Source organism: Streptomyces sp. BF23-19, assembly GCF_041106355.1.
GTDB lineage: Bacteria > Actinomycetota > Actinomycetes > Streptomycetales > Streptomycetaceae > Streptomyces > Streptomyces virginiae_A.
Window position 1 is genome coordinate 1 of record NZ_JBGBPT010000081.1, and the last position, 40752, is coordinate 40752.

Sequence of the window (40752 nt, forward strand, 5' to 3'; positions counted from 1 at the left end):
GGCCGCCCCCGCGGCGCCCGCCGCCGCGATCACCCCGCAGGCAGCCGCCCCCGCGGCGGCTCCGGCCGCCGCCCCGGCAGCCGTGGCCGCGCCCGTCGCGGCGGCCTCGGCCCCCGCGGTCGACGCCTCGGCGCGGGAGACCCGTATCCCGGTCAAGGGCGTCCGCAAGGTCACCGCGCAGGCCATGGTCGGTTCGGCCTTCACCGCGCCGCACGTCACCGAGTTCATCACCTTCGACGTGACGCGCACGATGAAGCTGGTCCAGGAGCTCAAGGCCGACCCGGACCTCGCGGGGCTGCGGATCAACCCGCTGCTGCTCATCGCCAAGGCCGTGCTGGTGGCCATCCGCCGCAACCCGGACGTCAACGCGTCCTGGGACGAGGCGGCCCAGGAGATCGTGCTCAAGCACTACGTCAACCTGGGCATCGCGGCGGCCACCCCGCGCGGGCTGATCGTCCCGAACATCAAGGACGCGCACGCCAAGACCCTCGGCGAGCTGTCGGAGTCCCTGTCCGCGCTGGTCGCCACGGCCCGTGACGGCAAGACCTCCCCGGCTGACATGCAGAACGGCACGATCACCATCACCAACGTCGGCGTCTTCGGCGTCGACACCGGTACGCCGATCCTGAACCCGGGCGAGTCCGCGATCCTCGCGGTCGGTGCGATCAAGCTCCAGCCGTGGGTCCACAAGGGCAAGGTCAAGCCGCGCCACGTCACCACCCTGGCGCTGTCCTTCGACCACCGTCTGATCGACGGCGAGCTCGGCTCCCGCTTCCTGGCCGACATCGCGTCGGTCCTGGAGCACCCCCGCCGCCTGATCACCTGGTCGTAGCGGCACGTAGGACGTCCCACCCGATGGCCGGTCTCCCTCGCGGAGACCGGCCATCGGCGTTCCGGAGGGCGCTCGTGGGGGTGGCGGTCCTGCGCGGCGGCGACGAGCGGCCCCGGGTCCGGGAGGACCGGGCCGGCTGCGAAGTCGGTGAGATACGCATGGTGTTGGAGGAACCGTCCGACGTCCGAGAGACGTTTCTTCTTTCGTGCCACTGCTCGTACGAGAGGGGAACAGCGGATGGAACTGACCGAAGAAATCGCCGCCTACCATGACGGCGCGGGTGAACCCGGGCGCCTGGTGGGTGAGTTCCGCAGGTCGGCGCTGCTGGCCCCGCTGGAGCAGGGGCCCGGCGGGGGCCTGATGTCCGCCGTCCAGGGCGGTGTCCGCTGGGTGTACGCGTTCACGGACGAGGCGGCCCTCGCCCGCTTCGCGCAGGCACGCGGGGCCGGGGACCGCGAGTGGGAGTACCTCGCGATCCTCGGCGCGCGGCTGGTCGACGCGATCGTCCCGATGATCGACGGACCGGCGGGCGTCGCGGTGAACGTCGCCGACGAGAACGGGGCGATGCTCTTCCCGCCGGTCGTGGGCATCGTGCCCGAGGCCTGCGCCGTCGACCGTGCGGACGCCGCCTGATGGCGGGCGACGGGGACCTGGAGGTCTCGCCGGTCGCGGTCGCGGGCATCCAGAAGGGCCTGCGCGGGGCCATCGCCGAGCTGCGCGAGTCCTCGGACGCGGCCGGCGCCTCGCAGGGGGCGGGTTTCAGCGACCTGGCCATGACCGGCATGGAGGCCGGCCACATGGGGCTGGCCACCGACTTCGAGGACTTCTGCGAGCTCTGGGAATGGGGCGTGCGCAGCCTCGTCCAGAACGCGAGCACCCTCGCACGCTCCCTCGGTATCGCCGCCGGGACGGTCTGGGAGGAGGACCAGTACCTCCAGGGCGCGTTCAAGGTCGCGGCCAACGCCGCGTACGGCAACCCGCACGCGAGCGAGGACGAGATCGAGCAGAAGGGCTGGGGCGACATCTTCCGGGCCGACGTCTACAAGCCGGACTACAGCGCGGAGTCGTTCGAGAAGAGCGCGCAGGACATCGAGCAGACCTGGTCCGACACGGGCGACAAGCTGACCTCCAGCGGGAAGATCGGCTCGCTGAAGGACCTGCTGGACCAGGCGGACGGGGGGCGCTGACCGATGGGTTGGAGGGATTTCGTACCGGACTCGGTCGAGGACTGGGCCGAGGACCGGGCCGAGGACGTCGGCGACGCCATCGAGTGGACCGGCGACAAGGTCGCCGACGTGGCGGAGGACGTCGGACTCGACGAGGCGGGCGACTGGATCCGCGACAAGAGCCGCTCCGCCGCCAACCAGCTCGGCGCGGACGTCGCGGAGATGGAGCTCGGGCAGACCGAGGACCCGAAGAAGCTGGTCTACGGCAGCGTGTCGAAGATCCGCGCGCAGGTCTCGCACCTGAGTGACTTCGAGCTCTCGTTCACCCTCGTCGGCAACGGCCTGAAGGCCCTGGAGGGCGACGGCCTGAAGGGCGCCTCGGCGGACGCGTTCCGGGACGCGATAGCCAAGGAGCCGCCGCGCTGGTTCAAGGCGGCCGAGTCCTTCGGCAAGGCGGCCGACGCGATCAACCGGTTCGCCGACACCGTGGAGTGGGCGCAGGGCCAGGCCAAGGAGGCTCTGGAGGAGTACAACAAGGCCAAGAAGGTCTCGCAGGACGCGCGCAACGCCTACAACAAGTCGATCGACGTCTACAAGGAAGCGGTCGAGGCGAAGAAGGACACGCTGCCGCCGCGACCGGCGGACGATTTCACCGATCCCGGCGTTCCGCTCGCCAAGGCCGCCCAGGACAAGCTCGACACCGCGCGCAAGCAGCGCAACGAGGTCGCGGAGACGGCCCGTACGGCGATCCGGGCGGCCCGTGACGCGGCCCCGCCCAAACCCTCGTACGCCGCGCAGCTCCAGGACGGCATGGACTACCTGGACCTCGCGCAGACCCACCTGGCGGGCGGCGTCGTCAAGGGCACCGCCGGCATCGTCAACTTCGCCCGCGCCCTCAACCCGACCGACCCGTACAACCTGACCCATCCCGCCGAGTACATGACGAACCTCAACTCGACGGCCGCCGGTCTGGTCACCATGGCCAACGACCCGTGGGGCGCGGGCAAGCAGATGCTCGACGAGTTCATGAAGGACCCCTCCGAGGGCGTGGGCAAGCTCCTGCCCGAACTCATCGGCTCCAAAGGCCTGGGCGCCGCGAAGAAGGGCGGCTCGGCCGCACGGCACCTGGACGATCTGGACGGCCCCGGCCGCAAGGAGACCGACCGGCACGGACCGCACCACGGTGAGCGGTCCGACGGGGACAAGCCCAGCGAGGGCACCGACCCCGTCGACCTCGCCACCGGCCGCATGTACCTCCCGCAGACGGACGTGGTCCTCCCCGGTACCTTCCCGTTCGCGTTCACGCGCCGGGCGGAGTCCGGCTACCTGGCGGGCCGCTGGTTCGGCCCGACCTGGTCCTCCACGATCGACCAGCACCTGGAGATCGACGCGAAGGGCATCGTCCTGGTCTCCGAGGACGGCCTGCGGGTCGGCTATCCGCATCCCGCGCCCGGTGTGCCCGTGCTGCCGGTGTCGGCGTCGGGCCCGCGCCGGCCGCTGGCGCGCACCGCGGACGGCGACTGGACGCTGACGGACCCCCTGACGGGCGCCGTGCGCCGGTTCACCCCACCGGCCGACGGCGCCGAGAACGGCATCGCGCCGATCGCCCAGCTGGAGGATCCGAACGGCAACCACGTCATCTTCGAATACGACGAACACGGCACACCGCTGGGCATCTCCCACTCCGGCGGCTACCGACTGGGCTTCGAGACCGACGGCGGCCGGATCACCGCCCTGCACCTGGCCGGCGGCGGCCGCGTCCTCGCGTACGGATACACCGACGGGAACCTGACCGAGGTCACCAACTCCTCCGGCCTGCCGCTGCGGTTCACCTACGACGACCGCGCCCGCATCACCGCGTGGACCGACACGAACGACCGCCGCTACGAGTACGCCTACGACGATCTCGACCGGTGCGTGGCGGAGGCCGGTGAGGCGGGCCACATCGCCCTCACCTTCCGCTACGACGACGTGGACCCGCGGACCGGTCACCGCGTGACGCGGATGACGACCGCCGCCGGGCACACCCGCAGCTACCTGATCGACGAGCGCTACCGGGTGGTGGCCGAGACCGATCCGCTCGGTGCGGTCACCCGGTACGCGTACGACGGCGGCGGCCGCCGGATCGCGCACACCGACCCGCTCGGCCACACCACCCGCAGCACCTTCGACGACACGGGCCGCCTGGTCTCCTTCGTCCGGCCCGACGGCCGGGAGGCGCGCGCCGAGTACAACGACCTCGGTCGTCCCGTGAAAGTCGTCTCCGTGGACGGCTCGGTCGTCCGCCAGACCTACGACGAGCGCGCGAACCGCACCTCGGTCAGCCGCCCCGACGGTACGGTCACCCACTTCGGCCACGACGAGCACGGCCACCTCACCACCGTCACCGACCCCGGGGGCGCGGTCACCCGGATCCGCACCGACCGGGCCGGGCTGCCGCTCGCCGTCACCGACAGGCTCGGCGCCACCACCACCTACGAACGGGACGCCTTCGGGCGCATCACGTCGGTCACCGACCCGCTCGGCGCGGTCACGCGCATGGAGTGGACGGTCGAGGGCAAGCCGCTGCACCGGACCGACCCGGACGGCCGCCGTCGCTCGTGGGCGTACGACGGCGAGGGCAACTGCCTGACCCGTACGGACGGGGACGGTCCGGACGCCAGGGCGGTGCACTTCGAGTACACCCACTTCGACCTGCTCGCCGCCCGCACCGACGCCGACGGCGCGCGCCACGCGTACGCGTACGACGCCGAGCTGCGGCTGACCGAGGTCCGCAACCCGCAGGGCATGACCTGGGAGTACGCCTACGACCCGGCGGGCCGGCTCGTCCGGGAGAGCGACTTCGACGGCCGGGTGCTCGACTACGGCTACGATCCCGCGAGCCGACTCGTCACCCGCACCGACGCCCTCGGGCAGCGGATCACCTTCGAACGGGACGCCCAGGGACACACCGTGCGCAAGGACGCGGGCGGCACGGTGACGACGTACGAGTACGACGTCTTCGACCGGCTCGCCGTCGCGGTGTGCGGGGACAGCGTGCTGACCCGGCTGCGGGACCGGGCGGGCCGGCTCCTCCAGGAGACGGTCGACGGCCGCACCCTCACCTACAGCTACGACGCCCTGGGCCGCCGCACCGGCCGGACCACCCCGACGGGGGCCGTCGCCACCTGGGCGTACGACGCCGCCGGCCGCCACGACGCCCTGACCACCTCCGGCCGCCGCATCGACTTCACCCACGACGCGGCGGGCCAGGAACTCAGCCGCACGTACGCGGACGCCGTCACCCTCGACCAGGCGTGGGACGACACCGGCCGGCTGGTCGAGCAGCGACTCACGGGCTCCGGGCAGACCGTGGTGCAGCGCCGCGGGTACACCTACCGGTCCGACGGGGTCCTCACCGGGGTCGACGACCTGCTGGCCGGCCCGCGCAGCTTCGACCTCGACCCGCGGGGCCGGGTGACGGCGGTGCACGCCGAGAACTGGACCGAGCGCTACGCCTACGACGAGGCCGGCAACCAGACCTCCGCGTCCTGGCCCGGCGATCACCCCGGAGGCCAGGACGCCACGGGACCGCGCACCTACGAGGGCACCCGGTTGACCGGCGCGGGCCGGGTCCGCCACGAGTACGACGCCCTCGGCCGGGTCGTGCTCCGCCAGAAGCCCCGGCTCTCGCGCAAGCCCGACACCTGGCGCTACACATGGGACGCCGAGGACCGGATCACGGCCGTCACCACCCCGGACGGGACGCGCTGGCGGTACACGTACGACCCGCTGGGACGGCGTACGGCCAAGGAACGGATGACGCCCGACGGCCTGGCGGTGGCCGAGCGCACGGTCTTCACCTGGGACGGCAGCGTGCTGTGCGAGCAGACCAGCACCTCGGCGCAGGCGGCCGGCGAGATCGCCCTGACCTGGGACCACCGCGGTCTGCAGCCGATCGCGCAGACCGAGCGGATGCTCGACGCACGCCAGGAGGTGGTGGACGAGCGGTTCTACGCCATCGTCACCGACCTGGTGGGCGCGCCCGCCGAACTCGTCGACGAGCACGGTGAACTGGCCTGGCGCAGCCGCTCCACGCTGTGGGGCTCGACGGCCTGGAACCGGGACGCCACGGCGTACACGCCCCTGCGTTTCCCCGGCCAGTACTTCGACGCCGAATCGGGCCTGCACCACAACTACTTCCGCACGTACGACCCCGAGACCGCCCGTTACCTGAGTCCGGACCCGCTGGGCCTGGCGGCGGCCCCCAATCCGGTGACGTACGTCGCCGACCCCCATCGGTGGTGCGACCCCTTCGGGCTGGCCCCCTACTCGGACAGCACCCGGGCGGCGCAGGGCGTCGACCACCAGCTCAACGAGGCGGAGAGCGGCAAGGACAACCACTACCTCAAAGGCATCAACGGCGACGAGGTGAAACTGGAGAAGTACCTGCGCGGTCATCTGCAGTCGCCGGCCAACTACGTCGACGACGCGACGGGGGCGCGGATCATCATCGACCGCAGCCTCGACCCGTCCAGGCCGGTGGCCATCATCCGCCAGGACAATATGATCCACGGGTACCACATCGACCCGGAGGACCTCTCCAACTACATCACCCCCCGCGATGGCAAGGATCAGGCGAAGTGGCGCACCCCGAAACCCGAAGAGATCAATGAATAGCCCCGCCCCCACCCCCCGCGAGCCCGAACCCGACTGGCCGGGCTACCACGCCGAGCCGTCCTACGACCCGGGCCGAAGCCAGGTCTTCCCGGCCCCGGTGCCGGCGGAGCTGAGGGCGCTCGGCGACGAGGTCCGGGCCGCCGACTGGCCGGTGCGGCTCGCCTTCCGCAAGTCCCGCGTCGAGCTGCTCGACACGCTCTGCCGCTGGCAGACCCTGCGCGCGCTGGCGTACGTGCACCTGCTGGCCGCCCGCACGGGCGACGAGCGGCTGCCGACCGACCTGCGGGTGGTCCCCGGTCCGGACACGGCCGGCGATCCGCGCCTGCCCGAGCTGCTGGCGCGGCTGGAGCGGGCTGCCGTGGACCTCCCGGCGGACCTGCTGGACGCGATCGTCTGCGACAGCGGCGGACTGCTCGCGGACAACCGGTTCGCGGCATCGGTGCTGGCCGCCGGACTCACCGCCGATTCCCGGCCGCGGGACCCGGACGAGGCGGTCTCCCGGGCCGTGGTGCTCACCAGCTACTGGTACGAGGTGCCCGACCGGCGCGGCGCACTGGCCCTGGCGTGGAGCGCGAACCTGTTCGTGCGGTCCTGGCTGTCGTGGTCGCGGCAGTTCGTCCACGGCGACCCGGCGGGCGGCATCGGCATCACCTCGGACCCCCGCCCGCCCCGCCCGGTGGCGTCCGTCCTGCCGGACTGGGCGGCGCCCCTGCTGGAACGCGTCCAGGGTTCCCCGTGAGCGCGTCCGCACGCCCCGCGAGGTAACCTCCGCCCGGGGAAGGGGGCGCGGGTGTCCATCGCCGAACTGCAGGTGTACTCCGTCGAGGAGGCCGACGTCACGGGCGGCGTGTGCGTGGTCCGGTGCGTCGGCGGGGTGGCCCGGGCCGGACAGGTCTACGCCGTCGGGGAGTTCCGGATCGGCCTGCGCCGGATCGAGCGCCACGGGCGGGCCGTCGGCTCCTTCGAGGCCGGGCACATCGCGAAGGTCCACCTCGCGGGCGCCATGGTCGCGCTGCTCACCCGGGGGCAGGTGCTGACCTCGGTGCCGCCCGACGGGCACGCGCTGGAGGAACTGGAGGCCTGGCTGGCCACCGACCCGCCGCTGCGCGACGAACCGCACCCGCGGACCCTGCGCGTCCTGGCCGGGGTGCGGATGCGCGACGAGCGGCTGCCGGACGCGATCCGGCTGCGCTGGGGCCGGATCGCGCTGGCCGCCACCCACCGCTGCGCGCGGGCCGAGGGCGGGCCCGAGCTGCTGCGGGCGTCCGAACTGGCCTCCGTACAGGTCTACTTGATCGAGCAGTTCGGAGCGGACCGGGGCGGTGACCCGGCCGCCCTGTGCCGGGAGCTGCTGGCGCTGATGGACCTGGGTCCGGAGCAGGCCGCGGCGCAGGGCCGGGTCTGGCGGGACCTCCCGTACCACCGGATCCGGCATCTGCGCCGGATCAAGAGCCTGATCCCGTGGCTGGTGCTCGTCCGGCCCCACCTCGCGGACACCGACCCGGCGGCGCGGGCGGTCGACGCCTGGGCCGAGGTCCGGCCCGAACTCCCCTGAGGGGTGCCCGGGCGGCCCCGGCGTGCCCGGCGGCCCCGGCGTGCCCGGCGGCCCCGGCGTGCCCGGCGGGCCCGGCGGGCCTACCGGGCCGCGTTGCCGAGGACCTTGGTCGGGGTGATGCGGACGACCACCCGGACGTCCTGCGCCGGGGCGTCCGCGTACTCCTTGCCGGCGCCCGGGCCCATGTACTCCTCGGCGATGCGCACGGCCACCGCCCGGCCGATGTCCTCGGTCACGGTGGCCGTGCCGCGGATCTCCACGTAGAGGAAGGGGTTGGCCAGGTCGAAGACGGTCAGGCCGACCCGACCGTCCCGGACGATGTTGCGCTCCTTGCGGCGGCCCTGCTCGGTGGAGACCAGCAGGTCGCCGCCGTCGCGGGTCACCCAGATCACCGAACTCTGGGGACTTCCGTCGGGGTTGATGGTCGACAGGACTGCGGGGTGCGGCGCGTCGAGCAGCCCTCGCACGGTCTCGTTCAGCTCAACAGTCATGGTGGCGAGGCTAGTCGGGCGGCCGGTGGCCCGCCGCCGGATAACGGCCGGGGCCACCGACTACCCGAGGTCGGCGACCGCGCGGACAGGGCCCGCCCTGATCGACCGACACCCCCTAGGCGCCCTGGTTCCAGGGGATGTTGAGCCAGGGGCTGGCCGGGTCGGTCGTCAGGGCGAGGTGGGCGGCGAGGGCGGTCGTGTACCAGGTGCCGAACTCCTCCTCGTCGAAGTGCAGACACCGGCCGAGGACGTACCCGGCGGAGAACTCCGCCCACGAGCGGTACGTGTCGCGCGCGGCCTCCCCGGCGCGCAGTACGGCCTTCTCGGCCTCGGCGACGGTCCCGTAGCGACAGCCGACGCCCCAGCGGGCCATCTGCGAGGCCCGGCCGATGTCCCAGCCCTCCACCGAGCGGACCCAGCCGTCCTCGGGGAGCAGTCCGTCGGCCCGGAAGCGCTGTTCGTAGCGGGTGATCCGCCCGATGAGGCGTTTGACGCCGGCTATCTCCCCCTCGACCTCGGCGGCCGGGCGCGGCCGGGCGACGGTGACCCCGTCGGGGGTGAGCTGCGGTTCGGCGGCGCGTTCGGCGCCGCGGCGCAGGCTCGCCTCGGCGGCGTGCCGCCAGTGCTCGATGTCCACCGGCCCGGCGAAGTCGGAGGCGAGGGCGCGCCGGATGCGGAGCGCGTACTCCCAGACGGGACTGACCATCCCGCGGTCCAGCAGGGTGTCCAGGGTGGCGAGCCAGTCGGGCCGGTCGGTGATGCTCCAGCTCTTCGCGACGCGGTGGCGCTCGTACTGGTAGCCGCTGCCGTGGTAGGCGAGGGAGTTCCAGAACTCGCCGTTCGTCACGGCGAGATGGCAGCCGACGGCGAGACCGTGGGCGACGGGCCCGTGCAGCGGGCCGCCGGTGAACAGGGCGTGGACCTTGCCCTCGGGCAGGCCGTAGTGCGGGGCGGCCTCCGCGTGGGCGCGCCAGCGGGCCAGGTCGGCGGGGGTGGTGGTGAGGTAGGCCTCGGCGGGGGAACGCGGGTTCACGGCGAGGAAGGCGGGGTCGTCGGCGGCCCAGACCTCGGAGAACCAGCGCAGGCTCCGGGACTCGTAGACCGTCTCGGAGGTGGGGGCGGGCAGCATGCCGGGGGTGTGGACGACGAGCGTCCGGTCCGGGGTGGTGTGGAAGAACACCGAGTCGGGGTGCGCGTCGGACCGCTTGCGGGACTGCGCCACGTACAGCGGGGTCCGGGCCAGCACGTCGAAGTAGGCGGCCCAGTCACCGGCGGACTTGGCCTCGTACAGCTCTCTCTCGATGGCGCTCGGCGCGATCCACGTCCCCATACGGCCCGAGCCTATACGGGCGCCGGCCCGGGGCCGTGGGAGCGTCCCGGGCCTTCGACGACGGGGGTCAGGCCGTCGAGGAGGGCCCGCAGGCCGAGCTCGAACAGCGTGTCGAGCCGCAGGTCGTAGCCGTCCTCGAAGGAGCCGACCAGCTTGGCGAAGGTCGGGAAGCGGCCGGAGTCGACCAGTTCCCGCAGGACGGGGGCGCGGCTGTCCATCCACTGGTCCTCCGACTGGCCCGTGGTGGCTTCGGCGTCGGCCTCCAGCTCCAGGTGCCCCGCCAGGCCGTGCACATGGCTGTAGAGCAGGACGTGGATGTCGAAGAGCGCGGTCGGGTCGAGTCCGTGGCCGTCGAGGGCGCCCAGCATCCACTCGCCGTGGACCATGAGGTTGGGCACCAGCAGCGGGCGGGTGAGTGAGCCGATCCGGGCCAGCCACGGGTGCTTGCGGTAGATCCGCCACAGGGTCCGGGCGCCCACCTCGACGCGCGCCCGCCAGCCCTCGGCGGCGGCGGTGGTGGAGTCGGCGGCGTCGGCGCCGGCGTCGGTGGGGGACTCCTCGCCGTAGGCGGCGTCGGCCATGAGGAGGACCAGCTCCTCCTTGCTGGGGACGTACCGGTAGGTCGACATCGGCGCGACGCCGAGCCGGGCCGCGACACCGCGCATGGAGAGCGCCGCGAGTCCTTCGGCGTCGGCGATCTCGACGGCGGCGCGGACGATCCGGTCGAGGGTCAGCTCCGGCTCGGTGTCCGGGGCGGGCGAGGGGCGCCGGCGGGCCGGTGCGGCGGGGGTGCTCCCGGCGACGACCGTGCCGATCCGGGGACGGGCCTCGACCAGGCCCTCCAGGCGCAGGGTGGTCAGGGCCTTGGTGGCGGTGGCGAGCGCGACGCCCCATTCCGCGGCGATCTGCCGGGTGGAGGGCACCCGGTCCCCGGGCGTGAGTTCCCCGTCCGCGATGCGCCGCCGGATCGTGGCGACGATGCGCAGGTAGGGCGGATCGCCTGCCGCGCCGGCCGTGCCTGTGGTCTGCGTCACGTTCTGCCGCCTTTCGGTCCTGTACTAGTGCAGAGGGTACCAGTGATGATGTCCGTCAGGGCTGTTCTGAACTAGTACAGGCAGCGTATTTTGCCAGTTGAGAGGGCTGTGCGTACGTCGTACATTCAGAGTGCGTACAGCGTACGAATCACCGAAGGAGCTTCTCATGCGGACCGTACTCATCTCCGGCGGCGGCATCGCGGGTCCCGTTCTCGCCCACCTCCTGCACGGCCACGGCTTCGAGCCCACCGTCGTCGAGCGCGCCCCGGGCGTGCGCGGCGGCGGGCAGGCCGTGGACATCCGCGGCGTCGCGCTCGACGTGATGGAGCGCATGGGCCTGCTGGAGCGGGCGAGCCGTGTACGCACCCGGATGCGCGGCATGTCGATCCTCGGCCCCGACGGCAGCGAGGTCGGCCGCTCCACCGAGGCGACCTTCAGCAGCGGCCGGCTCGACGGCGAGGACATCGAGGTGCTGCGCGAGGACCTGGTGCGGATCGTCCACGAACACACCCGCGCCGACGTCGAGTACCTCTTCGGTGACACCGTCACCGGGCTGGAGGAGGACGAGGACGGGGTGCGGGTGGAGTTCGCGCACGCGGCGCCGCGCACCTTCGACCTCGTCGTCGGGGCGGACGGCCTGCACTCCACCGTGCGGCGCCTGGCCTTCGGCCCCGAGCAGCCCTACGCCCACCACCTGGGCAGCTACCTCTCGGTGTTCGGCACGGACAACTTCCTCGGCCTGCAGGACTGGCAGATGTGGCTGCGGGACGCGGACATGGGCTTCGGCATCATGCCCGTCCGCGACAACACCGAACTGCGCATCGCCTTCGGCTTCGAGTCCGCCCCCCTCGCCCCGGAACTGCGCACCGCCGAGGCCCTGCGGCGGACCGTCGTCGACCGGCTGGAGTCCCTGCGGTGGCAAGGGCCCCGCCTGGCCGAGGCCGCTCGCAAGGCCCCCGACTTCTACTGCGACGCCATGGCCCAGATCCGCATGGACCGGTGGTCCCGCGGCCGGGTCGTCCTGCTCGGGGACGCCGGCTACTGCCCCTCCCCCCTCTCGGGGCAGGGCACCAGCCTGGCCCTGGTGGGCGCCCACGTGCTGGCCGACTCCCTCGTGCGCTCCCGCGGGGACCACCTCGCCGCGTACGTCCGCTACGAGGAGCGGCTGCGGCCCTTCGTCGACCTCAACCAGGCGCTGGCGACGGAGAACCCGGGCGGACCCGCCTCCGAGGAATCCGTGACCCGCGCCAAGAACGCGATCTCGCTGGACGACTGAACCCCGGTGAACGGTCAGACCGCGGCGGCGTCCCGCACCCCGACGAAGAGGACGATCACGAACGTCGCTCCGATGACCTGCCCGGTGGCGTAGCTGGACGAGGTGGGGTCCACGGACAGGGAGATCATGATCGGATCATACGCGGGGCCCGTGGCGCGGCACGCCCCCTCGTGCCACCGCGCGACCGTGCGGACCCCCTTGACGCCCCCGGACGCCGGGGAGACGCTCCCGGGTCTTGGATCCGAACGGTTGCAGCTGGGGGGCCGCCATGCCGGAGGAGTCTGTGCAATCGGTGGGGGAGTTGCGCGCGCGGCTCGTCGCACAGGGGGCGCGCTGGTCGGTACTGGAGCATCTCGCCGACGAGGAGCCCGTGCCGCGGCCCTCGCTCGGTCTGGAGCCCGGGGCGAATCTGACCACCGCCGAGGAGGCGGGGACGATCGATCTGCCGGGGATCATCGGGCACCCGAGCGGCAATCCGCACCTGACCCGGCGCCGCGCCGCCCACGGGCTGCTGCCGGGGGTCGAGGGGCCCTCGGTCGGAGCCCGGCCCGCGGCCGTGGACTGGCGCAACCGCTGGGGTCGGCCGTGGATCACCAAGGTCAAGGACCAGAACCCGTGCGGTTCCTGCTGGGCCTTCGGCGCCGCCGGCCTGGTGGAGTCCATGGCCCGGATCGAGCACGACGTATGGGCACGGCGGTCCGAGGGGGACGTCCACGACGGCCTGCGCTTCAGCTGCGGCCAGGGCAGCAACCCGGAGACCGCCCTCGACTGGATCAAGGCGAACGGCGGGCTCGCCGACCCGGACTGCTGGCCGTACAGCACCCCGCCCGCCGGGCTGCCGGCCGCCCGCCGCGACGCCTGGCGCGCCGAGTACACGCCCAGTTGGGACCGGTCCGGTCGGACCGTCCGGATCACCGACTACGTCCGGCTCGGCGACGTGGAGCAGCAGAAGGTCTGGCTGGACACGGTCGGCCCGCTGACCGCCTGCTTCGACGTCTACGACGACTTCTTCGCGCTCGGCTCCGGCGTGTACCACCGTACGAGCGACCGTCTCGCGGGCGGACACTGCGTGTTGGTCGTCGGCTACGACGACGCGGCCGGCTGCTGGCTGTTCAAGAACTCCTGGGGGACGGGCTACCACGTCGGCGGCTACGGCCGGATCGCCTACGGCGAGGTCGACATCGACCACTGGGCCAAGTGCGGCCTGCGCGGCACCAACCCCGACCCGTGGACCAAGCGCCGGCTGCACACCGGCAACGTCTACGAGAGCGGCAACGGCCGCGCCCACCGCAATTTCGAGCTCCTCGCCACCGCCCCCGGCGGCCGCCTCCAGCACTGGTGGCGCGAGGGCGACTCCCCGTTCGCGTGGGCCCGCGCCGGTACCTTCGCCACCGACGCCTCCGGCCAGCCCGCCTTCACCGGCACCACCTACAACCGCAACATGGAGTCCCTGCACGTGACCACCGGCGGCCGGCTGCGCCACTGGTACTACGAGCAGTCCGCGGCCGTCTGGCGCGACGGCGGCGTCTTCGGGCCGGGCGACGCGGCGGCCGGCTCGACCCCCGCGTTCATCCAGAGCGACTACGGCAAGCCGGGCAACTTCGAGGTGGTCGTCCGGACCGCCGACGGCCGCCTCAACCACTGGTGGCGGATCAACGGCGCCCCCTGGACCTGGAACGACGGCGGCCGGTTCGGCTCCGGCATCGCCCACTACGGGCCCGCCCTCGTCCAGACCCGCGCCCGCCACCTCGACCTCGTCGCCACCCTCACCGACGGCCGCATGCAGCTGTGGTGGCGCGACGATCCCGACGGCTTCACCTGGCGGGCCGGGGAGATCTTCGGCAGCGGTACGGCGGCCGTCTCCGCGCCCTGCCTGATCGAGGGGCAGTTCGGGGCCGCCGACGAGGACACCGCCGGGAACTACGAGCTGTGCGTGGCCGTCGCCGGCGGGCAGGTCGAGCACTGGTGGCGCGGCAACGCGGGCGGCTCCCCCTGGCGGCGCGGCGCGGTCTTCGGGCACGACGTCGCCCGCGTCACCGGGATGCTCCAGGGCAGCTTCGGGTTCAACCTGGAAGTCATCGTCCTGCGCACCGACCGCCGCCTTCAGCACTACTGGCGTGACGGCGCGGGCTGGCACGAGGGGTCGGTGATCGGCCCCGTCTGAGAGGACCGGGCGGGCGTGGAGGTACGGAGCATCGTGCTGGGCCCGGACGAGCCGTACGAGCTGCGGCTCACCGGGCGCGGGGCGCGCGGGTACGTGTGGACCTGGCAGGTCACGGGGGACGCGGACGTGGTGACGGTGGCGGAGGCCCCCGAGGCGGAGGCCCCCGGGGCCGCAGCCGCCGCGGCGGCTCCGCTGCCCGGAGCCCCGGTGGAGCGGACCTACCTGATCCGGGCGCGACCCCCGGGCGGGGGCCGCGCCCGGATCCGCTTCGCGCAGGTCCGGCCGCCCTACCCGGACGAGGCCCCGTACGACGAGTTCGTGCTGGACGTGGAGGTGGTGGCGGTCACCGGCGGGGCCTGAGGACCGTGCGCTGCACGGCCTCCAGGGGGCCGTGGTCGAAGCGGCGCAGCCACAGCCACGATCCGGCGGCCAGGGTCAGGCTCACGCCGGCCCACAGGCCCATCACCCACCAGGGGCCACTGCCGCCGAGGCGTTCGGCCAGGCCCAGCCCGATGCCGTAGCAGAGCAGCATGCAGAGCAGGTTCTGGGCGACGTAGCAGGACAGGGCGGTGCGGCCGACGGAGCCGAGGGCGGTCCGCACGGAGGCCGGGATCCACCGCCGGTCGAGGGCGACGCCGATCAGGCCGATGTAGCCGAGGGCGAGCAGCGGGGCGGCGCCGTAGCGGCCCAGGAGGTAGAAGTCGGAGCCGCCGAGGGTGGTCGCGGCGTTCAGCGGCAGGCCGAGGCCCAGGCCCCAGGCGGCCAGCCGGGTCCGGATGCGGTGGCCCTCGGCGGTGGCGGTGAAGGCGCCCGCGCGGTGCAGTCGCACTCCGAGGAGGAAGAGGAACACGAGCAGCCCGAAGGAGATGACCGGCTCGATGCGCAGGGCGAGGAAGTGTTCCAGGCGCAAGGCGATCTGGGCGGGGTAGTCGCCGTGGGCGTACAGCTCGACAGCGGCCGGGTCCGGGGTCTTGGGGGCCCCGGCGGGCCGGCTCAGCGAGTCGAGGGTCAGCAGGGAGATCAGCGCCAGGTGCACTCCACCGGCGGTCCACATGGCCCGCCTGCGGACCTTCTCGGAGCGGGCCAGCAGCCAGGCGACGAGGAGGGCGGTGACGGCGTACCCCATGAGCACGTCCCAGGCGAAGACGAGCACGAAGTGGACGGTGCCCTCGACGAAGAGGAAGGCGGCGCGGCGCGGGTAGCGGCCGGGCCAGGGGTCGCCGCGTCGGGCGGCGGAGTCGAACTGGATGGCCAGACCCACCCCGAACAGGACCGTCAGCAGGGCCAGGAACTTGCCGTCGGCGAGGAAGCGGAAGACGCTCTCGGCGAGCTGGGCGGCGGAGGGGTCGGCGATCGGGTCCGGCGGTTTCAGAGTGCCCTGGAGCACCCCCCACTCCGAGCCCGGCGAGGTGAAGATCCAGACGTTGGTCATGAGCGTGCCGAGGATGGCGGCGCCGCGCAGGACGTCCAGGAGCGGGAGCCTGGTGGTCTTCTGCGCCGCCTGGGCGAGCAGGGTGTCGGTCATGACTTCAGCGTGGCGGGGCGCGGGGCCCCGCACGTCGTGCGGCCGGACGAAGGCGCGGTACATCCTTCGATGCAGCGGGCGGTCCGCGGTCCACACCCTGGCTTCCCGGGGCCGTACCCCCTGGGCGAAGCAGGCCCGCGGTCCACATCCTGGACCCGGCACGGCTTGCACCCCTGTTGTATCTATCCTGTGCGCATGCCCGCCCCCGCCACTGCCGTGACCGCCGCCGACCGCGTCTACCAGCACGTCAAGCAGGGGGTGCTCGACCGCCGCTACGAAGGCGGCACGCTCCTGACCGAGGGCGAACTGGCCACGGCCGTCGGAGTCTCCCGTACGCCCGTCCGCGAGGCGCTGCTGCGGCTGGAGACCGAGGGGCTGCTCAAGCTGTACCCGAAGAAGGGCGCCCTGGTCCTCCCGGTCTCCGCGCAGGAGATCACCGACGTCCTCGAAACCCGGATGCTGGTCGAGGAGTTCACCGTACGCAGATCCGTGCCGGCGCCACCGGGCCTGCTGGACCGGCTCGCCGCCCTGCTCGACGAACAGCGCCGGCACGCCGAGGCGGGCGACCTCGGCGCGATGATGGCCGCCGACCGCGGCTTCCACGCCGAGATCGTGCGCAGCGCCGGGAACCAGATCCTGTGCCGGCTCTACGACCAACTCCGCGACCGGCAGCTGCGGATGGGCGTGGCCCTCCTGCACGCCCACCCCGAACGGCTGGACCGCACCCTCGCCGAACACGCCGAGATCCTGGACGCGCTGCGCGCCGGGGACGCGGAGGCGGCGGCCGCGGCGGTCCGCGGGCACATCGGCCGGGTCGACGCCCTGGTGCGCGGGCCGGGCCGGTGAACGCCTCGGTGAACGGGCCGGTGAACGCCTCTCCCGGCATACCCGCCGACCCGCCGGGCGGCCGCAAGGCCGTCGCCGTGTGGGGCATCGGCGTCGCCGTCTACTTCGTGGCGGTGATCTTCCGTACCAGCCTGGGCGTGGCCGGCCTGGACGCGGCGGACCGCTTCCACGTCAACGCCTCGGCGCTGGCCTCCTTCTCCCTCCTCCAGCTCCTCGTCTACGCGGGCATGCAGATCCCGGTGGGCCTGATGGTCGACCGGCTCGGCACCAAGAAGGTCCTGACCCTGGGCGCGGTGCTCTTCACCGTCGGCCAGCTCGGCTTCGCGCTGTCGCCCTCCTACGGGACGGCGCTCGCGGCTCGGGCGTTGCTGGGCTGCGGCGACGCGATGACCTTCATCTCGGTGCTGCGACTGGGCACCCGGTGGTTCCCGGCCCGGCGCGGGCCGCTGATGGCGCAGCTGGCCGGGCTGGTGGGCATGGCGGGCAACCTCGTCTCCACCCTCGTCCTCGCCCCGGTCCTGCACGGGGTCGGCTGGACGGCCGCGTTCGCGGGCAGCGCGGCGGCGGGGCTGGTGGTCCTGGTGCCGCTGGTGCTGTTCCTGCGGGACCACCCGGAGGGCTACGGGCCCGCGCCGCGCACGGCCGGGGCCTCGGGGGGTTTCGTGCGCCGGCAGATCCGCGAGTCCTGGGCCGAACCCGGCACCCGGCTCGGCCTGTGGGTGCACTTCACCACGCAGTTCCCCGCGATGGTGTTCCTGCTGCTGTGGGGGATGCCGTTCCTGGTCGAGGCGCAGGGGCTGTCGCGGACCACCGCGGGCGGACTGCTGACGCTGGTCGTCGCCTCGAACATGGCGCTCGGGCTGGTCTACGGCCAGATCGTCGGACGCCGCCGGTCCGCGCGGATCCCGCTCGCCCTGGGCACGGTCGGCCTCACCGCCCTGCTGTGGGCGGCGGTCCTCGGGTACCCGGGCGACCGGGTACCGATGTGGCTGCTGGTCGCCCTGTGCCTGGTGCTCGGCGGCTGCGGGCCGGCGTCGATGATCGGCTTCGACTTCGCCCGCCCGGCCAACCCGGCGGAGCGCCAGGGCACCGCCTCCGGCATCACGAACATGGGCGGCTTCATCGCGTCCATGACCACGCTGCTGTCGGTGGGCATCCTGCTCGACGCCACCGGCGACAACTACCGCATCGCCTTCTCGACGGTCTTCGTGCTGGAGGCGGTGGGCGTCCTCAGCATCCTGCGCCTGCGCCCCCTCGCCCTGGCCCGCGAACGCGAACGCGGCGCCCGCGCCACGGTCCCGGGCCCCGCCACCCCTCGGCCCGGACCCTCGTCGACGACCGCTGACGGGGCCCCTACGGGGTCACGGCGAACTGCGTGAGGATGGCGTCCGCCAGCTCCACGTCGCCCTCCACCTTCACCCGGTCGGCGACGGTGTGCGCCCGCACCCGGCCCGCCGCCAGGCGGACGTAGGTCTCCCAGTCCATCGTCAGGGTCACCGCCGGGCCCAGCGAGGGCGACTTGTCCACGGTGCCGCGGCCGTCCGCGTCCACCCGTACCGTCCGCATGAACTCCAGCTGCCCGTGCACGTCGATCACCACGGCCGAGTGCGCCGGGGCGCCCGCCCGCTTGGCCACCACCTGCGGCAGCCCGGCCAGCAGCAGGTCCTGAGCCACGTACGCGCCCGGCGAGTCCCAGTTCCCCGGTACCCCCAGCGCCGCCCGCAGGTCCTGCTCGTGGATCCACACGTCGAACGCCCGCAGCCGCAGGGCCTGCTCCAACGTCACCTGGTCACCGAGCGGCCCGCGCACCATCGTGGCCGGATCCCGCTTCTCGTTCCGCAGCTGCCGGGAGCGCCGGATCACGGTGTACTCCAGCTCCGAGGTCATCTCCGGCGCCGTGTGGTGACGCCGTACGTCGACCTGTACCTCCATGTACCGGCTGAACTCGTCCACCACGTGCCGCAGGTCCCGCGCCACGGTGTGGATCGGCCGCGGGTCCCCGAGCTGCTCGCACTCGATGCCGATGATGTGTGACACGACATCACGGACCGACCAGCCCGGACACGGTGTCGCCCGGTTCCACTCCCCCTCCGGCAACGGGAGGACCAACTCGGATATCGCCTCGATGGAGTGTGTCCACGCGTCGGCATAGGGCTGGAGGGCGGGATGCGGCTGGACGGTCAACGGGACCCCTCGCGGTGCTGTTCAATGGCGCGTTTCGGAAGCAGTGGACTCAGTTTCCAAAACTACGCTGCCGGTGAGCACCCCGGCAGTGCTTTCGTGTGACGATCGTAGGCCCGAGTTGACGGCTTGAACGCCAGGACGGTGGTAGTGTGCGCGCCTCGCTGATCCAAATCGCAGTGAACGAGGGCGAGTCGGTGTCTTCCCGACGTGTCCGGGTGGCCGAACTCGTACGGGAGCAGGCGGGCTCCGATCTCGTCGTCCTGCCGGAGCTGTGGCCGGTCGGCGCGTTCGCCTACGAACAGTTCGAGACCGAGGCCGAACCGCTGGACGGCCCCACCTACGAGGCCATGTCCAAGGCGGCGCGCGACGCCGGCGTCTGGCTGCACGCGGGCTCGGTCGTGGAGCGCGCGGGCGACGGCTCCCTCTACAACACCGCCCTCGTCCTCTCCCCGGCGGGCGAGCTGGCCGCCACCTACCGGAAGATCCACCGCTTCGGCTTCGACCAGGGCGAGGCGGTGCTCATGTCGGCCGGTGACTCCCTGACCACGGTGGCCCTGCCGGAGCAGACCCTCGGCATCGCCACCTGCTACGACCTGCGCTTCCCGGAGCTGTTCCGGGGCCTGGTCGACGCCGGGGCCACCACGATGGTCGTCGCGGCGGGCTGGCCCGCCCGCCGCCGCTCGCACTGGACCCTGCTCAACCGGGCGCGCGCCGTGGAGGACCAGTCCTACGTCCTGGCGTGCGGGCTGGCCGGCACCCACGCGGGCGTGGAGCAGGCCGGGCACAGCCTGGTGGTGGACCCGTGGGGCGAGGTCCTGGCGGAGGCGGGCCCCGGCGAGGAGGTCCTCACCGTGGACCTGGACCCGGCCAAGGTCGCCGACACCCGCTCCCAGTTCCCGGCGCTGAAGGACCGCCGCCTGGGCCGCTGACGGGACCCCGGGGGGTCCAGGGGTTCCGGGGGTCCCGGCGACCCCGGGACCCCCGGTTGGCGCCCGCGTTCACGGGCAGACGAGGAGAACGGGCGGCGCCGGCCGCCGGAGCCACGAGGAAGAGGCGGGTACGCGGTGACGAATGACGCGGAGGCCGTGCTGGAAGCCGCCCTGGAGCCCCACGAGCCCGCCGACGCGGAGATCGCGGCCCGGGAGAGCGTCCGGGAGCGGGCCACCGGCCTGACCCACCACGAGGCGCGGGCCGTGCTGGAGGCGGTGCTGGCGGACGCCGGCGACCTGGAGTCCGCCGACGCGTCCGTCCACGCCGAGGCCGCGGAGTGGCAGCGCATCAGCGACCTGCTGTTCGACCACGGCGGCCCGTACGCACCGGAGACCGACGCCTACGTCCAGGGCCAGCTCACGGCCCGGGAGCACCATCGGGACTGACCCCGCCCTCCCGCTCCTTCTCCGCCATCCGGATCACGCACACCGCGACCGCGATCAGCAGCGCCGCGTCCGCGTCCTCCCGGACCACGTCCACCGCGTACGTCTCGCGCACCCGGTACCACTGCCGCGAGATCAGCGCGAGCAGCTCACCGTCGTACTCGACCTTGAACTCGCGGTCCAGGATCCGCCCGCTCACATCGAGCTCGGTGCCCTCGGCCAGGGTCACGCGGAAGTGGCCCCGCACCAGCGAGAGCCGCTTGCGGCGGATCACGGCGAGCCGCCGCTCGTCCCGCTCCAGGGTCATCGCGTCCCCCAGCGTGAACAGCTTCTCCCGCAACGTGATCAGGATCTGCCCGTCCGGATCCTTCAGCTCCAGGGTGTCCCGGAAGCGCAGCGCCTTCCCGTCGACGAGGAAGGCGTGCCGGCCGTTCTCGTCCTCGATCCAGTAGTCGTCCCCGATGGCCAGCATTTTGTCCCGTACGAGGTATTTCATGCGTTGATCAGTGCCCGCGATATGTTGCCCTCATGCCCCTGCTCTACGTGACCGACCTGGCGTACCCCGCACGCGGCCGCCGCTACTGCGACGAGGACATATTCCTCACGTCCCGGCTGCGCGCCGCGTTCGACCTGGCCCTGTGCCATCCCGCGGACGCGGAGGCCATGCTGCCGCTGGGCTTCGACGCGGTGATCGTCCGCAACAGCGGTCCGGTCCTGCACTACCAGGAGGCCTACGACTCCTTCCGCGCGGCCGCCCTCGCCGCCGGGGCCCGCGTCTACAACCCGCTCACCGGCCGCGGCGACATGGCGGGCAAGCAGTACCTCCTCGACCTGACGGCCTCCGGCCACCCGGTCATCCCGACGATCGACGACCCGGCGCGCCTCGCCGAGCTGCCGCGGGTCCCCGTCTACGCCGTCAAGCCGAAGCAGGGCGCCGACTCCATCGGCCTCACCTTCACCGCGACACCGGACGGGCCGGCCGGGGCCGTGCTGATCCAGCCGCGCATCGACTTCACGTACGAGGTGTCCTTCTACTTCGTCGACGACGCCTTCCAGTACGCGCTGTACGCCCCCGATCCGGCCCGCCGCTGGGAGCTGGAGCTCTACTCCCCGACCGAGGCGGACCTGGCCTTCGCCCGCTCCTTCGTCGACTGGAACACCCTCGACCACGGTATCCAGCGGGTCGACGCCTGCCGGGCGCCGTCGGGCGAACTGCTCCTCGTCGAGCTGGAGGACCTGAACCCGTACCTCTCCCTGGACCTTGTCCCGGCGCCGGTACAGGACGCGTTCGTCACGGCGCTCACAAGATCCCTCCAGACCTTCCTCAGCACCCCCGCCTGATGTCAGACCCGGCTGCCAGGCTTTCCCCATGGACAAGCAGACGTTCTGGAAGCTGATCGAGACGGCCCGCGCGGAGGCGGAACCGCAGGAGGTGTCCGCGCGCGCGGCCGAACTCCTCGCGGACCGGCCGGAGTCGGAGATAGCGGCGGCCCAGCAGGTGCTGTGGGACCTGCTGGCGGAGTCCTACCGGGCGCCGCTCTGGGCCGCGGCCTACGTGATCAACGGCGGCTGCTCGGACGACGGCTTCGACTACTTCCGCGGCTGGCTCCTCACCCAGGGCCAGGAGACCTTCGAGGCGGCCCTGACCGACCCCGACTCCCTGGCCGCGCACCCGGTGGTGGCCGGGGCCGCGGCCGAGGGCCTGGACCTGGAGGACGAGACCGCCCTCTCGATCGCCTGGACCGCCTACGAGGCCGGCACCGGCCGCGAGCTCCCGGCGGACTCCTTCACGATCAGCTACCCGGCCCTGGACCCGTCCTGGGACTTCGACTTCGACGACAGCGAGGAGATGGCGGCCCGACTGCCCCGGCTGAGCGCCCTGTTCGCCTACTCGTAGCGGTGGAGGAGGCTCTCGCGCTCCTGCCGCCGGATCTCCTCGATCGTCAGACCGGGGAGGTCCAGGTGGGAGAGGGTGATCTCGGCGGAACTCGGCACGGCATCGTCCGCGAGCCACTGCTCCGGCTTCCACGCGTTGCCGCGCAGGAACGCCTTCGGGCAGTGCTGGTACGCCTCCTCGACCTCCACCACGAACGCGCTCCGCGGCGGCTTGCCGACGGCGGTCAGCCGCTCCAGCAACCGCGGATCGGCGGACACGCAGGCCCGCCCGTTCACCCGCAGAGTGGTGGCCCGCCCGGGAATGACGAAGATCAGGCCGGCCCGGCCCGTCTCCACGATGTTGTGCGCGGTGTCGAGCCGCTTGTTGCCGGTGGCGTCGGGCAGTGCGAGCGTGAACTCGTCCAGCACGGACACGAATCCGGGCGGCCCGCCCCGGGGCGTCACATCACAGCTCCCGTCGGCCCCGGCACTGGCGACGAACACCAACGACGACCGGCCGATGACCACCCGCGCGGCCTCGTGGATCCGGTCCACGGCCTTCCGCCGGGCCATCTCCCCGGGATCCTCGTACAGCTCCCGCAACCCGTCCGTGGTCCGTACGGCGGTGGCGTTCAAGGCATCGAATATCCGCCCGCTCGGCGGCGTGCTGACTGTCACGCCTGCGCACGCTACCGGGTGACCCCGGTCAGAGACCGCTGGTATCGAGATCGATCCCGAACGGCTCGGGCAACCGCACCGGCGTCCCGAAGGGATGCGGCCCGTCCACCTTGGTGTACCCGAGCCGATCGGCAAGGGTGGCTGGCTGAACACCGGCGGAAAGGACCTGAGCCTCGCCGACCTTCGAGGACAGATCGCGATCCTCGATTTTTGAAATAGACAACAGGGCACCGAACTTGCAGTCACACTGAGTGTGTGCATCAAGACACGATCTGTGACCTGTACCTCCGCCTGTCCCTCGATCGGGACGGCAAGACCGCAATCGAACGGCAGGAAGCCGACTGCCGTGCCTGGGCCGAACGCAACGGACTGACCGTCCGCAAGGTCCACATAGACAGAGGGCGCTCCGGCTACAAGACCGTTGAGCGCAGGGGCTTCGATGCCGCGCTGGCGGCAGTCACGGCGGGCGTCGTCGGCACGCTGATCGTCTGGAAGCTGGACCGTCTTTCCCGCAAGGGCATCGGCCAGGTGGGCAAGGTGCTGGACGACATCGAGAAGGCCGGCGGCCGTCTCGTCTCAGTCCTGGACGGTCTCGACACCTCGAACGACTCGGCGCGCATGGTCGTCGCGATGCTCGCTGAGCTCGCCCGGTCAGAATCGGAGAATCTCGGTACGCGCGTCGGCCACGCCAAGCGCCACCTCCGTAGCAAGGGCCAGTGGATCGGCGGACAGTCTCCCTATGGGCTGCTCATCGACCCGAAGACCAAGAAGCTTGTCCACGACCCGGAGCATGCCGTCTACGCCCGCCTGATCGCGGATGAAGCGCTCGCCGGGACATCGTTGGTCAAGATTGCCCGACTCCTCAACGCATACGAGATCCTGTCGCCCAGGGGCGGGCAGTGGAATGCGGCCAGCATCATGCAGCTCCTGCGTTCACCGGCCTTCGCCGGTCTGATGCCGGAGACCGAGACCGTTGAGACGGACGACGGCGAGCGGAAGTACACGGGCAGGGTCTTTCCGTACCGCGATCCCGAGACACTCGACACGGTTGAGATCGGCGAGGGGATCATCACGGTCGGAGAGCGTGAACGGATCATCCGAACGCTGGAATCCAGAACGTTCGTGCACGCGGGAAAGCGGCACCCGAAGCCCGAGGGGACGGCGCTGCTCACAGGACTTGTCTACTGCGCGGTTCCTGGCTGCGGTCGCCGGATGCACCGTGTGGGCGGCAGTTATCAGTGCATGGCGCGTCGCGCGGGCAACCAGTGCATCGGAGCGTCAGCGCTGTCTGAGGCGGTGGACCAGTACGTGACCGAACAGTTCCTCACCAAGCTCCCGGCGCTCGAACCGGACGATCCGCTGCTTGTCGCGATCGCAGATCGCTGGGTGCACCGTGTGGACCCGGAGACCTTCGCGAAACGTGATGCCCTCACTGCGGAGATCCAGGACGAGGAAGCCCGCTTGGCTGATCTGGAGGATGCACGCTACGTGCGTGGTGAGTTCAGTGGCGCGGCTGCCGTGGAGCGCTACAACCGGCTTTCAGAGCGACTGAGGGGACGAATCGACGGACTCCGCGGCGATCTCCACAGGCTCCCCATGCCGTCCGTGGACGTGTCTCCGATGCTTGATGGCGTCACCCTGCGCGAGGCATGGACGGACGCGACGAACGAGGGCAGGCGCGAACGGCTGTCGCTCGCCATAGACCGCGTTGAGGTGAGCAAGGGAGTGCGCGGGCAGCGCATCATCCCCGAGCAACGCATCCAGATCCATTGGGCGAAGCTGGGCACCGACACCGCCACCTGAGCACCACGGCAAGCCCCCCGCTGTTGGCAGCGGACAGGCGCGACGAAGTGACGAAATGGGAATGCGGACGTGTGCGCCGACATGTGTATCGAGCACACATGACCTTCTTGCGGGAGTTCTCGGAAGTTGCCGTGGTCGAGCGTGTCCAGTGGAGGGGGTCAGTCGCCGACCTGGTGTTCCACGCGGTGGCGAATGTACTCGTCCGGATGAGACCGGGCTCGTAGACGTCCTCCCGGCGCTCCGTGCGCCCCGGCGGCGCCATGAACCCCTGTACCGGCTCCGGCCGGCCCCCCCGGCATCCGTTCCGTGCCCGTCAGTAGCCATCCCCGCCCCCTGGAGTTGTGCCGTACGCGCGTGATCCGACGTTCATACCCGGATGGCAAGCTTGAAGGATGAACGATGCTGCCCCGGCGCCCACCCCCGCGCCCGCGCCCCGCCGTGCCCGTGTCCGTGCCCCCGAGCTGATCGGCAAGGGCGGCTGGCTGAACACCGGCGGCAAAGAGCTCACCCTCGCGGACCTGCGAGGTAAGTGCGTTGTTGTTGATTTTTGGACCTTCTGCTGCATCAACTGCCTGCACGTCCTCGACGAGCTGCGCGAGCTGGAGGAGAAGCACCGCGACACCGTCGTGATCATCGGTGTGCACTCCCCGAAGTTCGTGCACGAGGCCGAGCACGCCGCCGTCGTCGATGCCGTCGAGCGGTACCAGGTGCACCACCCCGTGCTGGACGATCCCGAGCTCGCGACCTGGAAGCAGTACGCCGTACGCGCCTGGCCCACGCTCGTCGTGATCGACCCCGAGGGGTACATCGTCGCCCAGCACGCCGGTGAGGGGCACGCGCACGCCATCGCCCGCCTGGTCGAGGAGCTGGAGGCCGAGCACGAGGCCAAGGGCACGCTGCGGCGCGGCGACGGGCCGTACGTGGCGCCCGAGCCCGTGCCCGGCGCCCTGCGGTTCCCCGGTAAGGCGCTGCTGCTGCCGTCCGGGAACCTGCTGGTCTCCGACTCCACCCGGCACCAGCTCGTGGAGCTGGCCGCCGACGGCGAGAGCGTCGTACGCCGCGTCGGCAGCGGCGAGCGCGGCTTCGCCGGGGACAGCTTCAGCGAGCCCCAGGGCCTCGCGCTGCTGCCCGACGGCAGGGTCGTCGTCGCCGACACCGTCAACCACGCCCTGCGCACCTACGACCCGGCCACGGGGCACGTGGAGACCGTCGCCGGGACCGGCCGGCAGTGGTGGCAGGGCTCCCCGACCTCCGGGCCCGCGCTGGAGGTGGACCTGTCCTCGCCGTGGGACGTGGCCTGGTGGCAGGGCCGGGTCTGGATCGCCATGGCCGGTGTGCACCAGCTGTGGACCTGGGACCCGGAGGCCGGGACGGTCGAGGTCGCGGCCGGGACGACCAACGAGGGGCTGCTCGACGGGCCGGCCGCCGAGGCCTGGTTCGCCCAGCCCTCGGGGCTCGCGGCCGCCGGGGACCGGCTGTGGATCGCCGACTCCGAGACCAGCGCCCTGCGGTACGTCGAGGCCGGCGACGGCGGGTACGTGGTCACGTCGGCCGTCGGTACCGGGCTGTTCGACTTCGGCCACCGTGACGGGGACGCCGGCCAGGCCCTGCTCCAGCACCCGCTCGGGGTGACCGCCCTGCCCGACGGTTCGGTCGCGGTGTGCGACACCTACAACCACGCGCTGCGCCGCTTCGACCCGGCCACCGGCCAGGTCTCGACGTTGGCGACCGATCTGCGCGAGCCCAGCGACGCCGTGCTGGTCGGCGAGGACATCGTGGTCGTCGAGTCGGCCGGGCACCGGCTGACCCGGCTGCGACTGCCGGAGGAGGCGGTCCGCGTGGACGCGGTCGCCCACCGCACGCAGCGGGCCGCCACCGAGGTGGCCCCCGGCACGCTCCGCCTCGACGTGGTCTTCCAGGCGCCGAGCGGGCAGAAGCTCGACACCCGCTACGGGCCCTCCACGCGGCTGCTCGTCTCCTCGACCCCGCCCGAGCTGCTGGCGGCCGGCGAGGGGGCCGGCACGGACCTGTTCCGGGAGCTGGCGCTGAACCCGGACATCACCGAGGGCGTCCTGCACGTCTCGGCGATGGCGGCGTCCTGCGACGACGACCCCGCCAACGAGTACCCGGCCTGCCACGTCCACCAGCAGGACTGGGGTGTGCCCGTCCGCGTCACCGCCGACGGCACCTCCCGGCTGCCCCTCGTCCTCGCGGGGATGGACGCCGAGGGGTAGCCGACACCGGCCTTCCTGGGGGCTCAGCCCTCCAGGAAGGCCACCAGGGCGTTCGCGAGGAGGAACGGGTCGTCCGCGCCGCACAGTTCGCGGGCGCTGTGCATCGAGAGGATCGCGACGCCGATGTCCACGGTCTGAATGCCGTGGCGGGCGGCGGTGATCGGGCCGATCGTGGTGCCGCACGGCATCGAGTTGTTGGAGACGAAGGTCTGCCACGGGACACCGGCCCGCTCGCAGGCGGCGGCGAACACCGCGCGCCCGCTGCCGTCGGTGGCGTACCGCTGGTTGACGTTGACCTTCAGGATCGGTCCGCCGTTGGCGCGCGGGTGGTGCGTCGGGTCGTGCCGCTCACCGTAGTTGGGGTGCACGGCGTGCCCGGTGTCCGAGGACAGGCAGATGGTGCCCGCGAAGGCCCGCGCCCGGTCCTCGTACGAGCCGCCACGGGCGAAGACTGAACGTTCCAGCACGTTGCCCAGCAGCGGGCCGTCCGCGCCCGTGTCGGACTGCGAGCCGTTCTCCTCGTGGTCGAAGGCGGCCAGCACCGGGATGTGGTCGAGCTTGTCGGAGGTGGAGACGGCGGCCAGCGCCGCGACGCCCGCGTGCACCGACAGCAGGTTGTCCATGCGCGGGCCGGCGACCAGCTCGCGGTCACGGCCCAGGTAGGAGGGCGGCTCGATGGAGTGGACCATCAGGTCCCAGCCGGCCACCGACCCCTGTTCCAGGGCCTCTTCCTCCTCCAGGAAGGAGATCAGGTCGCCCTCCTGCACATCGCCCAGACCCCAGATCGGCTGCATGTGGCGCTGCTTGTCGAGCTTGAGGCCGTCGCTGTTCACCGACCGGTCCAGGTGCACGGCGAGTTGGGGTACGCGCAGCAGTGCGCGGTCCACGTTCACCAGGCGCTCGGTGCCGTCGCGCAGGGTCAGCCGCCCGGCCAGGCCCAGGTCGCGGTCCAGCCAGGTGTTGAGCAGGGTGCCGCCGTAGATCTCGACGGCGATCTGTCGCCAGCCCTGGGAGCCGGTGTCGGGCAGCGGCTTGACGCGCAGGTTCGGGGAGTCGGTGTGCGCGCCGACGATCCTGAACGGCGTGTGCGCGGCGGCGCCTTCGGGAACGAACCAGGCGATGAGCGCACCGCCGCGGAGCACGAACTTGCCCCCGGTGCCCGCATCCCAGGCGTCCGTTTCCGACAACTGCCTGAAGCCCGCCTTCTCCAGCCGCTCCGCCGCGTTGGCCACGGCGTGGTACGGCGACGGACTGGCCGTCAGGAAGGTCATCAGATCGTCGGTGTGGCCGCGGTCGAAGCGGGCGGGAGAGCTCATGTGGTTCACCTTAACGACGGTCGTGTTCGCCATGGCCGGACTGCGAGGGATGGCCGGAGGTCGGGGTCCGCAGGGTGGATGATCTGCGGTCCCGTCGGTTTTCAGCCCGGCGGACGCTCGAATCGGCGCTGCAGCTGCCTGCGCTCGCCCCGGCGGATGCGCGGGAGCATCTCCGGGGTCTGCGGGGAGCGCTGCGCGCGTCTCTTGCGTCCGGCGCAGAAGATACAGGCCTCACCGGGAGGAGCGTCGGGGTCGATCGGCGCGCCGGGATGTTCGGAGCATCCCGAGGCGTTGCGCGGCCGGGAGAGTTCGCGGGCGACGATGAAGGCGCGGTGCAGGTCGTCGGCGATGCGGACGAAGTCCTCGGCGGGTGAGGACAGGCCCAGGTGGAACCGTTGGTCCTCGACGGCGCGCACGTATGTGCGCAGCCGCTGGAGCGTGTACGGGGGGTCCGGCACGGGGTAGCCCAGGCGCCGCTGTTCTCCGGCGGGGGCGGCGGGCGGGCCGCCGCGGTGGCGTTGTCCGAGGCGTCGGCGGTCGTTGCAGATCAGGCAGCGGCCCCAGCCTTCGGGCGCTTCGGGGTCGAGGGCGCCGTTGGGGTGCTCGGGGCAGCCGGTGTAGCTCTTGGCGGGGGCCAGTCCGGTGGCCGTCTGGAAGGCCACGTACAGCGCGTCGGCGATGGTGTCGTACTCGGCGGGGTGGGCGCCGTCGTAGAGCTCGCGCAGGTGGTCGCCGAGGCTGCCCAGGCTCGCCTGCAGCTCCTTGAGGGCGTACGGACGCCCGGTGGGGACGGAGTACCCCCTGCTGCCGTGCTGATCCTGTGGACTCATGTCTACGAGCGTCCCATGAACGACTGACATAGGGGAAAGCCGCAGGGCAGGGACCTGGGGCCGGGTACGCGCCGGCGGCCGGGCCCCTGTGCGGGGGGCCCGGCCGCCGGCGGGTGTGAGCGGGGTGCGACCGACCTAGAAGGCGGCCTCGTCGAGCTCCATGAGGGAGTTGTCGACGACCTCGGCCAGCTGGCGCTGGACCGAGACGTTCGGCAGGACCTGCGACGCGAAGAACTTCGCGGCGGCGATCTTGCCGGTGTAGAAGGGGACGTCCTTCGGGGCGGCGGTCGCCAGCTTCTCGGCGGCCACGGCGGCGCCCTTGAGCAGCAGGTAACCGACGACCACGTCACCCGAGGCCATCAGCAGGCGGGTGGTGTTCTGGCCGACCTTGTAGATGTTCTTGACGTCCTCGCCGGTGGCGGTGAGGTCGACGATCATCTGGCCGACGATGGCCTCCAGGTCGACGGCGGCCTTGGCGAGCGCGTCGCGGGCGCCGGCCAGCTCCTCGCCGCCGACGGCCTCGGCCAGGAACTTCTTCATCGTCTCGCTGAGGATGTTCAGCGAGGCGCCCTGGTCGCGGACGATCTTCCGGAAGAAGAAGTCCTGGCCCTGGATGGCGGTGGTGCCCTCGTAGAGGGTGTCGATCTTGGCGTCGCGGATGTACTGCTCGATCGGGTACTCCTGCAGGTAGCCGGAGCCACCGAAGGTCTGCAGGGACTGGGCGAGCTGCTCGTAGGACTTCTCCGAGCCGTAGCCCTTCACGATCGGCAGGAGCAGGTCGTTGAGGCCGATCTCGGCGGAGGCGTCCTCGCCGGCGGCCTGCTTGATCTGGATCTCGTCCTGCACGGAGGCCGTGTAGAGGACCAGGGCGCGCATGCCCTCGGCGTAGGCCTTCTGCGTCATGAGCGAGCGGCGCACGTCGGGGTGGTGCGTGATGGTGACCTTGGGCGCGGTCTTGTCCATGAAGTTCGCGAGGTCCGGGCCCTGCACGCGCTCCTTGGCGTACTCCAGCGCGTTCAGGTAGCCGGTGGAGAGGGTGGCGATGGCCTTCGTGCCGACCATCATCCGGGCGAACTCGATGATCATGAACATCTGGCGGATGCCGTCGTGCTTGTCACCGATCAGCCAACCCTTGGCGGGGTGCTGGTCGCCGAAGGTCATCTCGCACGTGTTGGAGGCCTTGAGGCCCATCTTGTGCTCGACGTTGGTGGCGTAGACGCCGTTGCGCTCGCCCAGCTCGCCGGTCTCCCAGTCGAAGTGGAACTTCGGGACGAGGAAGAGGGACAGGCCCTTGGTGCCGGGGCCGTGGCCCTCGGGGCGCGCGAGGACGTAGTGGAGGATGTTCTCCTCCATGTCGTGCTCACCGGACGTGATGAAGCGCTTCACGCCCTCGATGTGCCAGGAGCCGTCGGCCTGCTGGATCGCCTTGGTGCGGCCGGCGCCCACGTCCGAGCCGGCGTCCGGCTCGGTGAGGACCATGGTGGAGCCCCAGCGCTTCTCGACGGCTATCTCGGCGACCTTCTTCTGCGCCTCGTTGCCCTCTTCGAAGAGGATGCCGGCGAACGCCGGGCCGGAGGAGTACATCCAGATGGCCGGGTTCGAGCCGAGCAGCAGCTCCGCGTAGGCCCAGATGAGGGAGCGGGGCGAGGTGGTGCCGCCGATCTCCTCGGGCAGGCCCAGGCGCCAGTACTCCGAGTCCATGAAGGCTTCGTAGCTCTTCTTGAAGGACGCCGGGACGGGCGCGGTGTTGGTGGCCGGGTCGAAGACCGGCGGGTTGCGGTCGGCGTCCTCGAAGGAGGCGGCCAGCTCGTTCTCGGCGAGGCGGGCGAGCTCGGACAGGACGCTCTTGGCGGTCTCGGTGTCCATCTCCTCGAACGGACCGGTGCCGTACTGCTTGTCGCGGCCGAGCACCTCGAAGAGGTTGAACTCGATGTCGCGGAGATTCGACTTGTAGTGCCCCATGGCGACGGCTCCGTTAAGGCTCGGGGAGACAGGGTTCCTCGTACATACCAATCGGTAACGTAATGATGCTACCCGCCGGTAATAAGACGCAACCCCTGACGACTGTGACCAGCGTCAAGCCTGGCGGGAAATCCGTGTCCGAGCGCGAGTGGCCGGTCGGTAGGCTTCGCCCCATGTACGGCTACGACCAGAACGTGAGCGCGGGGCACGCGGGGCAGCAGCAGTACGCCGCCCCGCAGCAGATGGCCGGCGGTTACGCCGAGCAGCCGCTCTACCCCGAGCCCTCGCCACCGTCGCTCGCCGACGCCGTGCGGGCCTTCACCACGGGGTCCCTCTCCGCCGAGGACTTCCAGCAGATCTTCGCCACCTCGAAGGTCTACTGCCCGCGCGGCGACACCCCCGGATTCCTGGCGCTGCACAACACGCAGCACCCGGTCATCCCCATGTTCACCACGCTCAAGGAGCTGCGCCGGTACGCAGGCAAGGAGTCCAAGTACTTCGTGATCACCGGCGCCGAGGTGATCGACCTGCTGCCGACCGGCTACGGCTTCGTCCTCGACATGGAGGGCGACCACCGGATGGTCTTCGACGCGAAGGCGGTCGAGCAGATGGTCGACTTCGCGATGCGCCGGATGTACGGCTGACGCCGTAGCCGCGCGGCCGGGCGCGGCCGTGGTCGTACCGGCCGACGTCTGACGGGGGGCGGACCGTGCTGCGGGTGCATTTCACGGTGGAGGACCTGCTCAACATCACCTTCGCGAGCGAGCCGCTGCCGCTGGTGGAGCTGGGCATGGCGATCGTCGCCTGGCAGCGCACCGACGAACCGGCGGTTTTCGGCCGCTGGCGCGGCCGGGTCGGCCGGGAGCTGCCCGGCCGCGCCCGCCCGCTCCTGGACCTCCTGCGCCCCGACGGCGACAACCCCCAGTTCGTCGAGCCGTACGCGCGCACCCTGGAGGAGGGGCTGGCCGTCGTCCGGGACGCCGGCCCGCTCCTGACCCCCGGCGAGCTGCACCGCGTCGCCGCCCGGGCCCCCGGCTCCCCGTCCTGGGTGCGCGCCCTGTGGGCCCAGGACCGCGAGGCGTGGGACCAGCTCGGCGGCGCGCTGCGGTCCGCCTACGAGGTGGTCGTCGCCCCGCACTGGCCGCGGATCCGGCAGTCCTTCCAGGCGGACGTGGCCTGGCGCAGCCGGCTGCTGGCCGCCCACGGCATCAAGGCGTGCCTGGCCGGGACGCATCCTTCGGCCGCCTGGTCGGGCACCGTGCTGGAGGTGGCCGGGCCGCCGCACTACGAGGTCCACCTCGGCGGGCGCGGGCTGCTGCTGATGCCCTCGCCGTTCTGGACGGGCAGGCCGCTGCTCGCCGAGGGGCCGGACGGCCCGGACGGCAGGTGCGTGCTGCTCTACCCGGCGCTGACGCCGCTGCCCCTGGTCGGCCCGGGCCCGGCGCAGGGGGCGCTGGACGCCCTGCTGGGCCGGACCCGGGCGGCCGTGCTCCAGTCGCTGATCGAGCGGCGCACGACCAGCGAGCTGGCCCGGGACCTCGACATCAGCCTGCCCTCGGCCTCCGAACACACCCGCACCCTGCGTGCGGCCGGTCTGATCACCACGGAGCGCGACGGCAAGGCGGTCCTGCACTCGGTGACGGGCCTGGGCGTGGACCTGCTCCACAGCGGCGGCTGACCCTCCTTTCGGGCCTGCCCGAAAGGATCGCGGCCCGGCCCGGTCCGCCCGGAGTATCGGTGCCGCGGGGGGATCCACGGGGGACCCCCCGCCCCATCCATGAGGAGGCAGAGATGGCCCGTACGACGATCCGCGCGAAGCTCGCCACGGTGGCGGCCACCGCCACGCTGGCGCTGGGCACGGGGGTGCTGGCGGCCGGCCCGGCCCAGGCCTCGGACCACACGGTCGAGGGGTGTCGCTCGGGCGAGGCGTGCATCTGGCCGGAGGGCTCGCCGGCGGCGGGCGTCCAGCCGTCGCTGCGGTTCAAGAACGCGGGGACCTACAACCTCAGCAACCAGGAGAACTGGCACTGGGTCTTCAACAACCAGACCTCCAACTGGAAGTTCAAGCTGTGCACGGGCTGGAACGGCTCGGGGACCTGTACCAACATCCCGGTCGACCAGTGGGTGGCGGTGAACCTCACGCCGATCAACTCGGTCATCGTCTCGCCGTAACCGCAGGTCAGGACAGCCCGGGCCCCGGAGGAAATTTTCTCCGGGGCCCTTCTGTTGTGCGGGTGTGGCAGAAAGTTCGAGTTTCAACTAAACTCGGAACAGAAGGAGGTCCTGACCATGCCCGCAGTGACTGTTGAGAACCCGTTGACCCTTCCGCGCGTGGCCGAGCCGCAGGCCGCCGTCCCGCGCAAGGTGCTGGCCGTCGTCTCCGCTCCCGGTGGGTTCGAGGGTGAGGGATTTCCGGTGCGCCGCGCGTTCGCCGGGATCAACTACCAGTACCTCGACCCGTTCATCATGATGGACCAGATGGGTGAGGTGGAGTACGCGCCGGGCGAGCCGAAGGGAACCCCCTGGCACCCGCACCGCGGCTTCGAGACCGTCACGTACCTGATCGACGGAACCTTCGTCCACCAGGACAGCAACGGCGGCGGCGGGATCATCAACGGCGGTGACACCCAGTGGATGACCGCCGGTTCGGGCCTCCTGCACATCGAGGCCCCGCCGGAGTCCCTCGTCGTGTCCGGCGGGCTGTTCCACGGCCTCCAGCTGTGGGTGAACCTCCCGGCCTCCGACAAGATGATGCCCCCGCGCTACCAGGACATCGGCGGCGGCCAGGTCCAGCTGCTGACCACCCCGGACGGCGGCTCCCTGCTCCGCGTCATCGCCGGTGAGCTGGACGGTCACCAGGGCCCGGGCATCACCCACACCCCGATCACGATGATCCACGCGACCGTCTCGCCGGGCGCGCAGATCACCCTGCCGTGGCGCGAGGACTTCAACGCCCTGGCGTACGTCATGGCCGGGCGCGGGTCGGTCGGCGAGGACCGCAGGCCCGTACGGACCGGGCAGACGGCCGTCTTCGGCGAGGGCGGCTCGCTCACCGTGCGGGCGGACGCGTCCCAGGACTCCAACGCCCCGGACCTGGAGATCGTGCTCCTCGGCGGACGTCCCATCCGGGAGCCGATGGCGCACTACGGGCCGTTCGTGATGAACAGCCAGCACGAACTGCAGCAGGCCTTCGACGACTTCCAGGCGGGCCGACTGGGCCGCATCCCCACCACCGCGCGCACCGGCCTCGGCCACCGCGGCACGGGTGCCGCGGACCAGGACTGACCCAAAGGCCCGCTACGCGGGATCCACGGGCCCGGGCGCCGCATCGGCGGCGTACCGGGCCCGCAGTTCCGAGATCACCCCGAAGACCGCGGCGGTCAGCGGCACCGCCAGCAGCATCCCCAGGATCCCGGCGACGCTCGCGCCCGCGGTGATGGCCAGCATCACCACGGCCGGGTGCATCTGCACCGTGCGGCTCTGCACCACCGGCTGCAGTACGTAGCCCTCGATCATCTGCACCAGCAGCACCAGGCCCAGCGCCCACAGGCCGATGACCCAGCCCCGGTCGGCGAAGGCCACGAGAACGGCCACGGCGCCCGACAGGATCGCCCCGAGGTAGGGGATGTAGGCCGTCACGAAGACCAGGGCGGCCAGCCCCAGCGCCCCCGGCACATCGAGGATCAGCAGACCCACGCCGATCAGCACGGCGTCCACCAGGGCCACGAACGTGGTCCCGCGCATGAACCCCTCGACGGCCTCGAAGGCGCGCCGCCCCATGGCCTCCATCAGGTCGCCCGAGCGGGTCGGGACGATCGAGCGCAGCGTCACCACTGCCCGGTCGGAGTCGCGCAGGAAGAAGAAGATCAGCACCAGCGCGAGCAGCACCATCGCGATCATCGAGCCCACCACGCTGAGCCCCGAGACCACACCCGAGGCGGCCGTGCCGCCGAACTTCGTGAGCAGGTCCTTGGAGTTCGCGGCGATGTCCTCCAGCGAGGTGCCCACCGCCCCGAAGTGCTCGGCGACCATCTCGCCGGCCCGCCGCAGCGATTCGAGGATCTCGCCGCCGGTCTCGATGAGCGCGAGGACGACGACGTACGTGGCCCCGCCGACGACGGCGACCACGGCGAGGCAGGTCAGGGCCGCGGCCAACGAGCGGTTCATCTTCATGCGGACCAGGCGCCGGTGCATCGGCCCGAGCAGGGCCGTACCGAGCACGGCCAGCAGGACGGGCGTCACGGCGGTCTCGAAGACGGTGCACAGCCACACGCCGACGGCGAGGACCGCGGTGACGAGCAGGACGACGCCGCACCAGGCGGCGAGCCGCCGTACGGGCACGGGCAGGAGGGGATCGGACACCGCTGCATCCCATCACACCCCGCCGCGCCCTGCCGCCGGGTCAGCGGGTCAGAACACCGGGTCGGCGTCCGTCTTGGACTGCTCGTGCAGCTCGAACCAGATCGACTTGCCCTCGCCCCGCGGGTCCACGCCCCACGCGTCGGCCAGCATCTCCATCAGCAGCACCCCGCGGCCACTGGAGGACATCTCCCCCGGCTGCCGCTTGTGCGGGAGTTCGTCGCTGCCGTCCGCGACCTCGACGCGCAGCCGGCGCGCGCCCAGTTCGCCGATCGCCTCCGCGACCAGCAGGGCGTCGCCGTCGGTGTGCGTCAGCACGTTCGTCACCATCTCGGAGACCATCAGCACCGCCGAGTCCACCTGGTCGGGGTCGGCCCAGTCGTGCAGCAGCTCGCGGATCTGCTGTCGTACGCCCGCGATCCGTTCGGGCTCCACCTGCGCCACGGTCAGCACGGTGCGGCGCACGGGCCGGGCCGGGTGCGCCGGCGCGGCGCCCGGGGGGCGCTCCGCGCTCTCGCGGCACAGCAGCACCACCGCTATGTCGTCCTCGCGGCGGTCGGCGAGCGGGCCGGTGGTGTGGTGGGAGGACGGTCCGTGCACGGCCTGGACCAGCAGGTCGGCCAGCCGTTCGAGGTGCGGGGGCGCGAGCTGCCCGACCGCGTCGGCGCCCGCTCCCGGGCCCTGCGCGTCGTAGGTGGGCTCGTACGCGTTCTCGTGCGCGTCGGACTCCAGGACCGCCCGCAGCCGCGCCCAGCCGGTGTCCAGGTCGTGCCCGCCGGTCTCGATGAGCCCGTCGGTGCAGAGCATCATCGTCTCGCCGGGCTCCAGGGTGAACCGGGTGGTGGGGTAGTCGGATTCGGGGTCGATGCCCAGCGGCAGCCCACCCGCGGTGGGGCGCATCAGGACGGTGCCGTCGGCCATCCGGATCGCGGGATCGGGGTGGCCGGCCCGGGCCACCTCCAGCATGCCGGTCCTCGGATCGCACTCCGCGTACAGGCAGGTCGCGAACCGCGGGCTCCGGAAGTAGGAGTCGGGGTCGGAGTCCTGGCCGCCGTCGTCCGCGTACGGGTCGGACTCCGGCGAGGAGCACAGCCCGGCCAGGAAGCGGGAGGCGCGCGAGAGCACCGCGTCCGGCCGGTGGCCCTCGGAGGCGTACGCCCGTACGGCGATCCGCAGCTGGCCCATCAGCCCGGCCGCCCGGACGTCGTGGCCCTGCACGTCGCCGATGACCAGCGCGAACCTGCCCGACGGCAGCGGGATCATGTCGTACCAGTCGCCGCCGACCTGGAGCCCGCCGCCCGTCGGGACGTAGCGGGCCGCGATCCGCATGCCGGGGATCTCCGGGCCGAGCTGCGGCATCATCGACCGCTGCAGGCCGGTGGTGAGCTCCCGCTCGGATTCGGCCACCACGGCACGCTGGAGCGCCTGGGCCAGCATCCGGGCCACCGTCGTCAGGACGGACCGTTCGTCGGGCGAGAAGGACGCCGGGTGCTTGAACGCGGCCATCCAGGCGCCCATGGTCCGCCCGGCCACGATCAGCGGCAGGAACGCCCAGGAGACCCGGTCGAAGCGCTGGGCGAGCGGCCAGGCCGCCGGGAAGCGCCGCTTGTAGTCCTCGGGGGTGGGCAGGTAGATCGCCCGGCCGGTCCGGACGACCTCCGCGGCCGGGTAGTTCGTCTCCAGCGGCATGTCGGAGAACGGGCCCTCGTCCCCCGGATCGTGCCCGTGGTGCCCGATGATCGACAGCCGGTCCCCGGCCACGCCGAAGACGGCCAGCCCGTCCGGGCTGAATCCGGGCATGGAGAGCGAGGCGGCGACCCGCAGCACCTCGGCCGTGGACCGCGCCTCCGCCAGCGCCCGCCCCGCGTCCAGCAGGAAGGCCTCGCGGGAACGCCGCCAGTCGCCCGTGATGGGTGTGTGGGCGGCCGTGGTGCCGGGCTGCGGCTCGGCGATCTCCTGGATGGTGCCGATCAGCTCGTAGTCCGTGGTCCCGTCGGGCGACCGGTTCTCCACCGGTTTGGAGCGGCTGCGTACGGTCCGCAGCACCCGGCCGTCCACGTCCATGATCCGGAGCCGGGCCTCGGCGAGGGTGCCCTCGGCGACGGCCAGGTTCACGATCCCGTTGATCTCGTTCCAGTCCACCGGGTGGAAGCGGGACCGTACGGCGACCTCCGGCAGCACCGCCGGTTCGGCGGGCAGCCCCAGGAGCCGGGCGGCCTCGCCGTCGAGGGTGACCGTCCCGGAGGCGTTGTCCCATCGCCACAGGCCGGTCGCGATGGCGGCCAGAACGTCCTCGGTGCGCACTCGGCCATCTTTACAGGTCATATCCGTCACGTGCCTGTTCGCCCGCTCCTCGGGACGCGTCCGCCCGCGGCCCGCGGACGCGTTTGCGCAGGCTGGAGGGAGTGCCCGACCCGCCTCCTTCCCGGACGGTAACCTTGGGACGGTTGAATCCACCCTGGTATCGCGTAGAACTGGATGACTGATGCATCGGTACAGGTCCCACACCTGCGGCGAGCTCCGCGCCTCTGACGTCGCCGCCGACGTCCGACTGAGCGGCTGGCTGCACAACCGTCGAGACCTGGGCGGCATCCTCTTCATCGATCTGCGCGACCACTACGGCATCACGCAGCTGGTCGCCCGGCCCGGCACCGCGGCGAACGAGGCGCTGAGCAGCGTCACCAAGGAGACCGTCGTCCGGATCGACGGCAAGGTCGTCTCCCGTGGCGCCGACAACGTCAACCCGGAGCTGCCGACCGGCGAGATCGAGATCGAGGTCTCCGCGGTCGAGGTCCTCGGCGCGGCCGCCCCGCTGCCGTTCACGATCAACACCGACGACGGTGTGAACGAGGAGCGGCGTCTGGAGTACCGCTTCCTCGACCTGCGCCGCGAGCGCATGCACCGCAACATCATGCTGCGCTCGGCCGTCATCGCGTCGATCCGCTCGAAGATGGTGGCCCTCGGCTTCAACGAGATGGCGACGCCGATCCTCACCGCGACCTCCCCCGAGGGCGCCCGTGACTTCGTCGTGCCGTCCCGCCTGAACCCGGGCAAGTTCTACGCCCTGCCGCAGGCGCCGCAGCAGTTCAAGCAGCTGCTGATGATCTCCGGCTTCGACCGGTACTTCCAGATCGCGCCGTGCTTCCGCGACGAGGACGCCCGCGCCGACCGTTCGCCGGGCGAGTTCTACCAGCTCGACGTGGAGATGTCCTTCGTCGAGCAGGAGGACGTCTTCCAGCCGATCGAGCGCCTGATGACCGAGCTCTTCACCGAGTTCGGCAACGGCCGCGAGGTCACCTCGCCGTTCCCGCGGATCCCGTTCCGCGAGTCGATGCTGAAGTACGGCAACGACAAGCCCGACCTGCGTGCCAAGCTGGAGCTCGTCGACATCACCGACGTGTTCGAGGGCTCGGAGTTCAAGGCGTTCGCCGGCAAGCACGTGCGTGCCCTGGCCGTCCCGGACACCGCCGCGCAGCCGCGCAAGTTCTTCGACGGCCTCGGCGAGTACGCGATCTCGCTGGGCGCCAAGGGCCTGGCCTGGGTGCGCGTGGGCGAGGACGGTGCCCTGACCGGCCCGATCGCCAAGTTCCTCACCGAGGAGAACGTCAAGGTCCTCACCGAGCGTCTGGGCCTGGTCCCCGGCCACGCCGTGTTCTTCGGCGCGGGTGAGTTCGACGAGGTCTCCAAGATCATGTCCGGCGTCCGCGTCGAGGCGGCCAAGCGTGCGGGCCACTTCGAGGAGAACGTCTTCCGGTTCTGCTGGATCGTCGACTTCCCGATGTACGAGAAGGACGAGGACACCGGCAAGATCGACTTCTCCCACAACCCCTTCTCCATGCCGCAGGGCGGGATGAAGGACCTGGAGGAGAAGGACCCGCTGGACATCCTGGCCTGGCAGTACGACATCGTCTGCAACGGCATCGAGCTGTCCTCCGGCGCCATCCGCAACCACGAGCCCGAGGTCATGCTGAAGGCCTTCGAGATCGCCGGTTACGAGGCCGAGACCGTCGAGCGCGAGTTCGCGGGCATGCTGCGCGCGTTCCGCCTGGGCGCCCCGCCGCACGGTGGCATCGCCCCGGGCGTGGACCGCATCGTGATGCTGCTGGCCGACGAGCCGAACATCCGCGAGACCATCGCCTTCCCGCTGAACGGCAACGCGCAGGACCTGATGATGGGCGCGCCGACGGTGCTGGAGGAGGCCCGTCTGCGTGAGCTGAACATCGCGCTGCGCAAGCCGGTCGAGACGAAGGCGGCCGAGCGGCCGGTCTCCGACGCGGTCACCCCGGACGCCGGGTCCCCGCGGGGCTGACTTCCGGCCCGCCGATACGCCGAAGGGGGGCGCCGCCTTCTTCGTATCGCTGTTCCGCCCGTACTAGAACTGCTCCAGGATGCCCTTGACCAGGGCGGCGGAGGTCAGCTCGGTGGGGGCCGGGCCGGCGTGGAAGAAGCCGGCGTTCTCGGCGTCCAGCTTGCGCAGGAAGTCGAAGGCCTTGGCGTCGTGGTCGCCGAAGGCGACGAACTGCCAGTGCACGCCCGGGGCGGCGGTGGCGGCGTCGGCCAGGGCCTGCCGGGCGGGCTGACGGTTGTCGGGGGCGCCGTCGGTCTGGAAGACGACCAGGGCCGGGCCCTCGCCGCCGTCCTTCCGGTAGCGCTCCAGAACGGCCTCGACGGCCACGTGGTAGCTGGTGCGGCCCATCCGGCCGAGCTCGGCGTGGCGGGCCTCGACCCAGGCGGCGTCGTAGCCGTCGAGGGCCAGGTCGGCGGTGCCGTCCACCTCCGTGGAGAAGAACACGGTGTGCACGGTCGCCGCGTCGTCGAGGTGCGCGGCGAGGGCGAGCGCGTGGTCGGCGAGGTACTGGGCGCTGCCGTCCTTGTAGAACCCGCGCATCGACCCGGAGCGGTCCAGTACGAGGTAGACCTTGGCTCGCGCCCCGGCCTTCCCCTTGCCCCGCAGCACCTGCCCGGCGGCCTTGTACGCCCCGGCGACCTCGGGCGCCCGCCGCCGCACGACGGCGGCCCCGTGAGCGGGCGCCTCCGACGCGGCTTCCGCCCCGGCGGCGACCGGCTCGGCTTCGGCTTCGACGGCGACGGGCTCGGCTTCCGCTTCGGCGGTGACGGGCTCGGCTTCGGCTTCGGCGGTGACGGGCTCGGCTTCGGCTTCGGCGGTGACGGGCTCGGCTTCGGCTTCGGCGGTGACGGGCTCGGCTTCGGCTTCGGCGGTGACGGGCTCGGCTTCGGCTTCGGCGGTGACGGGCTCGGC

At 71.9% G+C, this 40752-nt stretch carries 36 protein-coding genes and 1 pseudogene; 23 read left to right on the plus strand and 14 right to left on the minus strand.

The features are described from left to right. The 6 genes from AB8A24_RS33965 to AB8A24_RS33990 form a co-directional block, all read left to right on the plus strand. On the plus strand, positions 1 to 832 hold an 832-nt coding region (locus AB8A24_RS33965; protein ID WP_369478426.1), incomplete at its 5' end, for a dihydrolipoamide acetyltransferase family protein. A 237-nt stretch (positions 833 to 1069) separates the two neighbouring features. Then, on the plus strand, positions 1070 to 1465 hold the full coding sequence (locus AB8A24_RS33970; RefSeq protein ID WP_328962468.1) for a hypothetical protein: 396 nt from the start codon (positions 1070 to 1072) through the stop codon (positions 1463 to 1465). After that, a complete protein-coding gene (locus tag AB8A24_RS33975; RefSeq protein ID WP_328962467.1) occupies positions 1465 to 2019 on the plus strand; it encodes a hypothetical protein in 555 nt (184 codons plus the stop codon). Before AB8A24_RS33970 ends, AB8A24_RS33975 begins: the two co-directional genes overlap by 1 nt. Before the next feature lie 3 nt (positions 2020 to 2022). After that, entirely contained in the window at positions 2023 to 6657 is a 4635-nt protein-coding gene (locus tag AB8A24_RS33980) for a putative T7SS-secreted protein (RefSeq protein WP_369478427.1), read from the plus strand. Beyond that, entirely contained in the window at positions 6650 to 7396 is a 747-nt protein-coding gene (locus AB8A24_RS33985; RefSeq protein ID WP_369478428.1) for a hypothetical protein, read from the plus strand. Before AB8A24_RS33980 ends, AB8A24_RS33985 begins: the two co-directional genes overlap by 8 nt. A 51-nt stretch (positions 7397 to 7447) precedes the next feature. Then, complete coding sequence (locus AB8A24_RS33990; RefSeq protein WP_369478429.1) at positions 7448 to 8212, plus strand: hypothetical protein; 765 nt, start codon at positions 7448 to 7450, stop codon at positions 8210 to 8212. An 80-nt stretch (positions 8213 to 8292) separates the two neighbouring features. Here AB8A24_RS33990 and AB8A24_RS33995 read toward each other — a convergent pair whose 3' ends face one another. The 3 genes from AB8A24_RS33995 to AB8A24_RS34005 all read right to left on the minus strand — a co-directional run bounded on the left by AB8A24_RS33995 (position 8293) and on the right by AB8A24_RS34005 (position 11067). Then, positions 8293 to 8703 (minus strand): PPOX class F420-dependent oxidoreductase, encoded by a 411-nt coding sequence (locus AB8A24_RS33995; RefSeq protein ID WP_266382882.1) that lies wholly within the window; start codon positions 8701 to 8703, stop codon positions 8293 to 8295. 115 nt (positions 8704 to 8818) lie between these two features. Beyond that, positions 8819 to 10033, minus strand: coding sequence for a DUF1266 domain-containing protein (locus tag AB8A24_RS34000; protein ID WP_369478430.1), 1215 nt, complete (start codon positions 10031 to 10033; stop codon positions 8819 to 8821). 11 nt (positions 10034 to 10044) lie between these two features. Beyond that, positions 10045 to 11067, minus strand: coding sequence for a TetR/AcrR family transcriptional regulator C-terminal domain-containing protein (locus AB8A24_RS34005; protein ID WP_369478431.1), 1023 nt, complete (start codon positions 11065 to 11067; stop codon positions 10045 to 10047). A gap of 166 nt (positions 11068 to 11233) precedes the next feature. On the opposite strand from AB8A24_RS34005, the gene AB8A24_RS34010 reads away from it, so the two are divergent. The 3 genes from AB8A24_RS34010 (at position 11234) to AB8A24_RS34020 (ending at position 14867) form a co-directional block, all read left to right on the plus strand. Further along, complete coding sequence (locus AB8A24_RS34010) at positions 11234 to 12343, plus strand: FAD-dependent monooxygenase (RefSeq protein ID WP_328962461.1); 1110 nt, start codon at positions 11234 to 11236, stop codon at positions 12341 to 12343. 292 nt (positions 12344 to 12635) lie between these two features. Beyond that, entirely contained in the window at positions 12636 to 14507 is a 1872-nt protein-coding gene (locus AB8A24_RS34015) for a C1 family peptidase (protein ID WP_328962460.1), read from the plus strand. Between the two features lie 15 nt (positions 14508 to 14522). After that, on the plus strand, positions 14523 to 14867 hold the full coding sequence (locus tag AB8A24_RS34020; RefSeq protein WP_328962459.1) for a protease inhibitor I42 family protein: 345 nt from the start codon (positions 14523 to 14525) through the stop codon (positions 14865 to 14867). On the opposite strand, the gene AB8A24_RS34025 is transcribed toward AB8A24_RS34020, so the two are convergent. Continuing rightward, the gene (locus AB8A24_RS34025; protein ID WP_328962458.1) at positions 14851 to 16032 is read right to left on the minus strand and encodes a DUF418 domain-containing protein; all 1182 of its coding nucleotides are present in this window, start codon (positions 16030 to 16032) and stop codon (positions 14851 to 14853) included. The two genes, AB8A24_RS34020 and AB8A24_RS34025, sit on opposite strands and share 17 nt — an antisense overlap. Positions 16033 to 16227: 195 nt before the next feature. Between AB8A24_RS34025 and AB8A24_RS34030 the strand changes: the two genes are divergently transcribed. Together AB8A24_RS34030 and AB8A24_RS34035 are read left to right on the plus strand one after the other, a co-directional pair. Then, on the plus strand, positions 16228 to 16878 hold the full coding sequence (locus AB8A24_RS34030) for a GntR family transcriptional regulator (RefSeq protein WP_369478432.1): 651 nt from the start codon (positions 16228 to 16230) through the stop codon (positions 16876 to 16878). Then, positions 16875 to 18257 (plus strand): nitrate/nitrite transporter, encoded by a 1383-nt coding sequence (locus tag AB8A24_RS34035; RefSeq protein ID WP_369478433.1) that lies wholly within the window; start codon positions 16875 to 16877, stop codon positions 18255 to 18257. Before AB8A24_RS34030 ends, AB8A24_RS34035 begins: the two co-directional genes overlap by 4 nt. Here the strand turns inward: AB8A24_RS34035 and AB8A24_RS34040 are convergent. After that, positions 18232 to 19062 (minus strand): maleylpyruvate isomerase family mycothiol-dependent enzyme, encoded by an 831-nt coding sequence (locus AB8A24_RS34040; RefSeq protein ID WP_328962456.1) that lies wholly within the window; start codon positions 19060 to 19062, stop codon positions 18232 to 18234. The two genes, AB8A24_RS34035 and AB8A24_RS34040, sit on opposite strands and share 26 nt — an antisense overlap. A 149-nt stretch (positions 19063 to 19211) precedes the next feature. Between AB8A24_RS34040 and AB8A24_RS34045 the strand changes: the two genes are divergently transcribed. Then, complete coding sequence (locus AB8A24_RS34045) at positions 19212 to 19991, plus strand: carbon-nitrogen family hydrolase (RefSeq protein WP_328962455.1); 780 nt, start codon at positions 19212 to 19214, stop codon at positions 19989 to 19991. 135 nt (positions 19992 to 20126) lie between these two features. Continuing rightward, positions 20127 to 20438, plus strand: a complete 312-nt coding sequence (locus AB8A24_RS34050) for a hypothetical protein (protein ID WP_328962454.1) — start codon at positions 20127 to 20129, stop codon at positions 20436 to 20438. Here the strand turns inward: AB8A24_RS34050 and AB8A24_RS34055 are convergent. Next, a complete protein-coding gene (locus AB8A24_RS34055; protein ID WP_369478434.1) occupies positions 20410 to 20931 on the minus strand; it encodes an LURP-one-related/scramblase family protein in 522 nt (173 codons plus the stop codon). The two genes, AB8A24_RS34050 and AB8A24_RS34055, sit on opposite strands and share 29 nt — an antisense overlap. Positions 20932 to 20963: 32 nt before the next feature. On the opposite strand from AB8A24_RS34055, the gene AB8A24_RS34060 reads away from it, so the two are divergent. Both AB8A24_RS34060 and AB8A24_RS34065 read left to right on the plus strand, forming a co-directional pair. After that, the gene (locus AB8A24_RS34060; RefSeq protein WP_328962452.1) at positions 20964 to 21776 is read left to right on the plus strand and encodes a hypothetical protein; all 813 of its coding nucleotides are present in this window, start codon (positions 20964 to 20966) and stop codon (positions 21774 to 21776) included. A 28-nt stretch (positions 21777 to 21804) separates the two neighbouring features. Next, entirely contained in the window at positions 21805 to 22332 is a 528-nt protein-coding gene (locus AB8A24_RS34065; RefSeq protein ID WP_328962451.1) for a DUF4240 domain-containing protein, read from the plus strand. Here AB8A24_RS34065 and AB8A24_RS34070 read toward each other — a convergent pair. Beyond that, positions 22323 to 22988 carry an MSMEG_1061 family FMN-dependent PPOX-type flavoprotein gene (locus AB8A24_RS34070; RefSeq protein ID WP_328962450.1) on the minus strand — a complete coding sequence of 222 codons (666 nt, stop codon included), beginning with the start codon at positions 22986 to 22988 and terminating at the stop codon, positions 22323 to 22325. The two genes, AB8A24_RS34065 and AB8A24_RS34070, sit on opposite strands and share 10 nt — an antisense overlap. A gap of 28 nt (positions 22989 to 23016) precedes the next feature. Continuing rightward, positions 23017 to 23115, minus strand: a pseudogene (locus tag AB8A24_RS34075) (Uma2 family endonuclease); the annotation flags it as partial. A gap of 128 nt (positions 23116 to 23243) precedes the next feature. On the opposite strand from AB8A24_RS34075, the gene AB8A24_RS34080 reads away from it, so the two are divergent. Then, positions 23244 to 24791, plus strand: coding sequence for a recombinase family protein (locus AB8A24_RS34080; RefSeq protein ID WP_369478435.1), 1548 nt, complete (start codon positions 23244 to 23246; stop codon positions 24789 to 24791). 392 nt (positions 24792 to 25183) lie between these two features. Continuing rightward, entirely contained in the window at positions 25184 to 27025 is a 1842-nt protein-coding gene (locus AB8A24_RS34085; protein WP_369478436.1) for an NHL domain-containing thioredoxin family protein, read from the plus strand. 23 nt (positions 27026 to 27048) lie between these two features. On the opposite strand, the gene AB8A24_RS34090 is transcribed toward AB8A24_RS34085, so the two are convergent. The 3 genes from AB8A24_RS34090 to AB8A24_RS34100 form a co-directional block, all read right to left on the minus strand. Then, on the minus strand, positions 27049 to 28341 hold the full coding sequence (locus AB8A24_RS34090; RefSeq protein WP_266382826.1) for a M18 family aminopeptidase: 1293 nt from the start codon (positions 28339 to 28341) through the stop codon (positions 27049 to 27051). Between the two features lie 101 nt (positions 28342 to 28442). After that, the gene (locus AB8A24_RS34095) at positions 28443 to 29171 is read right to left on the minus strand and encodes a hypothetical protein (protein ID WP_030714322.1); all 729 of its coding nucleotides are present in this window, start codon (positions 29169 to 29171) and stop codon (positions 28443 to 28445) included. Positions 29172 to 29306: 135 nt separating this feature from the next. Then, positions 29307 to 31133, minus strand: a complete 1827-nt coding sequence (locus AB8A24_RS34100; protein ID WP_369478437.1) for an acyl-CoA dehydrogenase — start codon at positions 31131 to 31133, stop codon at positions 29307 to 29309. A 173-nt stretch (positions 31134 to 31306) separates the two neighbouring features. Between AB8A24_RS34100 and AB8A24_RS34105 the strand changes: the two genes are divergently transcribed. From AB8A24_RS34105 to AB8A24_RS34120, 4 genes are all read left to right on the plus strand, one after another. Continuing rightward, complete coding sequence (locus tag AB8A24_RS34105) at positions 31307 to 31777, plus strand: SseB family protein (RefSeq protein ID WP_030714326.1); 471 nt, start codon at positions 31307 to 31309, stop codon at positions 31775 to 31777. Positions 31778 to 31851: 74 nt separating this feature from the next. After that, the gene (locus tag AB8A24_RS34110; RefSeq protein ID WP_266483494.1) at positions 31852 to 32811 is read left to right on the plus strand and encodes a winged helix-turn-helix domain-containing protein; all 960 of its coding nucleotides are present in this window, start codon (positions 31852 to 31854) and stop codon (positions 32809 to 32811) included. A gap of 113 nt (positions 32812 to 32924) precedes the next feature. Continuing rightward, on the plus strand, positions 32925 to 33305 hold the full coding sequence (locus AB8A24_RS34115; protein WP_328962446.1) for a hypothetical protein: 381 nt from the start codon (positions 32925 to 32927) through the stop codon (positions 33303 to 33305). Positions 33306 to 33422: 117 nt separating this feature from the next. Continuing rightward, on the plus strand, positions 33423 to 34418 hold the full coding sequence (locus tag AB8A24_RS34120) for a pirin family protein (protein WP_328962445.1): 996 nt from the start codon (positions 33423 to 33425) through the stop codon (positions 34416 to 34418). A gap of 12 nt (positions 34419 to 34430) precedes the next feature. On the opposite strand, the gene AB8A24_RS34125 is transcribed toward AB8A24_RS34120, so the two are convergent. Both AB8A24_RS34125 and AB8A24_RS34130 read right to left on the minus strand, forming a co-directional pair. Then, positions 34431 to 35495: an AI-2E family transporter gene (locus tag AB8A24_RS34125; RefSeq protein ID WP_328962444.1), complete on the minus strand. Its 1065-nt coding sequence runs from the start codon at positions 35493 to 35495 to the stop codon at positions 34431 to 34433. A 48-nt stretch (positions 35496 to 35543) separates the two neighbouring features. After that, positions 35544 to 37796 carry a SpoIIE family protein phosphatase gene (locus AB8A24_RS34130; RefSeq protein WP_369478438.1) on the minus strand — a complete coding sequence of 751 codons (2253 nt, stop codon included), beginning with the start codon at positions 37794 to 37796 and terminating at the stop codon, positions 35544 to 35546. A 181-nt stretch (positions 37797 to 37977) separates the two neighbouring features. Here AB8A24_RS34130 and aspS point away from each other — a divergent pair, with 181 nt between their 5' ends. Continuing rightward, entirely contained in the window at positions 37978 to 39801 is a 1824-nt protein-coding gene (gene aspS / locus AB8A24_RS34135) for an aspartate--tRNA ligase (protein ID WP_030714337.1), read from the plus strand. Between the two features lie 63 nt (positions 39802 to 39864). Here aspS and AB8A24_RS34140 read toward each other — a convergent pair whose 3' ends face one another. Then, the gene (locus tag AB8A24_RS34140) at positions 39865 to 40500 is read right to left on the minus strand and encodes a VWA domain-containing protein (RefSeq protein ID WP_369478439.1); all 636 of its coding nucleotides are present in this window, start codon (positions 40498 to 40500) and stop codon (positions 39865 to 39867) included. A gap of 12 nt (positions 40501 to 40512) precedes the next feature. Between AB8A24_RS34140 and AB8A24_RS34145 the strand changes: the two genes are divergently transcribed. Then, on the plus strand, positions 40513 to 40752 hold a 240-nt coding region (locus AB8A24_RS34145), incomplete at its 3' end, for a hypothetical protein (RefSeq protein ID WP_369478440.1).

Coding starts and splice junctions, on each gene's coding strand:
- AB8A24_RS33970 (WP_328962468.1), top strand. CDS start 1,070: ATGGAACTGACCGAAGAAATCGCCGCCTACCATGACGGCGCGGGTGAA.
- AB8A24_RS33975 (WP_328962467.1), top strand. CDS start 1,465: ATGGCGGGCGACGGGGACCTGGAGGTCTCGCCGGTCGCGGTCGCGGGC.
- AB8A24_RS33980 (WP_369478427.1), top strand. CDS start 2,023: ATGGGTTGGAGGGATTTCGTACCGGACTCGGTCGAGGACTGGGCCGAG.
- AB8A24_RS33985 (WP_369478428.1), top strand. CDS start 6,650: ATGAATAGCCCCGCCCCCACCCCCCGCGAGCCCGAACCCGACTGGCCG.
- AB8A24_RS33995 (WP_266382882.1), bottom strand. CDS start 8,703: ATGACTGTTGAGCTGAACGAGACCGTGCGAGGGCTGCTCGACGCGCCG.
- AB8A24_RS34000 (WP_369478430.1), bottom strand. CDS start 10,033: ATGGGGACGTGGATCGCGCCGAGCGCCATCGAGAGAGAGCTGTACGAG.
- AB8A24_RS34010 (WP_328962461.1), top strand. CDS start 11,234: ATGCGGACCGTACTCATCTCCGGCGGCGGCATCGCGGGTCCCGTTCTC.
- AB8A24_RS34025 (WP_328962458.1), bottom strand. CDS start 16,032: ATGACCGACACCCTGCTCGCCCAGGCGGCGCAGAAGACCACCAGGCTC.
- AB8A24_RS34030 (WP_369478432.1), top strand. CDS start 16,228: ATGCCCGCCCCCGCCACTGCCGTGACCGCCGCCGACCGCGTCTACCAG.
- AB8A24_RS34055 (WP_369478434.1), bottom strand. CDS start 20,931: ATGAAATACCTCGTACGGGACAAAATGCTGGCCATCGGGGACGACTAC.
- AB8A24_RS34060 (WP_328962452.1), top strand. CDS start 20,964: ATGCCCCTGCTCTACGTGACCGACCTGGCGTACCCCGCACGCGGCCGC.
- AB8A24_RS34065 (WP_328962451.1), top strand. CDS start 21,805: ATGGACAAGCAGACGTTCTGGAAGCTGATCGAGACGGCCCGCGCGGAG.
- AB8A24_RS34085 (WP_369478436.1), top strand. CDS start 25,184: ATGAACGATGCTGCCCCGGCGCCCACCCCCGCGCCCGCGCCCCGCCGT.
- AB8A24_RS34090 (WP_266382826.1), bottom strand. CDS start 28,341: ATGAGCTCTCCCGCCCGCTTCGACCGCGGCCACACCGACGATCTGATG.
- AB8A24_RS34095 (WP_030714322.1), bottom strand. CDS start 29,171: ATGAGTCCACAGGATCAGCACGGCAGCAGGGGGTACTCCGTCCCCACC.
- AB8A24_RS34100 (WP_369478437.1), bottom strand. CDS start 31,133: ATGGGGCACTACAAGTCGAATCTCCGCGACATCGAGTTCAACCTCTTC.
- AB8A24_RS34105 (WP_030714326.1), top strand. CDS start 31,307: ATGTACGGCTACGACCAGAACGTGAGCGCGGGGCACGCGGGGCAGCAG.
- AB8A24_RS34115 (WP_328962446.1), top strand. CDS start 32,925: ATGGCCCGTACGACGATCCGCGCGAAGCTCGCCACGGTGGCGGCCACC.
- AB8A24_RS34120 (WP_328962445.1), top strand. CDS start 33,423: ATGCCCGCAGTGACTGTTGAGAACCCGTTGACCCTTCCGCGCGTGGCC.
- aspS (WP_030714337.1), top strand. CDS start 37,978: ATGCATCGGTACAGGTCCCACACCTGCGGCGAGCTCCGCGCCTCTGAC.